The sequence below is a fragment of the Saprospiraceae bacterium genome (assembly GCA_026129545.1).
In the GTDB taxonomy this organism is placed as follows: Bacteria; Bacteroidota; Bacteroidia; order Chitinophagales; family Saprospiraceae; genus M3007.
Genome location: JAHCHX010000002.1, coordinates 576714 through 634384, shown reverse-complemented (window position 1 = coordinate 634384; position 57671 = coordinate 576714). Strand labels below are relative to the sequence as shown.

The following is a 57671-nucleotide window of genomic DNA, read 5'->3' as shown; positions in this document are numbered from 1 at the left end:
GCGGTAAAAAGTGCCCACCATCGGCGATTTGATTTCCTTGTAGTTGCCGTTGCTGTTGCCGCTGGCTGCGGGTGCCGGGGCTTCCGCCTTGGGCGGGGCAGCAGGCGCTGCGGGGGCAGGGGTGGGGGCAGGTGGCGGTGTTGCCACGACGGGTGGCGGCGCGGCCTGCACGATTACCGGGGTAGTAACCCCTTCCACCGTGGCCTGCTGGTTGCGGATGACGAGTTTGAAGTCCCCTTCCTTGAGGGTAAATTCGGAGAGCTTATACTTGCTCATCATCCGAATCAATTCTTGTATCTGATTGAAATCCATGTCAGAAAAAATCTTTTTGCAGAGGCGAAAAAAAATTAAGGGGAGTAAAGGAAAAATCTTTCCCGCGAAAAATTTTTCCTTTCTCCCCAAAAAATTGTGAAGAGCCAAAATTCCTTGAAGCGGCTGATGTGTCGGGGGGAGCTTTGAAACAATTCCACCTAAGTCAAATAGTTCAACAACTTCAACTCCTTCAATTAGTTACTTCTTCACGCGCTCCATGTATGCCCCTGTCGCTGTGTCAATTTTGATGAGGTCGCCTTCTTCGCAAAAAAGCGGGACGCGCACCTCCGCGCCCGTCTCCACCGTAGCGGGTTTGAGGGTGTTAGTGGCCGTGTCGCCGCGCAAGCCCGGCTCGGTGTAAGTGATTTGCAACACAACGGTCTGGGGCAATTCGACCGAGAGCAGGGTGTCTTTTTGGGCGTGGTAGAGCGCATCCACCACGTCGCCTTCTTTGAGGAATTTGCCGTTCTCAATCATGTCGCCCGGCACCGTTATCTGGTCGTAGGTTTCTTGATTCATCAGCACATAGTCGTCGCCTTCGGGATAGAGGTACTGGAATTTGCGTCGCTCCACCCGCACTTCCGTGATGGTGTGCCCGCTTTGGAAGGTGTGCTCGATGACCTTCCCGGTCGTGCTGCTTTTGAGTTTTGTCCAAACTTTTCCGCTTCCACGACCGACCTGAAATTTCTGGAAATCAATGACTCGAAGAATGTCGTTGTTCAGTTCGATGCACAGGCCGTTGCGGATGTCTGCCGTCGTTGCCATTTTTTCTGTTGATTTGTTGAAATGTTGAGTGATTCAAACGCCTTTGCAGGCCGCTCGCCCTCGTCCGAGATTTGGAGCGCGGCGGTCAAAAAAGCGCGCAAAGGTAGGAATTGTTTGAATTTTGAACGGCAAGGGGCAAATGGCGATGGGAAATTATACCCGGATGAAAATGATTTACGGGGGTGTCTTGATTGATAACAATGATTTTCAATGATTTGAGCAGGCATTTTTTCGCAAGCCACTTTCCGTTGGGTGTGTTTTTCTATTGCTTCAATCCTTCTTCCCATCCCGCCACATCTTTGTCGAGCCAAAAAAACGGCGCTCCGTCGTCGTCCACCTCCATTTTGAAATAAGGCGGCAACACAAAGGCATCGGCGGGTATCATCTTGCCTTCCTGAATGAATTTTTCAAAATGAGGCTCCACGTCTTGCAACAAATAATCCGAGCAGGTTTCGATGAAAAAGTCAAAATGTCTCGAAAGGTTCTTGTCGGGGCGCTGGTAGTATTCCAAAAAATCGAGCATAAGGTCGTGAAGCCCTGCTTTTCCCGTGCTTTTGGCCTTAATGGCATTATCGAGAAAAAAAGCAAACACGCAGCCGCGCAAGTATGGCAGCCGCTCTAAATGAGGGCATTTGAAAAAACTATCGGCCACCGCACAGTTGGAGGCTTCTCGTTTCGGCGACCGGTATAGGCCGCCGAAAAAGCGCCTATTGAGCTCCTCCATGTATTTGTCAGGCGTGATAAATTCTCCTTTGAGCATGTTGCGTAGGGCAAAGTATTCGGTGAAGCCCTCACTGAACCACGCCATACGCATGTCGCTTGGCCCGGTCCCGCATCGAATTTGCCAGCCTATCCAATTGTGCATCAGCTCATGGTGAAAGAGATAGCACAGGTCTCGCTCGCTTTGGCTTTTAAAAGGGGTGGCAAATGCGGTGAAAGAGTTGATGACAGCCACACCGAAATAAGCCGCTCTCGACCATTCATAAATCGGGCCTGATGCGGTGATAGGGAGCGGAGCCAAAGGTGTCAATGTGACCGTATAGAAAGGCAGGTCGAAATCCTGCCAAAAGTCGCGCTGCACTTCCACTATCTGGCGAAGCATGGTGAGCAGCGCGTCGTCGTCGAAGCTCCAGTCGCGTCCCCTGATGGCCAGCCACACGTCCTGACCGTGTACCTCGGTCTTCATCGTGCGGTAATCGCCCCCGACAAAGACCGATTCGAGCCAGCGCAAATTGGAGAACGAAAACTGCTGCGAGCGGGCACCTGTGCCAAAGCTGTTGTGCAGGGCCCATTCGACGGGGAAATGGTGCCATTCCAGTGTGACATCGTAGCCGACATCCCAAAGTGGCGCGATGAAAAGGGCGCGTCCGAGAATGTGGAAATAACTCGGCTGCAGGATAGGACGATAGATGTGGTCGTCGGAAATGTTTTCGCCGGGAAAATCCTGCGCCACTTCGTAGTAGAGCTTGAGTGCCTGCTTGGGCGCGTGCGCCACCGTCACGAACGCGGAATCCGCATCGAAACGCAGTTGGCTGCCGGGCGTGGTGCAGGCGAAATGCTGTATGCTGCGAAACAGATGCTCGGCACTGCCGAATCGAGTGGGAACCGTCAGCCGCGTGGTGCCGTTGGCATCCCCTTCAAACCACACGCGCACTTGAAGGCGCAGCGAGCCATCGCGCAGCAGGGGGGTGATTTCGTAGCGGATAGGCTTGGAGAAAATCGCAAGGGGCAATAGCAACAAAGCAAAAAGGAGGGAACGCATGGCAACCGAAGTTTGGGTGAAACCATAGTCGCCACACCGGGGGGGTGTGGCATTGAACAGGCGGATTAAATTGATTCAGAAAGACTTGTGCTATGAGCGGATTAAATGGAGAGAGCAAACCTACACATTTGACCGCAAAAAGCAAGCAATTTTTTGTGAGTCGCCATTGCTGAAAACTAAATGACGGAGGTCGGGCGAAGGGGTGGTCTGTAGGCTGTGGGCGTAGGTTTTGTCGTAGTAGTGCAGGGCTATTTGGGCGGCTTTGGCGAAATGTCCGCCTTCTATGGCCTCAAGGGCTGTTTTGAGTTGTTGTCCGCCCAGTTTTTTGCCGATTTTCAAGAATGCCGATTGGAGTTCGGCTTTGTCTGTGTGTGCATAATCGGCAAGCAAGTTTCGGACGCGCGTCTCGTCCGGCACTTCTATGTTGAGCAAAGTGGAGGCTCTCATGTTGCGCCAAAAGCCAGCGGGCAGATAGACGCGCCCGATGCTCCGGCTTTCATTTTCCACCCATGTCCGGCGCGTGGGGTCGAGCTGGGCGATGGCATCCCAAAGGTCGTTTTCAAATTGTTCGACGGTCGGCTGCGGCGTTTCGCCGATGAAGCCAAACGCGGAGCCCTTGTGATGCGCGAGCATTTCCAAGTCAATGATTTGCTCGCCCAAGTCGCGCAAGCAGCGGAGTATTTTGGTCTTTCCGGTGCCTGTTTTCCCGCCCACCACTTTTAGGTCGAGTGATAGTGTTTCGAGGCGCTCGAGCAGGTGCCGGCGATAGTTTTTGTAGCCTCCCGCCAAAGTCGCCACCTCAAAGCCCGCTTGCCGCAGCAACCATGCCATGCTCCCGCTGCGCTGTCCGCCTCGCCAGCAATGGATAGCCAAACGGCGTTCGGGGGCCAGTCTTTTAGCCTCTCGCACGAACCCTGCCATCTTAGGCCCCACGATTTCCAATCCCAGTTCGAGCGCCGCTTCGGGGCCGTTTTGCTTGTAGCAGGTGCCGACGAGGGCGCGTTCGTCGTCGTTGAACAATGGAAAACTGATGGCGCCCGGGATGTGCCCCTGCGCGTATTCGCCCGGTGAGCGCACGTCGAGCAGCGTGCGGCGCGTGCGTTCGGCTAAAAATTCAGACGGGGCAAGGCGGCCTTCCATGCAGGCAAAGGTAAACCTTGATTTGCCAAGATTTGTCAGATGCTCATGATTGCTCTCCTTGATTTTGAACAGATTGCGCTTTTGCCCATGCTGAAAACTTGGCGGCGAGAAGTATAAACTGCCCATTGACAGGGCAGGGGCGGTCCGTTGGTTTTTCTTGGCAAGTGTCCGCTAAAAAAAATGAGGCGCAGCCGCTAAGCCACGCCCCACGAAATTGGACTACAAACGCTTCTTTATGACGGTGCATTGGCGGCGATTAGTTGTTCGTCACCTTGCCCGAACCAGACACGGCGGTTTTGACGGGGCCGTCCACGTTGAGCTGCACGTTGCCAGAGCCGGAGATGGAGACCTCGGCCTTGCTGCCTTTCAGCTCGGAGGCGTTGACTTTGCCGGAGCCGGAAATGGCGATTTCCTGCTCGTCGGCCCGACCTTTCAAATTCATTTTGCTACTGCCGGAAATGGCGATTTCGAGCTCGCGCACGTCCAATGTGCCAGTGAAATCGCCAGAGCCGCTGCTGGCAAACTCAAACTCATCGCCTTTGATGACCGATTCGGCCACCACATGCGTGGAGCCGCTATTGACCACCTTGTGGATGGATTTGTAGGTGACGGTGATGGTGGCTTTGAAGTTGGAGTAGCTGCCTTTTTTTGTGTCGATTCGGAGAGTGCTGTTTTGCACCTCGGTCTTGATGTTGTCGGGGTCAATGCCGCTCACCACGAGGGTGACACTTTCGGCATTGCCTTCTTTCAGGACAACCTTGTCGAAGCCACCCGAGATGGAGATTTTGTCGAAAGGTGAGAGGGTGCGGGTGACGGTTGTTTGAGCGGTGCTGCTAAAGCAGAACAAAAAGAGCGCGAGCCATGCGGTGGCGAAAAAACGTGATTTCATAAGTGAGATGTGCTAATTATACCTTGATTCGCCGAGATTTGTCAGATTGTCATGACTGTTCTCCTTGATTTTGAACCGATTGCGCTGTCAATCATGTTCAAACCTCGGCGACGCGATGCATAACAATGTGTCAATCGCCAACAACGAGATATTTGGTCGGCCCAATCTCGTTGATGCGCTTAGCGACCAATGGTGGTGTGATTCAGTTGTTTCGCCGAAAAGACATTTGCGCCGGTGCATGGTTGCACGGCCTACTCCCGGTTGGGTCATTTCGCCGCCTCAAATCTTGAACACCACCCCAAACGTGACGCGCAGGATGCGGCTGGTGTTGCGCCCGCCCAAGATGTAGCCGCTGCTCAGAAAAAAGCCGTTTTTCCCACTCTCCGAGTAATAAGCCGTGCCACCGATTTGGGTGTACGAAACGCCGTAGGCCTGAGGTAAATCTGGCACTTCGGGCACAAAATCCACGCCGCCAACGGTGATTTGGCGCTCTACCCACGCATCGAGATAGTAGCGGGCGGCGGGAAACCCGACTCGCAGCAGCGCGGTGGCAAAATGTGGCGGCTCCGAGGGCTTATAGTCGGGCCGCTCAGCCCGCACTGCCGCAATGTCGCGCTCTTTCAGCCTGTCCAAGCGCCAGTTGTAGCCTCCTGTCAGATTGACGAACAACCCCAAGGGCGTTTCCCATTGGGCGATGAGCCTCGCGGGCACGCTCACGGCTTTCTGCCCCAAAGCGCCCGTGGTGACGGGTTCGTAGTCGCTCAATGGGAAACTCACGCCCGTGCCGAGGAGGATGCCCAAGCGACCGGCCTTGCCTATTTCCGCATAGACGGGTCGGTATTTGGCGAAAAGGCCGCCGTCCTGAAAGCCGCTTTGATTTTCGGTGAACACGAAAGCACCCGTGGCGACGAGGTCGAAACGCTCGGTCACGCCATATTCGGCAAACAGGCTTAGCATCTGCCCGGTGTAGCCGATGTTGTGTGTTTGCCCTGCTGCGCCGTCGAACTTTTTGGCTGAATTGAATGAAAAAGAAGGCACGAGGTCGAGGGTGCCCTTGCCTTTCAGGTAGCCATCCAATGGGCCTTGGGCCGACAAGGTGAAAGGGAGAAGCAAGGAAAAAATCAATAGTCGGTTGCGAAGCATGGGTTTTTGTTTTGCCGCAAATGTCAGAAGCGTTGGCAAAATAGACTGTTCGCCAGCAGACAAATGGGGGAACCTGTCGGGGTAGTTCGCCGCTCGTCTTGTCCCGGCCATTTCTATACCTTGATTCGCTAGGATTTGTCAGTTCACTATGATTGCTCTCCCTGATTTTGAACAGGTCGCGCTTTTAGTCATGCCCAAAACTTGGCTGCGCGAAGTATGCATAATTTTACGCGGGCCAACCACACGGATTTTCCCTGCAACGCTGTGCAGTCTTCGCAAACGATGAGGTTGGGCGGTCTTTGCGAATCTTTTTTCTGCGCGAACAAATTTGAAATTTGCGAAAAACTTCGTGGCTGGTTTTTTGAAGTTCTCTACCTTTGGCAGGAAAATTGACTGGTGCGTTTATGCGGAAATAGCTCAGTTGGTAGAGCACTAGCTTCCCAAGCTGGGGGTCGCGAGTTCGAGTCTCGTTTTCCGCTCCGCTGTCCGATTCGGGTCGCTTCGCTTTGCGAAGTGACCTTTTTTATTGTTTTCTGTCACCAACGGCCACGAAAATCGGGGCAGGGTAGAGGGGGGCAAGATTTTTGCTCATATTTTTGCCAACCATAATCTCATCAGTGTTCTCTCCCAAATTCGGTCGAAAGCGGTATGAGCCAGAATGATAATGACCACGGGCCTTTTTATGGCATTGGCAAGGGTGTGTTTCTCGCGCTGCTTCTTGTAGCCTTGCCCGGTTACCTGATAGTGACATATTATGAACGAATAGAGGGACACCTGTCCGAGCTCTCCGATTTGCCTGTGTACGACCAAATGCAGGGGCATTTCAAAACTGGCGCGGAGGAACTAGGGGGGCTTTTCGTCAGCAAGTTGCGACAATACTATGTAGCGGACTCATCGCTCTCCTTTTTCAAGCCCACCAACGAGGCTCCCCCCATTGGCAGAACGCGTTATTGGCACCGCGCCACGGTGGCTTCCGAACTGACCCGCGCCCTGCCCTCCCACAAACAGGGCAACGTGCAGGCCTATCTTGACTACATCGAAAAATACAAAGGGGTGGCGTTGGCCGAAATGCGGCACTCGAAGATACCTGCATCGGTGACGCTGGCGCAAGGGCTGTTCGAGGGCAACGCAGGCAGGGGCTATCTTGCCGCCAAAGCCAACAACCACTTCGGCATCAAGTGCCAGCTAAAACCCACCTATCGCCGCGACCGTCGCATGACGGACGATGATTTCGACCATCACTCGCTGGCGATTGGATGCGTGCAGCGCACCGACGATTATGTGTGGGATAGATTCGAGGTCTATCCCTCAGCCAGCGAAAGTTTCCGGCGGCACAGTATTCTGTTGCAGGGCCAGCGATACAATTGGATGATTCGACATTACGAAATCGGTGAGTATTACAACATTTCACGACCTATTCTTGGCAAAAGTTACGTCCCCTACTACGCCGCGTGGTGCGTAGGGCTGAAGCAGTCCGGCTATGCCACGGCAAAGAACTACGCCGAAATGATAACGATGATTATCGAGACTTATCAGCTCTGGAAAATTGACTACGAGCTCATCATGGCTTAAATTGGGGTTGAGGGTTTCTAATGATGAGAGTGTTCAGAAAACTGTGTCATCCCAAGGGAGACGATAAGAAAACACAGAGGCACGAAGGGCACAGAATTTTGGTTTTCAATAATTTACATTCCTTTAAGCACGGCGTGTATTGCGTAAAAAGAAAACATCCCGTATGTTTTGACACACTTTTCTGAACACTCTCCTAATGATTGCCCACAAATCTGACAACCAGCAACCAGCAACCAACAACCAACAACCAGCAACCAACAACCAGCAACCAACAACCAGCAACCAGCAACCAACAACCAGCAACCAGCAACCAGCAACGAACAACGAACAACCAGCAACCAACAACCAGCAACGAACAACGAACAACGAACAACCAACAACCAGCAACCAACAACCAGCAACCAACAACCAGCAACCAACAACCAGCAACGAACAACGAACAACCAGCAACCAACAACCAGAAACCAGAAACCAGCAACGAACAACCAACAACCAACAACCAGCAACCAGCAACCAACAACCAACAACCAGCAACCAGCAACGAACAACCAACAACCAACAACCAACAACCAACAACCAGCAACCAACAACCAACAACTAACAACTAACAACTTTACACTTCTCCTCCACTCATTCTAAATTTTTTACACTATGAAAAGTTTTTTCGAATTCCTCGGCTTCGTGTCCACCGCCCTCATTTCTGGCTTCCTTGTGTTCACTTATGTGGGTCATAAAAAAAATGCCGACAGGCCGGAAACAAGAGAATTGGTCTCTGCACACGACATTGATTCGCCAGCTTCGTTACCTGAAATCAAACCCATTTCCGGGTCTGGGGCTGCCATTCTGAAGGAAAAGAAAAAAATGACTTCCAAAGGCTCCGTCGCGGAGCTTCCTGCGGCACAAAAACCCACGCTCGCTGTGGAGTCGGTTTCTGTGACGGAAAAACTCAGGGGGCTATATGCCGATGAGGAATTTGTCGCTTCTACGGCCAAAAAGTGGAAAAAGGCAGTAGCAGAAGCAGCAGAGACACATTCGGTGAAGCCTCATCTGCTGCTTGGCAACGTCATCGTGAAATCCTACCTCGGCAATTACACTGCCCGCGATTTCAACCGCGACGTATCGGAACACGCCGGCGACGTGGCTTTGCCCGCCAGCACCGCGCTGAAAAGCTACGATTACGCTTGGAGCGTGAACAAAATAGCGCAACAGTACAACTTGACGAAGTATTTCCCGGCAGCAGCCCCCGTGGCGCAGGCTAAGGCGACACCTTCGTTCTCGGCTCCCAGCACACCCAAAAAATCGGCCACCTCCGCTGCACCCAAACAAACAAAACCCGCCGCCACTATGTCGCCTGCCGAGTCGGGCATCCGCGAAATGGTAGCGAAAGAAGAGGGTTTTGCTTCTTGGCAAGGGCTTCAGCGCCTCGCGGACCCGGAGACGAAAAAGAATGCCGAACGCCGTGTGCGGACGCTGATGAGCGCCGTGCGGGTGAAATAAGGAATCTCTACGTCATTTTGAGTTTGAGCGGTCGAAAAACGTGCTGGCGTCGGCTTTGAACAATGTCGCGGGCATATCGTCGAGCATTGTGTCGCCAAAGAAGCATAGTCCGATTTTTTCCAATACCCGGACGGAGGCAACATTTGCTTTGGCGGCTTTGCCCCATATAGTGTTGAGTTTCAAGTGCTCAAATCCGTATATCACGCTGCTCCGGGCGGCCTCGGAGGCATAGCCTTGCCCCCAATGTCGTCTGTGTAGCCGAAAACCCACGTCGGCACCGCCTAATTCTTCGCTGAACCGCAGGCCACACCAACCCAAAAATTGGCCCGTTGTTTTCAACAACATGCTCCAACGCCCGTAGCCGTGCAGTCGGTATTGTGGATAGTTTTCCAGAAAAACCCGCGCCGCTTCCACGCTTTCAAATGGAAGGTCGCCAGTGTAGCGTAGCACTTCCGGGTCGTTGTTGAGTTCAAAAAAGCCCGAGGCATCTGTTTCGGGCAGGATTTCGCGCAGGATGAGGCGAGGGGTCTCGATGATAGTTGCCATATCAGAATTTTTGCCGAAAACACGGCACGCATCAGGCAGGTTCCTTTTGGCTCAGCAAGAGGTACAACGACAAATGCCATGCTGGAATAAATACCTATGGCTGCTCGACAGCCATCGAGCGGGATTGACAAGATTGGATGAATCTAGTGTTGTCCAGAGGGAAATAATGGTTGTTCAGACATAGCGGCTGAGCAGGTTTTCAAAAAACTCCTGTCGCCCGCTGCGCTGCTTCGGCTCGCCGGCACGCGAGGCGATTTTGTGCAAATCTTTGAGGTTCAGTTTCCCGGTCTCGAAAGCGCGGCCTTCGTCGGAGTCGAAAGAGGCGTAGCGTTCGGCGAGCAAACGGCGATATTCCGAGTTTTCCAAAATCTCGTGCGCGGCCAGCAGCGCCCGTGCGAAAGCATCCATGCCGCCGATGTGGGCGTGGAAGATGTCGGCTAGGTCGGTTGAGTTGCGGCGGGTTTTTGCGTCAAAGTTGATGCCGCCGCCCGCGAAACCGCCTGCTTGCAGGATGACGAGCATGGCTTCGGTGAGTTCGTACACGTTGACGGGGAATTGGTCGGTGTCCCAGCCATTTTGGTAGTCGCCGCGGTTCGCGTCAATCGAGCCGAGCATTCCGGCGTTTGCGGCGACTTGCAGTTCGTGCTGGAAAGTGTGTAGCGCGAGCGTGGCGTGGTTCACTTCCACGTTGAGTTTGAAATCTTTGTCCAGACCATATTCGCGCAAGAAGCCGATGGTCGTCGCCGCGTCGAAGTCGTATTGGTGTTTGCTCGGCTCCATCGGCTTCGGCTCGATGAAAAACGTGCCTTTGAAACCTTGCTTGCGGGCGTAGTCTTTCGCCAAATGCAGGAAACGCGCCAGATGGTCGAGTTCCTTTTTCATGTTGGTGTTCAACAGGCTCATGTAGCCCTCGCGTCCGCCCCAAAAGACGTAGTTCTCGCCGCCGAGTTTGATGGTCGCGTCGAGGGCGTTTTTCACTTGGGCGCCTGCGTAAGCGACGACGGCGAAGTCGGGATTCGTGGCCGCGCCGTTCATGTAGCGAGGGTTGGAGAACAAATTGGCCGTGCCCCAGAGCAGTTTCACGCCCGTATCTTTTTGTTTTTCCAGCGCGTAGTCGGTTATCTTTTGCAAACGCCGCTCACTCTCTTTCAGCGTCGGCCCTTCCTGCACGAGGTCGAAATCATGAAAACAGTAGTAGCCTATGCCGATTTTGGTCATAAACTCGAAAGCCGCGTCCATCTTGTCGCGGGCTTGTTCGAGTGGTTTTTTCGACTCCAGCCACGGGAAGTTTTTGGTGCCGGGGCCGAAGGGGTCGCCGCCCGTGCCGCAGAGCGTGTGCCAGTAGGCCATGGCGAATTTGAAATGTTCGCGCATGGTTTTTTTGCCCACCTTGCGTTTTTCGTCGTACCAACGAAAAGCCAGCGGGTTGTCGGATTTGGGGCCTTCGTACTTGATTTTGGAAATGCCTTTGAAGTATTCGCTCATTTTTTGAATGATGAATTATGAATGAGAAATGATGAGTTCCAACTCCTTCTTCCACCTCCAATATGCCTCCTCCATTGCCTCCTTCTCCCCGCCTAGCTCGTATTTCCCTGCCACTTCGACGCTTGCCATCGCCTCTTCCACCGATTTGTAAATGCCGACCGAAACGCCCGCCGCTTTGGCGGCGCCGACGGCGCCCGTTGTCGCAATCAACTCTATCTCGGCGCCGACGAGCGTGGCAATCGTGTTGGAAAAAATAGCCGATTGGAACAAATTATCGTTCCCGGCGCGAATGACCTTTAGCGGGATGCCCATGTCGCGCATGGCCTCCATGCCGTAAACGAAGGAGAAGGCGATGCCTTCCAGCGCCGCCCGGTAGAGGTGGTGTTTTTCGTGGCGATTGAAGTTCAGCCCCGCGATGCGCGAGCCGACCACGCGGTTGCCGAGCATCCGTTCCGCGCCGTTGCCGAAAGGCAAGATGCTCACCCCGTCGGCGCCGATGCCTGCGGAGGCGGCAAGTTGTTCCATGTCGTCGTAACTCAGTCCGGGAGCGCCGAGATGCTGGCGCATCCATCGGTACTGGCTGCCTGCGCCGTTGATGCAGAGCAGGATGCCGGTGAGCGGGTTTTCGGGGGTGTGGTTGACGTGGGCGAAGCTGTTGACGCGCTGTTGCGGGTCGAAGGTCGGTCTGGCAGCAATGGCATAGACGACACCCGATGTGCCGCCTGTGGCCGCGACTTCGCCGGGGCGCAGGACGTTGAGCGACAAAGCGTTGTTCGGCTGGTCGCCCGCGCGGTAGCCGACCGGGATGCCCGGCGCGAGGCCGAGCGCGGCAGCCGCTTGCGCGGTCATTTTTCCTTGAATGGAAAAACCCGGCGCGACATCGGGAAGCATCCGTTCGGGAATTTCGTAGTGTTCCAAAAGGCGCTTGGCGACGGTGTTTTCTTTGAAATCCCACAAAACGCCTTCTGAAAGGCCGGTGACGCTGGTGCGGATTTCGCCCGTCATGCGGTAGGCGAGGTAGTCGCCCGGCAGCATCATTTTGTCAATTTTGGAAAAAAGGCCTGGCTCGTTTTCGCGCACCCAGCGCAGTTTGGAGGCGGTGAAGTTGCCGGGTGAATTGAGGTAATGGGCCAAGCAGTAATTTTCTCCGAGATAATTGAACGCTTTGTTCCCAATGCTGACCGCCCGACTGTCGCACCATATAATGGAGGGGCGCAACACTTCGCCGCTCTTGTCCACCACGACGAGGCCGTGCATTTGGTAGGAAATGCCGATAGCGGCGATGTCCGCTGGAGCGGCACGGGTTTTTTCCAGCAATTTTCGAGTGGCGGCGCAGGTGGCCTCCCACCAGTCGGCGGGGGCTTGCTCAGCCCAGTCGGGTTGGGGAGCGGTAATGTCCATTTCGCGGTCGGGGTGATGGGCGGTGCCGAGGGTTTTGCCGGTGGCTGCGTCCACGAGTGCCGCTTTGATGGAGGATGAGCCGATGTCGAAGCCGAGGAGGAGCATACTGGAAGTTGGAAATTGCTTGCTTAACTGTTTTCGTCTCTGGTCGGAGCGATTGGAGGGGATGCTGAATGGTTTTGGAATGGGGGCGAAGATGCGAAGTATTTTTAGGCGTGGATGCGCTAAGTTTTTTACGATTAAGTTATCATAAATTTTGCTGAGGCCTTACTCGTTCACGGTACGTACACTCTTACCTTCGATTCGATTTTAACAACCGATTCAACAGCTACCATCTATGAAAAAACAATTTTCCATTGTCCTGCTCCTTGCGTCTCTTGCATACCCATGTTTGCTTCACGCCCAAGGCAAAGACATTCCCAACAGCAGCGACCACCCACTTGTGTCGCGTTTCAAGGATGCGTTTATCCGATTCTACGAACTCAAAAACTTTGACACCTACACTTTGCGATTGGGGCCGATACAAAGAGGCAGCGAGGATGCCGCCAAAAAACAAGAACTGGAAGGCAAAGTGACCCGAATCGTGTATCAAACACCCAGCACCGTCAGTTGCCTCGAAATTTATCGTAATTACCAGCAAGCCCTTCAAAAAGCAGGCTTCGAGTCGCTTTTCCAATGCGAGCTCGATGCCTGTGGCGATGGCTTTGGCTACAACTATCCCAACGACAACCTGCCTCACATCCGCACCTTCACCAACCAGCAACGCTACTTGGCCATGCGACACAACGATGCCACTGGCACTCAATTCGTCGCCATCTACACCGTGCAAACCCACGACGGGCCAGTCATCCGACTGGAAGTGGTGGAAGCCCAAGCGATGAAGGCCGAGCAGGTGACCGTCAGCCCGGCGCAAATCAAGAGCGATTTTGAAAAAACGGGCAAAGCCGTCATCGAACAAATTTATTTTGAGAGCGGCAAGGCAGTGCTGAAGCCCGAATCCAAGCCGGCGCTCGATGCCGTTGCCAAATTCCTGAAAGAGCGAGGCGACTTGAAAGTTTTTGTGGTGGGCCACACCGACAGCGACGGCGGTTTCGACTTCAATCAGCAACTTTCTCAACAACGCGCCCAGACCGTCGTGAACGAACTGACTCAAAAGCACGGCATCGCGGCCAACCGACTGTCGGCCAAAGGCGTGTCGTACCTATGCCCTGTGGCAGCCAACGACACCGAGGCGGGCAAGGCCAAGAATAGGAGGGTGGAGTTGGTGAAACAGTGATAGCGTTGTGCTCGTCAAGCACCATGTCTGTTGGACACATGGATGTTTTTTGAAAATGCTGGGGGGCGCTGACGCAACCAGCAGTGCTACGCATGCCGATAAGGCTCGTCGTTGTAGGCAAGCGTTCGCACGTTTTCCAGCACCCGTTTCATGTAAATTTTCCAGAAGGTCTTGGCGAACAGCCAATTGATTGGATACAATAGAGGGATGTCGGAGTGTAGGGTGTAGGTGTACTTCACCAAGACTTTGTTTGGCTCGAGCTCGGTCGTTTCCCATTCGCCAACGAACTTCGAAAAACCCAGCATCCACGATTGAAAATCGCTGACCTCGATTTTCCAGTAATGGTTTTCTATACGTTCCAATACTTTGTCAATAGAGGCCCAGCCGCCTTTTTGGGTGGGCGAGGCGGCCACAAATACCTTTTTGGTGTGGCCCGGTTTTCCCCAATGCTCGTCATCGGTGCAGTGCGTCACTTTTGGCATGATACCGTAACCAGTGTGTACCTTTGACACGTCGCACAACATGGGTGTTTTGAAGGCTCTTTCAATAGAGCATTCGTAAATGGTGGAGATGGAGACGGTGGATGTCATGGGAGGTTGGGTGCGGTTAGTTTATGAATGGCTTGGCGAAGCAATGATGTGTGGTTTTGGGTGTGCAGATGTCTGTCCTTGAGGGATGGCAGACGTGTGTTGTGGTTGTCCACATTAAGTCTCGAAGGACCGTTTTAATTGCTGTCAAAAATGGATAGTCATGGATAAAGGTTCTTTGTTTTTGTTCTTTTTAACTCTAACGTTGAATGCCCAATCTCAAATTTCGCGTATTCAAGACAGTCTGGAGATTATCAAGCTAATACAGGGAAGCGACGACCTTAGGAGAAAGGGCAATTATCTTGAAGCACAGCCAATGGCTGAGTCGGCTCGTGACCTTGCATTGGAAAGATTTGGCGAGCAAGACCCTCTTTTTGCGTATAGCCTTCACAATTTGGGCACTATTTTCCTGAGCCGGGGGCTTCACAAAGAAGCCGAGGTCGCGCTGACCAAAGCTTTGCAAATCCGAAAGGAGAAATTAGGACAACAACACACTGACTACGGGAAGACGTTAAATAACTTGGCGGTTTTGTACGAGGCAATGAGCCGTTATTCGGAGGCAGAACGATTGCTTTTGGAGGCTTTATCAATTAAAGAGGCATCTGGGCGTAAAGACAGTTTGGATTATTCTTCCCCTCTTGGCAACTTAGGAGGGTTGTATTTGAAAATGGGACGTTACTCAGAATCGGAGAAGTACTATCGGGAATGTTTGACTCTCCGAGAAAAACTCATGGATAAAAACCCTCTGCCTCGTGCGGGTGCCCTGTTGGGGCTTGCCAATGTGCATTTGAAGACAGGGCGTTATCGGGCTGCTGAAAAATGGTTTTTAGAAGTTCGAGACACCGTCGAAAATAGAATGGGGAAAAATGGCGAGCTGTATTTTAAGAGTGTTGGAGGTTTGGCCGTTTTATACTGGGAAACAGGGCGTTATGAAGAAGCGGAACCCTTGCTTCACGAATCTTTGCAACTAATCAAGCAATACGACAAAAATGGCACTGATTACGCCATTGGGCTGAACAACGCAGGACTGTTCTACGCGGCGATTGGTCAGTTTGACAAAGCAGAGGCATTTTACTTGCAAGCACTGGATTCCAGCGAGAGGATTTGGGGGAAAACGAGCTACGAATACGCACGCGTGCTTGACAACCTTGGCTCGATGTATTATGCGACCTATCAAGGCGATGAAAAAGCCGAGCAATACTTTCTGCAAGCAAAAGAGACAACTGAAGAGGTGTTCGGTAAAAAACACCCTGAATACGCCAGGATTACTGGCAATCTGGCGCTTCTATATGTCCGGATGGAAGTGCGTCGGCAGCGGTCCGAAGAACTGTACCTTGAAATCCTGCAGATTTATAAAAGCATCGGAAGTGAAGAAACGCTCGCAAATGCCTCCGCCCTCCACAACTTGGCGCTGCTATACTATATGACTGGCAGGCTCGAAGAAGCACAGCAATTGCTTTTCCAAGCGATCGACATTAAGAAAAAAATTGTAGGGACAAAACAAGGGCACTACCTCCGAAGCCTCTCCAATCTTGCCGACATTTATGTCCAGATGGGCGATTGGTCTACAGCCATATACACGGCCTTGAGCGCCAACGAGATTCACAAAGATTTGATGCTGCAAGGAGCAAATTACCTTTCTGAGCGGGAAATGACTCAATGGATGAACGTGTTTGAAGAAAGAACTGAGAGATGGCACTCTTACGCTTGGCGGTACGACGACGATGCGCTCACAGCGATGATTTATGACAATGCATTGTTTTACAAAGGCTTTCTTTTAGAAGCTGCAATGCGGTTTCACAAAAATGCCAAACGAGCGGATGGGGACGCAAAGTCTCATTATGAAGAATGGAAGGAATGTCACCGGAAACTTGCTGCCGAATATGCCAAGCCATTTGCCCAGCAAGGAAACGTGAAAGAACTGGAAGCCAAAGCAAATCAACTGGAAAAACAGCTCGTGCGCACGATGAAAGACTTTGACAAAGAACTCAGGCAAGTCAGTTGGCAGGAAGTGCAAGCGAAATTGAAACCTGACGAGGCGGCAGTCGAGTTCATACGCTTTCGGCTCAACTATCCCCGACCTACCGACACGGTGTTGTACGCTGCCCTTGTACTGTTGCCCGGCGACAAATCGCCCCGCTACGTCAAGCTCTTTGATGAAAGCCACCTAAAAAAAATCGTTCAAAGCAACGTAGATTCCAATGGCTTGTCCATCAATTCGCTATACAGTTTTGCCCCAAACGGGAGCAACTTGTACGAGCTGATTTGGCGACCTTTGGAACCGATGCTGAGCCGAGCCAAAAGGATATACTATGCCCCTGCCGGAGGGCTCCACCGCATCGCCTTTTCCGCTATCCCGATTGACAGCACGCACACGCGCTATTTGGGCGACAGTTTTGTACTGATTCAAGTTGGCAGCACCCGACAACTGACCGTCTCTACTTCAACAATGTTTGACGCTAAATTAAAAACTGCGGCGGTGTTCGGAGGCATTGACTACAACACCGATATCGTCAGCACGAATCGTGGCACAAACAAAAAAGGCAAATGGGGGGCTTTGGAAGAGTCGAAGCAAGAAGCAGAACGAGTAGCCCAACTTTTAGGATTGAAGCAGTATAAAGTCGCACTATACACAGGGGATGCAGCAACAGAAGCGGCCTTAAAGCAATTGGGCAATCAGTCGCCCGCGCCGGCGGTGCTGCACATTTCCACGCATGGTTATTTTTTCCCCGGCCAACAAGGAGAAGCAGCCTATTTTCACGAGCGCGGATTTTTGTCGGGAGAATATGGCGAACGCCAGCTGGCCTTTGGTGTCAGCGAACATCCTTTGATACGCTCAGGGCTTATTTTTGCCGGCGCCAATCACGCTTGGGACGACGGTTACATCCCCTCGCCCGGAAAGGAAGACGGTACGATGACCGCTTATGAAATCAGCCAATTAGACTTGAAAGAGACCGAATTTGTCTTTCTTTCAGCTTGTCATACAGGGTTGGGCGATATCGAGGGCGACGAAGGAGTGCAAGGACTGCAAAGGGCTTTTAAAATCGCTGGGGCAAGGCATATTCTGGTGAGCTTGTGGGAGACTGACGACGAGGCAAGCAAAGAGTTAATGGATATTTTTTACAGAAAAATATTGCAGAACACGGACATTCATTTTGCCCTCCAATCGGCCCAGCGAGAGATACGGGTAAAATATCCCAACCCCTACTTCTGGGGTTCTTTTGTTTTGATGGAATAAGCCTTCATTTTTTCTTCGAGTTCCGAAGTTTTTGTGTAAAAAGGATGTGTCGGCTCGTTTTTTATTTTGCTAAATAATGTGCGACCGCGCTGAGTGTCCATACTGTCGGCCGCCAGATAAGCGAGCAGAAGATTACCCTCTAGTTGTTCGGCCATGTTTTCTGGGAGTCCTCCTGTCGCTTGCTCAAAATGAAAAATCGCGCACTCAAAATCTTCTTTGAGAAAGCAGGCGTGGGCAGCGATTTCCTGAGCCAATAAATAATTTTTATCCCCTTTTTTCACACGCTCCAACAGTTGTATGGTAACATTATAGTCCTCCTTAACAAAGGCTTCGATTGCAGGCGCTAACAAGCCATAGTGAGTGAATTTTTGCTGGCTGTCGCTCCTAGGTTTGAATGATAAGGGATTGAACATCTCTTTCGCAAGGGCAAGCCGTCTTTCTCGGCTAATGTTTTTGGGAGGGTCAGGCATGGCGGCGGTCGGCAACTCGTCTTTTGTAGTCGCCATAGGTTCATCAGGATTTTTAGGGGCATCTTGCTGTTCTTTAGGCTGGGGTTGAGCGGGAGGGGAAAGTGTCGGCGACTGCACAGGCCAAGCAAATTTCCAAATCAAAAAAATGCTCACCGCCAGCAAGATTGCCACAAGCCCCCACCGGTAAACGGCTTTTTTCATGCTTATGGATGAGTACCTCTCCCTTTCTCGCCGGATGTGGCGCAGCCGTTCCCTAAAATCACTCCCTCGTTTGTCGCGCAACGCCTCGTGTATGCGGCGTTGAAGCACCACTTCTTTCGCCAATGCGGCATCCTCGGCCAGCTGGCGCTCGAAAGCGACCTTTTCCGCTTCCAGCATCGCTCCTCCCAAGTAGCGCTCTATCTGTTCTGCTTGCTCATGCGCGTTCATTTGCTTACTTTTTCATTAAACATCAGTTGACGGTGTCGAGGGTCTTTTTCTATCAGTTCTTTCAGCCTTTTCTGGCATTTGAATCTTTGTTGACGGGCGGAATCCGCATCCGAGTAGCCCATTTCCCGCGCAATCTCGTCGTAGCCGCGCTCTTCCCGGACGGCTAAAATGAGCAGACGGCGGCAGCGGTCGCTAAGCCGCTCGATGTGTTCCCAAATCAGGCTTCTGCGTGCCACGTTGTCGAGGGCCTCGTTTATGAGGACATCCGTTTCAGGAGAATATACCGCCAAATCCTCCGGCGTTACCCCGTTGTCAAATCTTTTTTTGCGCCTCAATTCTTTCAGCCATTGGAACCAAGCTGCCTTTCTCAGCCATGCCCGGCAATCCGTCAACTGGAAGTCGGGCATTTGCGCGGCCCAGTGCAAGGCTTCGATACAGATGTAAAAGATATCTTCAGCCTCAGCATGGGATGCGCCCCACTTCTTCAAACGACGCATGATGTCAGGCTGAAAATGGGCTATCAGCGCTTCCAGTGAGCGGTCGTCTTCAGAGCGGAGGGCAGACAAGCAATGTTCCGGGTCGTCGTCGAATCGAAATGATTTTGCCATTTAAACTGGCCGAACGGGGCGTCAGTGAATTTTTTTTGAAAATAGTAGGCGACGCAAGGTAACGACTAAATGTAACAGGGTATTTCCAAATATATGGTTGCGGAGTCAGGTTCACGTCAAAAATTTGGTCACGATGAATGTCAACGCGAATTATTATCTCGGCCTTATCGTCATTTCCGTTTTTTCCGCACTCGCGCTGTTTTCAATCTGGCGGCATATTCTGCGGCATGGGCCGATTAAAGGGAAAAAGGATTATGGTTTAGCCTATTTGGCCGGAGCGATGGGCGTATGGGCAGTCGTGGGTGTGTGGAGCTTTATGGAATCCTCGGTATCTCCTCTACTCTTTGAAGTGGGGTTTAGCTTGTTGAGCACAATCAACAGCTTGCTTTACTTACTGGCCATCCAGCACTTTGACTACTCTCCCGACAGGATTCGCCAGCGCTGGTGGCAACCTATTGTTTTATCTATTGCCGGGTTAGTGGCTGCCTCCACACTCATGTTGTTTTGGTATTCTAACATGTATCATATTGCCTTAGATGAAGCTAAAAACCTGTTGTGGTGGCCCGACGTACTTTTTTCTTTGCCGACAATATTTGCTCTGGGCATCGGTTTTTGGCGTTCCTTTTATTATCGTGGTTACAAACTTCTGGCTTGGCTTTCATCTTTTGCGATGGTGATTATTCTGCTTGTTCAACTGCCTGAAGTTTCTTCTTGGCTAAAAAGCTTGCTGGGTGACAGCGAAAAATGGCTGACTTTAACCTCCTATGGTTTGCTGATGATGCTGTGTTTCGCATTAGCCACTTCTTGGGGGGTGGAAGAATTTAGCCTGCCGCACCCGACGCATTTACGCTTGTTTTTTGAGGGGAAAGAAAAGTATTCGTGGGTCGTCCATCTGAAAATCAGAGACCAGCGATACACCGCTTTCCTTTCTCCCATGAACTTCAAAAACCTGCTGCTTTTCGCAGCCCGACGCATAACCAGCCCCGAAAACGGATGGGTACATCTGGACGAGGACTTGAACGGGTACAACTACTTCCGCCGCATACTGCTCGATTTTTCGAAGGCATGGCAAGAAGTGAACCAAGCCGACGAAGACAATGAATCTGTACAGGCAATCCGGCGGATTCTATTTGAATATGGCAACCCCGGGCAATACCGGTTGAAAATCGAGCCAAGCAACATGAACTTCGAGGAGGCGCTTTTTGAGCACCGGGAAGACCTCGTGAAAGCCATGCAGCGCAACACCGAAAAGAAACAAGCAGAGGCGCTTTTCAACAACATCCGAGAATGGATGGATGCCCAAGAGAAAACCCCGCCACCTACGCCGCAGGCGTAGCCCATATTGTGTTTCCCCCCTTTTGTCACCGGGTGACAAGCTTACCCGTCAGCCCCTGACAAGCGGGATGATTCTTTGGGCTGATATTTCAACACCCCGTCCTTTGCAGCACCTCCAGACCCGACACGTTCACCAAATCAACTTTTGCCATGAAATCTTCTCTGCTAAAAACAACCCTCCTGCTCGTGTGTGCCGCGCTGTGCGCAGCCGAACAAACCCAACCCGGTAGCTCCAAAATCGAAATTCAGCGAAAAGCCGTCAGCGACCAGTGCATCATGGGTTATCTAGTGCTCGACGGCGAAGTCCTTTGCTACAGCCTCGAACTCCCCTGGGTAGCCAACATCAATGGCATGAGCACCATCCCCGATGGCCGCTACACCGGCTTCGTCAGGGAGGATGGCAGCAAAGGCTGGCGAATAGAACTCGAAAATGTGCCGAATCGTACCAACATCCAAATCCACATCGGCAACTACACCAGCGAGACAATCGGCTGCACCTTAGTCGGGATGCGCGCCGACCTCGACCAGTGCGCGGTATTTGAAAGCAAAAAAGCAATGGATGCTATCAAAGACAAGATTGGGCCGTTGCTGAATAAAAACATCGAGGTGACCTATTCGAAGATTTGAGGTGTGATTGCCTCACATGATTTGTCAACCATTTTAACACAATTATGAAAATGAAAAACACACTCTCCCTCCTGCTCAGCCTTTTGTGGGCGGCTTCTTGCCAGCCTACCGCTTCTCCCTCAAACGACACGGAAATCGCCAAAGAACTGATAGCCCGCCTCAAAGAAGAAAACAAAGACTTGAAAGACGAGAACAAATCGCTGAAAGGTCGAGTCGCCGAATTGGAGAGCGAGAACAAAAAACTAGTAAATACTTCTCCCAAAACTGTGCTGGCATCGCCTGCGGGAACATCAAAAGGTGTAAAGGCATCCGATTTGGTAGGCAACTGGCAGGCAGAACTGACATACAAGTCACATACGCGGGAAGGTTGCGGCACACCCGGAGAAGTATTGGAGGAAGCTTGGAAGATTGAACACGACCCAAACGGAGTTTTTCTGACAGAAAACATCAGCCAACGCAGTTCAAGGCGAGCGCACTATTCGATAACCCTCATTGGCAACAGATTGAAACGAGATAAAATCGCTGACAATGATTTTACTGTCCAGAATATGAATACGATCACGGGCTATATTATTAGAAGAGGAGGACGCTACGATTGCGAGATAAAGTACTCCCTCAAACTAACGCGGATTCGTTGAACAAAACAACTGCTCTATCAAGGGCTTGCTTTTCTGAAAAAGAATTAACTCCCACTTTCAACCCTCATCAAAAATGACAAAGCAAAATCTCCGGCTCAATCCGTACATCCTGTTGACCTCAATTTTTTTTCTCTCCTATTGCAACAATGCCCTGGGTCCCGGCTGGCTCAGCGATTCGCGCGGCTGCTGGGTCAGGCTTGACCCCAAAAAACCAAAATGCACCAACGTGGGCGACATCCCCGTCAGAGTGAAAGATGAATACTGCGAAGAAGGCTATTTGCGGCAATACGACTGCCCTACTTGTCGCGGTGAAAAAACCGTGCGGAAAAACGTCGGCACCGACCCGTATCGCAACGTCATCTATTACCAGTGCGTCACTTGCCCCGACTGCTGCGGGGTGGGGCGCATGGTGCATACCTATTGCAACGGCAAAGGCTGGGCCTGGGAATGCCAGTCGTCCAATCCATGACAAACAAATTTTCTAAAACACCGCTGCTATGAAAAAACTATGCCCCCCCCTATGCAACAAATCCTGCACACTGTTGGCCCTTTGCGCCTTTATATTATTGCCCCTCTCCTTTGCCCCTTTTCAAACTTCCGCTTCCGAGTATGTGCTGCCGGAAAAAGCCTTGCGGGATTTCCTCAATCTCAAACAAGAAGACAGAGATGCTTGGGTCGGCAGGCACCAAGGCAAACCCTTGACTTTCGACAACGGAGAATGGAAGCCGCAGCACCGTTTTTATGTAGTGTATCGCGCGCTTCAATTGCGCTACTGGTTTGCAGTGCCGGAATCGGAACAAGGCAATTACCTGAAGCGGTTGGAGCAGATGGTCGAAAACCCATTTTTCGACAAAGCCCGAGACCAAGTCGTAGTGTATTCCTTCACTTTCGAGCCGGGCAAAGGCATCAAAGAAGGGGACTTGATACGCGACGGCATTTTGGCCGAAGGCATGAAGGACGACAAGCAAGGCCTGCAAAGATTCGGCGAATGGGCGGAGCGAAAAATGGGCGACATAGGCAAAATGCCCGGTGAGCCATCGGATGAAGAAGGCCTTGAGCGGGACAGCATAACCGCGGGCGAAACTGGCGACGAACTGGAAAGGAGGCTTGCCGGACTCATGGCAAACCGCGAGATAGGCGACGCCATGCAAAAACTCCGGTCAGAATATTTGAAAAAAGTCGGGCTTCCGAGTGGCGGGAAAGGACAGCCCAATGGTGACAATCAAACAAAACCGCCTAACGGAGAGCCTTCTTCAGGGCAAGGCAACAAGCCTCCTTCTCCGGGCGACGGGAAAGAAGGAGGTGGTAAAGACAAAGCCACAGCATCCGACGGCGGAAAAAAAGGTGGCGGCGACGGCGGTGGGGGCGGACCTTCGGGACCTTTTCCCATGAAGGTTTCTTTCAGCAAGTGGTTTGTCACCATGCTTGATATCGTCGCACAGTATTTTGGCATCAAAGAAATTTCCATGCAGATATTGGCGGTAGCCTACATGATAGCGCCGGAAATATTTGAGTATGTGGGTGAGTTCATGGTAAAGTTGCAGCACGCCGTCACGCCCAATTCACTCGATGATATGCTCAACAAAATAAACGACGTGGTGCAGCACATCAGGAAGTTCATCAAATATGCAGAGGCGGCCTATAGTCTGTTGAAAGACCCTAACTTGTTAAAAATAGTCGAAAAGGTTGACTGGAAAGATTTTGACCTTGAGAAAACAATTCGCGGCGGCGAAAAACTCGGCCTGATTCCTCCGCATGTGCTCCGCAAGATGGAGCAGTTCTTTCCCATGACGAAGGGCAAAATCCTGTCCGACCCCGAACAGCTGAAACGCTCGCTGATTGACTACGGCATCGGCAAAGCCAAAGAGCAAGCCCGCAAAATACCCGGCATCGGCGAGCGCATCAACTGGGACGGCCTCGAGACCTGCGTTCGGCAGCGCGACAAAACGGCTTGCGAAAACTACATGAAAGACCAAATGAAAAGCGCCGCAAAACAAAGTCTGCCCGGCGACTGGAAACGCTTCGGCGGAGCGGTTGACGCAGCCTTTGAGGGCAATGTGAAAGGAATGGGGCGAGAGGCACTTTTGGAAGAGTTCAAATACCGCACCGGGATTCCGGTCGGCGATGCCAAGCGTTTGTATGAATTGGCCGAAAAAAAGGATTGGGAAAACTTCATCAAAGAGTCTGCAAAAACCCAACTCCACCGTCTGCGACCCGATTGCCGCAAAGCCGCCGAGCAAGTGCTGAACGGGCAGCCGCATTCCAAAGAACAACTCTGGGACATCTCCCGCTGCATCCTGACACAAACCGGGAACACAGACCTCGCAAATAAAATAGAAACCTATGGCAGCCTGACATACTATGCCGCAGCAAAATCAGAGGAACTGACCCTGCAGTTAAAAACCGCGCTGCGCAACGCCCAAATCCCCGAAGATGCCATCCGCCGCCTGCTCGAAGGCAGCACCGACGACGCGCTGCGCGTGATGGCTCGAAGTTTTGGGTTCACAGCGCCTTCGGCCATCGAAGCATTTGTCGCGGGTGACCTCAACCGGGCCGTCGAAGAGCAGACAAAACACGGCTTGGTGCGCCGCGACCAGAAATACTATGAAGAACTGGGTCGTCAGATTCGGCAAAACACTTACAACCGCCTCCAACTGGCAAAGATTCTCACTGATGCGCTCCGCCGGGGAGACATTCTCACCACCTACAATCGAGGTAAATTAGAAGCAGATTCTTTAAAAAAATCTCTCAAATAAAAACACATCGCCATGAAAAAATGGACCGCAACCTTGCTATCCCTGCTGTTCGCCGGTGCTCTGCTGAACACCTGGGCACAGCGACAGCCCAAGTCAAAAAACAAATACATCCCCGCCTGCGAGTCGGATGAAGAGCGTTGCGCCAAATGCAAAATTTACCAACTCGAAAACAAATTGCTGGCAGGTGAGATAACGCAGGAACAATACGAACAAGGGAAGAATGAGGAGTTAGATTGGATTACAAAGCATTGCACCCGCGATACATCGCCCCCGCCCCCGCCAGACCCATGCTGGGGCAAGCGAAGTATCTATTCGGAAGCAAATAAAGAGGGACGTCGAAGTGGCGACATAAAGTTTAAGGTTTGTAGGAATGAGGCGACCCCTGACGGGGAGTGTCGCTCAACTGATGATTGTGTCTCTATCTTGGATGTTCAATTGTATTCGGATTTGGGAGATTCATCCCGCAACCAACCATTTGCAGTCACTTTTCTTTCCAAAGAAAATGTTGCTCCAGATTCGTATTTACCTTTTCTGCTCCCCAACAACCGAATGCAAGAGTGGTGTCAAGTTTCACCAAAAGCAGAAAAACCGTCGGACGAGTTCAGAATTTTGCTCCCCAGTGGAATGAGCGATTCGACTTGGATGGTTTATCCCGGCTCTAAGGAATTTTTGCCCGAGGTAAAAGCCAAGTGGTTCGATTATTATGACCCAAAGAAAAAGAACAAGTTTGTAATCAGTGTCTTGAATGATATTGCTACTATCTTCTCTAATGCGCCCCGCACCAAAATATTCAACCTCTCCAAAAAAGAACCGGACGAACTGGTGCTGGTGCTGCGCGGAGAATATAAGAGCAGCCCGTTTTTGGTTGCCACAGGCTACGCGGATGGCGGTTACTTAGGCACTTATGAGCCAGTCAAACTTGATGCAGGGGTAAAAGCAACCCGGGAGGCGCTCAGAGGATTGAACTTGAATAGATTGGACCCGCGCATCGAGCAGATGGTGTCAGACTGGCGAAATAAAAAAGGGACAGCGACAATCACCGCCATGCTTCCTGTCGAGCAAACGCTTAAATCGTCCCCCATTTCGGCCATTGGCAGTCCAAGCAATTCAGCCTGTGTCAGCGATGCGCTCTTGCGCGACATTTCATCATACGTCAACAAAAACTTGCTGGTTGAAAAAAATGGCAGCTACCATGTTTGGACATTTGACGATAAAAAAAAGGAAGTAACATGGCTCAAAAGCCTACAATTCAGCCCAAACTGCCACCTCAAACTGCTCGCCATAGCCGACCCCGATTTGCGAGTGGTAGCGTCTGCAAAAGACCCCGGCGACATCAACAAACTCCTTTTCTTCTATCACAGGAACCCGAACGTCCTCTACAGTTGGGTATGGAAAGGCGACGAAGCGCCAAAGCAGTATGAACTGCTGAGCGGGAGCCAGCAATTCGCGCTGACGGGGCAATCCGCTGAATCTTATGTGAAGGCATTGAAATCCGAAGCAAGCGATGCCGAGCGGCAATTCTTTCTCGACCGCGCCGACAAACCCGGCAGTTTCACCCTGCTGGATGTCTTCTCCGAAGAGGATATCGGGAGCCGGATTCTTCTATATGCCGACGAACCGCCCCAGATAGCGAAGGAAAAAGGCAACGTGATGGCCGCTGCCGTAAAACGCCTCTCAGAGAGCAACTTCACAAATTCTAAACTTCACTTCCTCATCACCGACGCTCAAAACGAGGCACTCGGCTGGAATGCCTTTAGAGCGCGCTATCACCAGAAAGGCTGGATGCGGGCCGTGTTCCAGCGCAGCTTGCTCAGAGAGCCGTTCCCACAGTTGGAATGTTGGCTGAGTTTTGAGCGCATGGGCGTGCTTAAGCAGCTTTCGACGGGGCAGCGCAAAGTCGCCGTGTATTTGCCCGAACCACACCGCCCTGCGTTCGGCCCGGCTGAGATGTCCTGTGTCGTCAGCACTATTGACGGCGACGAAATTATTTACAAACCGGGCGGAGCGCCACCCATCCACCTGCTTTTCAAAAACTGGCTCGCCTCAAAATGGGACGCCGATACTTGGCGCGCCAACCCCTTAGGCTATTTTGACCGCTGCAACAACCCTTCACTTTAAAAACAAAACGCATGAAGAATTCCTCGTTCGAGCGCCTGTTGCTCCGCATCTATGGAAGTAAAAAATCCGGCGAGTCGCCGCTGGATTTGCCCAAATCCTCTGTCCGCATCCTCTTCGTTATTTCATTTGCCTTAGCCATAATTTTAAGCAATGCCTTTCTAAGGCTTCTTCATTTTTTCACTTTGAGACAATTGGAAAACACCGCCCTGACCGTTTCATTTGCCGAAGACAATTTGGCCGAAGGGGTGAGAAAACTCTTGCCGCCGGATTTGCAAAAGAAAGTAAGGGCAGTTGATAGAGGACAATATCCTGAAATCGCAGAATTGCTGAACGACACAACTATCACGTTTGAGGAAGCGAATATTTACCTCCAGCAAATAATAGAGAGCAATAAAAATTTTAATCGTGCGGTTGCAGGGGACATCACTCAATTCTTGTTTTTTATACCTAAATTTGAATTGATACAGCCGTCAGAAATACTTGGAGAAGACAAAAAACCGCAGACGATGGGCTCGAAATTAGAACAGGACAACCTCAAACGCTCTATAGCAATCGGGCTAATCAACAAATTCAGAAAACCGCTCACCGCCAAAGGCTACTTTACGTCCCGTAGGCTCACCCAAGCATTTGGGGGCTACATTCAGTTTATCACGTTTGTGCTGGCGATATGGGGCTTGCTGCTTATCCAATTCCGACAAGGCTGGTGCAACCTCCAAAACAGAGTCATCTCGCAAGGCCACTTGGCACAAGATGCCAGCCGAAATCAGCAAGTCTGGGACTTTTTGCACACGCCAGTCAACGAAAAATCCCTTTTGTCCGACTATCATGAAAAGTACGGAGACAGTTTTGTCGTCATGCGCCTGTTGGGCGATGCCATTGAAATGAAGTCTCAAAATCTTGACACCTCGGCCAAGAGTTTTGTCAACGACCGGATAGATTTGATGGAAGCCACCGTGCAAAAAGGAGAGTACCAATTGATTGATTACATCAACTACGCCGTGCCCAACTTGGGTTTCATAGGCACTATACTGGGCATCATTATGTCCATGGCAAACGTGGTTCAAATCTTAGAATCTTCCGGCCAACTCGACATGGTCGAAGCCTTTGAGAAAGTAGGCGGCTCATTGGGGCTGGCATTCGATACCACCTTTGTGAGCCTTTTTTGGGTACTCATTCTCAGTTACCTACTTGCGCGGTTGCAGAAAAACGAAGCCGATATGTTCGAGTCGCTTCGAGACAAGAGCACGCTTTTTCTGAAATATTACTGGCAACCCATTCACAAAGTCAAATAAGCATGGCAAAAAAAGAAGCATTTGGCTTAAGCCTCTTGGATGTGTTGAGCAATGCACTTGTCGCAGCTATTGTGCTGATGATGATTTCCGCCACCTTTGTCAAAGTGCTAAGCGAGTTGGAAGAGACAGAGGATGTGGCAACAGGAGAAAGCGAAGTCCGCTCTGCCATAGAATTCAAAGAAGTATCTGACCCGCTGCGGGGTGCGCGCCAATTGAACATTGCTTTAGAATTGTTTGGTGGGAAGCCTGACGTAGTGAGAGTTTCATATCGGGCAGCCGCTGTTAGTGATGCGACGAGGTGTATCAACATTGCTCAAGGCGTTTACAAAAAACATTATTGGCTCGTCACGCGCGATTGCAATTGGCAAGAGGGCGAAGAATGGCACATCATCCTCGATGCGCCCAGCCCCGACGCGGTTCCCGACAGCATCGGCATCCATGCCAATTTCGGATTGGTGCCTGTTCGATTAGACCCCGACATTCGGATGTATAAGCCAACTGTCAGAAGGACTGGCACTTTGAGGCTTGTCACAGTCACCGAACAAGAACGCATACCAGAAATTTCAAATTGAAATGAAAATCCGTATCGCAAAATTTCTGCTCAAACCCAAAGCCGCCATAGGCGTTTCGCTGCTCGATGTCATCAGCAATGCCTTGGCCAGCATCATACTCATTTTTTTTATTCTGGTGGCCATCCGGGCGCAGCCTCCCTCTCCCGAACGGATGTTGGGCATCCTCGTGGTCGATTATGAGATACAGACCACCGAGCGCCCTGATATTCAAATATTCTTAAAAAAACCAGCCCAAGGGGTCGGCAACTACCTCTTTAACGACGGAATTGAAGCACTTAAAACGGGAGAAGTTGACTCGATTCCCGGAATTTGGGCTCATGCGGTAGTAATGTCCGTGCCGGGAAAAGAGAACTACATCCGGCGCATTATGTACATGAATCCCGAAAAAGAGGGAGAATGGACAGCAGGAATCATTTTCTCTGACCATACTCGCTACACCTACAACGACTACAAACCTTTCGCAACCTTAAAAATCCGAGCGCACTTCGTCCAGCGCGATAACCTCCCAAGACTGGAAACCAACGTGGATTCGATAACTGTGCGTTTCCCGACCCAGCGTTGCGAGGTCAAATTCAAATTGCCAGAATACCCGGTGTCCGACTAAATCTTCCACACATCAAATTCTTGAAAAATGACAAGAGAAAAAGCAGCAAAAATTATTGGATGCTCGCCAGATGACCCCGCTTCGGAGATTGAAAAAAAATACAACCTCCAACGAGAAAATTATAAGTTACAAATAGACAAAGCCAATGACCTGCCCACTGCTGTACAGGATAGCCTAAAAAAAGAACTGCAAAATCTGGAAGAGGCGGCCAAACAACTTATCCCCTCTGCGATTGCAGAAGCAGCCCCTCCTATCGTTGGGCAAGCACCTCTTGTCAAAAGAATTAAGCGAGATGTGTCAAAAGAGATTGTCGAAAACGTTGCATCAAAAATAGACGCATTTAAATTCTGGGTGTTGAGGGGGATGGAGAAAATTCCAAGCAACTTATTCCTTTTGCTTTTTGCAGTTTTGATTGCTTGGATTGCGTATCTTCATGTTAAATTTTTTTCGTAGACCCTAATGAACGCGGCTGCATATTAAATCCTCACCCCGCCCACCCCTCTCTATCCAAACTCCTGTAATGAATCGCCTCCGCCAAATCCTCGATGCGGATGTCGGGGCTGCCCGCCAAATCCGCAGCTGTGCGTGCCACTTTCAGGATGCGGTCGAAGGCGCGGGCAGAAAGTTGGAGGCGTTCCATAGCCGTTTTCAGGAGGGTCAGCCCCGCGTCATTCAGTTGGCAGACCTCGCGCACCATGCTGCTTGGCATTTGAGCGTTCGAGTAGATGCCCTTCAACTCCTTGAATCGCGCGGCCTGCACCTCGCGGGCACGCAGCACTCGCTCCCGGATGTCGGCACTTGTCAGTTTGGGCGGCTCGGTGTTGGTGAGTTCCTCAATTTTTACGGGAGTGACTTCCACATGCAGGTCAATGCGGTCGAGCAGTGGCCCCGATATTTTTGACAGATAGCGTTTCACGACCCCGGGGCCGCACACGCACTCTTTCTCCGGGTGATTGTAGTAGCCGCAAGGGCAGGGGTTCATCGAAGCCACGAGCATGAAACTCGCGGGATAGTCCACCGTCACTTTTGCCCGGCTGATGGTGACGCGGCGCTCTTCCATCGGCTGACGCATCACTTCGAGCACTTGGCGTTTGAACTCCGGCAATTCATCGAGAAACAGCACTCCGTTGTGCGCGAGGCTGATTTCGCCTGGCATGGGGTCGGAGCCGCCGCCCACGAGCGCCACGTCGCTGATGGTGTGGTGCGGCGCACGGAAAGGCCGGGTGGTGACGAGCGAAGCATTGTCGGGCAAAATGCCGGAGACCGAGTGGATTTTGGTCGTGTCCAAAGATTCATGCAGCGTGAGCGGCGGCAGGATGGTCGGCAACCGCCGGGCAAGCATCGTTTTTCCCGCGCCGGGCGGCCCGATGAGGATGACGTTGTGGCCTCCGGCGGCGGCGAGTTCGAGCGCACGCTTGATGTTTTCCTGACCTTTCACGTCGGCGAAATCCACGTCGTAGATGCTGGCATTTTGGGCGAATTCTTCCCGTGTGTTGACAATCAGGGGCTTAATCTCAGATTCTCCCGCCAGCACCTCTATTGCTTCGCGCAGATTTTCCACGCCGTAGATTTCCACGTCGTTGACGATAGCCGCCTCGCGGGCGTTTGTTTTGGGCAAAATAAATCCCTTGAATTTTTCTTTTCGCGCCTGAATCGAAATCGGCAAAGCGCCTTTGATGGGTCGCAAAGAGCCGTCGAGCGAGAGTTCGCCCATGATGAAATATCGGTCGAGGCCGTCGGGCGGAATCACGCCCGAGCCAGCTAGCATCCCGATAGCAATGGGCAAATCGAAAGCCGAGCCTTCCTTGCGGATGTCGGCGGGGGCGAGGTTGATAATCGTCTTGAGTCGCGGGAGGCGTATGCCTGAGTTCTTGACAGCGGCTTCGATGCGGGGCAGGCTTTCTCGCACGGCGCTGTCGGGCAGGCCGACGATAAAAATGCCCGGCTTTTCGGTGTTGCCCACCGCGCCGCCTGTGTTGATTTCGACGGTAATCATCTGGGCATCAACGCCGTGAACGGCTCCGGCGTAGGTTTTTACGAGCATAGGGAGGCGAGTTTAGATTGTAAAAATGGGGATTTGAGGGGCGGATAAAGGTAGGAAAAGTTGGGAATGGAAGGGATGTGTTTGAAACAAACCTTATTTTTGGCCGAAGATTATCAAAACAAATTCTTAGAGTACTGCAAGTCAACAGTTCTCTTTGAAATTGCAGTATCTCCACACGCGGCGGGGCTGTCAGGTCAAGACTTGGCTCCCCTAATTTCAAAAAGGCCCCGTCAACTTATTGCCTCCACATCCTCCACGAATGAGGAACCTTTCACGACCCGCTAACCGCGTCGTGGGACAGGCGGCTTTCACGATACTTCACGTTAGCAAAGGGTTAAATCCACTGCATTTTTCTGGCGGCTTGTACCAATCTGCGCCGGTCGCCGTTTTGTGGAGCAAACACACAACCTACACACACTTTCGTATGAAAAATCTGTTTTTTGCAATCGGTTTAATCCTGCTCTCCCACACGGCGTACGCGCAATTTTCCATCGGCATCAAAGGTGGCATGAACACCCAAGTCAACAAACCGAAGGACATCATCGTCGGTGGGGGCGACACGGCTTTTGATTTTGGCGTGGACAAAGTCAAGTTCGGCACGCAATTCGGCTTGTACGCTCGCATTGGCGACAAGGTGTTTTTCCAACCAGAGATGATTTTCAACTCGAACCGGACGGACTACAAAATCGGCGAGTCCAGCGTCGGCGAGGTCATCAGAAACGAGCGGTATCAGTATCTGGACTTGCCTTTGTTGGTGGGCTTCACGGCTGGCCCGGTGCGTTTTCACGGCGGCCCGGTGGGGCACTATTTCCTCAGCAGCAGGTCCGAGCTGACCAACTTCAATGGTTACGCGGCGCGTTGGAAACAAATGACTTGGGGCTGGCTGGCTGGCATGACCATCGGCACGGGACGCATTTCTGCCGATATTCGCTATGAGGGGAATTTCACCAAACAAGGCGACCACATCACGTTCTTCGGCGACAAATACCATTTCAGCAACACTCCTTCGAGGCTGATTGTGGGTTTGAACATCGCGCTTATCAAGTAATCTGCCGAAGTGCTCTGCACACCCGTTAAAAATTACGTCATTGGTCCATGAAGCGTGGCTGGGGGATTCCCCGCTGCGCTTTTTTTGTTTCGTCATCAAGCAGCGCGGTTTGGCGATGTAGTCGCCTGTTGGTCGTTCGCCTGCCGCAGCAAAACTGTCGGGTAAATCCTACTTTTGCCCAAATTGCCGACTCAACACATATCGCCATGAACGCCTCTCACTGGTACGCCTTCGCCAAATCGCTTCACCTCATAGGTATGGTCTCCTGGATGGCCGGGATGTTCTACCTCGTGCGTGTCATGGTGTACCACGCGATGGCTTTGGAACGAGAAGAACCCACGCGCAGCACTTTGGCCGAGCAGTATGCGGCAATGGAATGGAAGGCATACAAAATCATTCTCCAGCCCGCCATCGTCATCACTTGGGCTTTTGGGGTGGTGATGTTGTTCATCCAGCCAGCGTGGTTGAGGGAAGGCTGGTTCCATTTGAAGCTGGCGCTCTTGGCATTGTTGAGCGGCTACACCCACTCGTTGAAGAAACATATCGGTCAATTGGAGACTGGGGTTTCCCGGTTCAATCACATCCACTATCGGGCGTTGAACGAAGTGCCGACGATTTTTTTGGTGGCCATCGTCTTTCTTGCGGTATTCAAATCTCGCATTCACTACGCTGCCCTGTCTATTGGTTTGGCGGTTTTCACGGGGCTGATTGCATGGGGGATAAGGAAGGCCAATCGAAAGCCTTAGCGAATGTTACTCGCCTCGATACCATTTTCTCAAAGTGTTCTCGCCCAATTTTCCCTGCGGGGTGTAGTCTCTTTCTGGGTAACCTTCGTGGCCGCGCATATTCGGGAACCACTTCCAGAGAAAGCCGCCTGCCCACCAGTGTTCGTGCTGAAAAGTCGAAAAAATCGCCTCGTAGCAGTTGGCTTGCGCCTGTTCGTTGATGTTGCGTCGCTTGATGTCGCGCTCCAGTTCCCAATTGCGCCATCCGCTGCTGTCCACGCTCAAATAACCAAATTCCGTGAACAAGATGGGTCTGTTTTGTTGCTTGCTGTATGCGCGCAGCCGTTCTTTAATCGGCTCCCAAGCGGCTTTTAGCTCCTGCACGGTTGGGGTGGCGGCGGCCACGAGTGGGAAATACCCGCCGAGTCCGATGCAATCCAATTCGGCCCAGAACGGCACCTTGTCCCAGTCGTCCCAGTTGGCGGAGTAGGTTAGTTTGCCTTTGTAGGTTTTTTTTATTTTTTGAATCAATTGGTGCCAATACTGTGGGCGTTGCTGAATGGCAGCGTTGAATTCGGTGCCGATGCAAAACATATCCACTCCGGTAGAGTCTGCCAATGCTGCGAAACGCAGGATGTAGCGCTCATAAGTTTTTTCCCATTGCTCCCAATCCTCGTTGCTTTGAAAGGCAAGTGTCCCCGTCCATGCTCTGGGAATCCAGACCTGAGGCTTGAGCATGACTCGAAGGTCAGCCTCGTGTGCCAGACGGATGCTCTCTCGCGCGCCTTCCGGTCGTTCGCCCCACCATTGGCCGCTGTGTTCGTTAAAAATGACATCAGGGGTGCCGGGTCTTAAAAAAGCGTAGGGCACGATGGCTATCCAATTGGCCCCCACCGCTCGTACGGCTGGCATGGGGTTGGCCGGGAATGGCTCTGGTGGCGCCACGAAGGTGAGTCCGTTCATTCGCCCAAAAGGCAGTGTTGCGTTGGGGGAAGATTGGCTCAACACCTCTGGGATGGGCGGCAACACGGATGATTGTTTCGTGGGCGGCTGGGTGCAAGCCACGAGTAGCGGCATCAGAGCAAGGAGGGTGAGGGATATTGTTTTCATAAAAACAACCAACCCCGTCGGGGTGTGTGCCGACGGGGTTGGAAAGGTAGGGCAAAAGTGAGAGACAAGCGTCAAGATGTTCGCATTCGTGCGGCGATTCGGGCAGCCAAGTCGCTCATCTCGTCGGGCGACATTTGCACGGGTTCTTTGCCGAACGAGAGGTCGGAGATGGAATTGAGCGGGATAAGATGAATGTGCGCGTGCGGCACTTCCAAGCCTACCACAGCGGTGCCGATGCGCTGGCAGGGCACCTCTTGCTCGATGGCTTTGGCCACGATTTTGACAAAAAGCCAAAGCCCCGCATACAGCTCGTCGTCCACATCGAAGATGTAGTCAATCTCTTTTTTGGGAATGCAAAGCGTGTGGCCTTTGGCCTGCGGGCGCACGTCGAGAAACGCGAGGTAGTCCTCGGTTTCCGCTACTTTGTAGCAGGGTATTTCGCCTTTTACGATGCGAGAAAAGATGCTTGGCATGGTAGCGTAGTTGGGTATTTGTGAGCAAAGGGAAAATTTATCCGATGGAGATATCCACGACTTTGAATTCCATGGCTCCGCCCGGGGTCTGAATTTTTGCGACATCCCCTTTTACTTTGCCCAACAGCCCTTGGCCGATGGGAGAAGTGACGGATATTTTCATCTGCTTGGCATCGGCCTCGGTTTCCGATACCAGTTTGTAAGTCATCTCCTTGCCAGTCTTCATGTTTTTGATGGTCACGTTGGAGAGGATGGCGACTTTCGAGTCGTCCAGCTGTGTTTCGTCAATGACGCGAGCATTGGCAAGCACCGTCTCCATTTCGCTGATTTTCATTTCCAGCATTCCCTGCGCGTCTTTGGCGGCATCGTATTCGGCATTTTCCGAAAGGTCGCCTTGCGCCCTTGCTTCGGCGATGGCGCGTGCCGCTTCTTGGCGTCCGGTTGTTTTTAATTCCTCGAGTTCGGCTTTGAGCTTGTCATAACCACTCTGCGTCAGATACGTGTAGTTAGCCATTTTAAAAAAAATTGAAATTGAGTGAATTCGATTGCGTGTTGTGACAGCCTTGATAAGGCTGAAAAAAGGTTTACCAAACGCTGTGCGTCGAGTAAACCTTATTTCGAGAGTCGGGCAGAAAAAACAGGAACGTTTCTACCGGGCAGATAGAAACGTTCCTGTGTTTGCAAAAGTTGCGGCAAAGTTACGACGCATTTGCCAAGACGGGAAAATTATCTCCCGTTTTTTTCGCGTCGTGTGGCGGTTTAGAAATCGAGGCGCACGCCAAGATTGTGGATGCCGTTGAAAACGCGCGTGTGGCGATAGCCATAGTCGAGTGCGATGCGTGTGTCGGAATCTTTCTTCACGGGAAGAGAGACACTAAAGCCACCGCTGAGGCCATTGTCGAGGGTAGCTTCGGTGGAGTTGGCATCGAACTCGTGTTTGTAGCCGGCGCGCAGCGAGAAGAGGTCGCTCAGGGCAAGCTCCAAGCCGCCGCCCACTTGGTCGCGGGAGAAGGCGTTGGAAGTAAAGTTGAGCACCATAGTCAGGCGATTCGTGCGGCCCAGCAGCCAGTCGTACGACATTCCGATATTGAGCTGCGAGGGCAATTCGAAGGCTGCCGAGCGCTCATAGTAGGTGTTGTTGTACGGGAAAGTCGGGCCTGGATTGGGCAGTGATTTGGAGAGACCTTCTCCCCGAAACTGCATTCTCGTGCCGACGTTGCGCAGCGAAATGCCAAATTTGAAATTGTCTTGTTCGCCCGTCACATACTGCACGCCTGCATCCAGCGCGAAGGCGCTGGCACGTGCGTTGGTGATGGCCTCGTTGACAAATTTTGCCGTGACACCCACGCTCACCTTGTTGGAAAACAGGTGTGAGTAAGAAATTCCCATGTTGAAGAAAGAAGGGCTGAACGTGCCGCCCGTGCCCTCGGGAGTGTCTTCGGTGGTGAGAATCAGGTCGCCCATGTCAAATGCGACGAGGTTGAAGCCGAAAGCGCCTCCTTTGCCGACGCGCTGGCTGAAGCCTGCGGCGTTGATGCCGATATCGGCTCCAGAGAGGTAGCGTGTGTGGCCAAGCTGGATTTGGGTTTTGTTGATGCGAGCAAGACCAGCCACGTTCAAGAAGATGGCCTCTCCGCCAGCGATGTTGGCCGTGTTCATGGAGTGGAGGCCAGCGCTCCTTGCCCAGGGGTTGATGAGCAGTTGATTGGCTCCTGCCTCACCTTGACGGTCCGGGTTGCCTGCAAAAGCAACGCCTGTGAGCAACGACAGGCAACATGTAAGCAGGTAGGTGTATTTATGATTCATGATTTTCTTTTTAAAGAATGAAACAGTGAAATGATGCGCGATGAATGTCAAGTGTCAACTTAGAGGTGTTTTCTCTGACGAAAACACTTGCCATTCATCGCTGCATCGCGGAAGCATTACAAACCTGACGGGTCGAACTGTCGGGCTATGCCAAACCATTTGATGGTTCGTTCGCCCATGTCAGGTGCGTTCACGTGTATCAGGTACACACCACTTGCCACTGGTATGCCTTTGTTGTTTCTCAAGTCCCATTCAAGCGCGTCTGAGATTTGGCGGTAGGGCGCGTAAGTCTCGGCACGTTGATATTGACGGATGAATTTTCCATCCAGCGAGTAAATCGTCACGGTGCAAATGCCTGGCAGGTTCGTGATTTTAATCGTGTTGGTGAACTGCGAGGTCTCATACTGCGAGAAGCCGTAGTACGGGTTGGGCACCACTTTGATAGAGTCCAGTGCGTTGCCTACCTGCACCTGAGTGAGCGGCAGCGATTCGCGGTCCTTGATGGTGAACTGATACCTCGGATGACCAGTCTTTTTGCCACCGTCGTTGTCGTTGAACCAAGTTTGGTAAGGGCGAGCAGTGCGCAATTTGATAGTGGTTTCGTTCGGTATCAAGCCTTCGCGCAGCGGCCTCAGCTGGGTGCCCGTCGAAAGTTGAATCATGCCACACCAGTCTATGTTGGCGATTTGCTGCACTTTGAAGGAGCCAGCGCTGAACAGCTCAGGTGTGATGCGTCGGCGGAGTGCCTCGCACTCGTCGTAGGGAGTGTTCATCACATACACAAAGTGTTGGCCGCCCATGATGAAATCCCAAAGAGAAGTAAAACCACCCGTTTGGCGCAGTGCTTGGTCAGTAGGATTCCAGAGCATATCGCGGCCCGTGAAGGCTGGGTTCAAGGCCCTGCTGTAGCAAGAGTTTTCACCAAAGAAGATGTTGAGCCTTTGGCCTGTTTCCACATCTATGGCATAGCCCGGGAACCAACCCATGCCCAATAGGGGCTGCCCGGCATCAGGCGCACCGGGAGGTGCCACTGCGCCGTCGGGGTCTGGCAAGCCGTCGTTGTTAGCATCGTCTTTGCCTACGGAGGGCGCAAAGCGCGCGTCGAAGGATACCCTTCTTCTGCCTGCGGGGCTTTCCGTTTGCAATGTTGGGTCTTGGAAAGCGGCATATTCGGGCGATGTGTAGAGCCAGGAGGCCGTTTCGACCACCACGCAGCGACTCCACTTGCTCTTGTCGCTCGTCAGCACAATATCCACGTTTCTCAACCGGCCAAGCTTGTTGCGGCGGGCGGTTTCATTGCCGTTGGCTGTCGCATTCAAGACAACCGAGCCGGCTTTCTCCGTCCATGCCGGGGTGAAGAAGGGTCTAAAAGTGTCATTGATGGCACCTAACCTCCAGTCGCAAAGCACATAAGGCACAAACCACCCGTTGCCGAGCGTGGAGAGGCGCTTGTTGGGGTCTAAGGGATTGTCAACGGTGTTGAAGCCAGTTTTCACGAAATCAAAAATCCCGTCGTCTTGGTCAGGATAGCCAGCGAGCCACGGCAAGTTTGGATTGGCGTACTCGATTTCCGCACCGATGGCGCCGTTCGTTTCGTCGAGCAGCGGCCTGCTCCCTGTTGGGGGTTGTTGAGCGATACTCACCGAGAAACCGTATTGTGCGACGATTTGCTCGTTGATTTCGTTGATGGTGCGTTCGGCAGCGATGACTTCACCATTGGGCAAACGCCTCAATTCCCATCGGGCCGTGTCTCTCAGCACCGCATCCGTATTGTTGTCGTCCACAAAACGCAGTTCGTAGTCGCCATCCACTACTTCAAATGGATTGAAAATGGTGACGGCAATGGGGCCGCGGCCCAGTTTGTAGGTCAAAACGGAGTCAGTTAGTTGCCCGGTGATGATTCGCTCGCGCGTGATGCTGTCAATGTCGAGGAAATTGCCACCATTGCCCGCACCTTCCAAACGAGTAATCACCACGCCGTCGCCATAAGAGGACTGGAGGGCTTGGTCCACGATAGGACGCGGGATAACGGTGATGATGCTGATTTGAGTGCCATCGTAATTCTTGCGGCTGGGTATGTATGGGCGTTGTTGGCCAGTCGCGGGGGATGCCGTCGGGTTGAAAGTGTCGTAGTTGTTGTGGCCGTAGGCAATCACCGCGAAGTAATACTTCTTGTGATTGATGAGGCGCTTGTCGTCGCTGGCGGCGAATTTGTCGTCCTTGATGCTGAAAGTGTGCCGAATACCCTTGTTTTCTCCTTGCACTTGCAGCACGGGGATGTAGTAGGGTTTCGTCGGGTCAGCGGGATTGAAAGTCTCAGTCCAGTTGTACAGTGTGCTTACACCATTGCGAATATCCACCTGATAGACCAAACGGCTTTTCGCAGGGTCGGTCTCGAATTCTGCGTTCGACACGTTTGGGTTAATCAATTGGAAAATTTTGTAGCCCTCAAATTTGTACTTAATGGATTCCCTAACAGCGGGGTCGGGGCTGTTTTTGAGTGAGTCTGGTGCAAAAATATCTTCAATTGCATAGGCTTCGTCAACGTTGTTGGAAGGCTCTGGGTTGGTGAGCACCGCCACGATTTCTTGGTGCAGCTCTATCCAGTCCACTTTGGGCGCGTCTGGGCCTTCTGGTATCTCAAAGCAGTTGTCGAACAAGCCTTGAGCTAATTTGTCGGCACGAAGCAAGTTCTCCAAGTCAGGACACGGATACTGAATATCTGGCACCCACGGCACCCCAATGATGAGCTCGTTCACGGCACCCGGCTTGAGTGTGAAGGGGCCGGATGCTTGCAGGGTGCGGCGGTCGCCGAATGCAAGGTTGGCAGTACACATGGACCAGCCATTTGCGTTGTTTGGTGGGTCGGTCAGCGCGTATCTGAGTTCCGCGCCGCCGCTTTGATAGCCGCTGCCGCCGTAGGTAAATGGCGAGCCATCTCTCCAATAGCCCGTTAGGTAGCGATAGAACTCGAGCGGAAGTTGTGGGTCAGTCATCGCTGCTGGCCAAGAGCCAATGCCTGGATTGTTGTAATAGATAAAGGACGACATGCCAATTTCTTCGCCAAAAGTATCCAACGGGCCGCGGAAGTAGTCCACTCCAAGGATGGGCACTTTGTCGCAGTAAGTGGCTACGTTGCCCTGACACTGACATCCATTGGTGCCATCGAGCGGGTCTTGGTTATAGACGTACATGAGGTTGTTTGTGGTGTCGCAACCCACATAGTCATCCGTGTAGCAGCCCAAATCTGCGTCCACCCACATCGCAAAGAAGGTGGAGTCAATGCGGTCGAGTGCGCGGTTGATGAGTTTGTAGCGTTGGAAGGTCATGTCGTTCAGTTCGTCGTTGGTAACGTAGCCGAACGACTGCACCTGCACCTCCATCTGAATTGGGCTACCCTGCGTGCGGGCGTGCACCGCGCCACCGCCTTGGTCGTTGTAAATCCAGAAAATCATCTCATCCGGGAAACGGTCGAGTGGGCAACCGCGAATCTCTATGGAAGGATAGTCGCCTTCGAGTGGGTCGTAGTAATCGTCAGCCTCGCCAGCGTCGAAGAAGCCAGCTAAGGCCTGTTCGGTGTCGGGTAGCGAAAAGCCCCATACGTCAGCGAAATAGGGGTTGCCACGGGCAGGCCAACCTTTCACGCCTCTTGGGATGGCATCCTCACTCAGGTTGCCATTGGCGAGGTTGGCCAAGTGACGGCGGATTTCTTCACCCGTTACTCGAAAGTGGCGGTCCCAGTTGCTGCAAGTGGAACCTTCGGTGAGGCCCAATTCGCTGAGAGGACCGGGCCAAAAATCATTGGCACCGCCTGAGCGATAGTCCTGACAAGCCAATTTGAGATTGCCCGCGGGGTCAACGCCACCGAGCCAGACAGAACCCGCAAAGATGGACGATACTTCACGTTGGCCAGTGGAAACATCCACTTTTGGCACGATATAGCGCCCATCGGTAAAATCCCACCAACAGTCGCCGCCACCCAGCAAACGAGCACGCACGTTGTTGATTTCTTGGTCAATCTGCGAGGTGGAGCCAGCGCAGATGGTGCGGTACTTCACTTTTTGTTCGGAGGAAGGCTTGCGATAATTGTCCGGGACGTGGGCGAATGTGCCACTCCAAACCAGACAAGTCATTATCGCTGCCATCCAGAGTCTGAAATTACGCATGACTTTTATTTTTTAGTTTTTAAGTTAAAATGATGGTAAGTGGAGGGGTTGAAAAATCTGAAAGGAGATTGTATTAGGCTCATACTTGCCTTTTCGTTTTTTCAACCCCTGATATTTTTAAAACTCGAACACGGCACCCATGTAGATGCGACGCGGCAGCGTGAAATTGTTGGGGTTGCGTACGCGCCAAGAATAAGCGTCCAAGAATGCCAACTGACTGCGACCAGTGTCCGGTATACCTTCCACGATGGACTGTCCTTGTGGAGTGGCCAGATAACCGTCGTCGGTCGGCGAGCCAGTCACGGGATATACACCAATGATATTTTGCGTGTTGAGCAGGTTGGAGACACGGACATATACGTTCAGGTTGAGCGGTTTTTTGCCCGCTCCCGACAATCCGAACGATTTGTCCACGCGCACGTCCATGTTGTATCTCCACGGCAAACGGTTGCCATTGATGGCGCCCAAGGTGCCTTCCCCATCAAAACGGACGGGAAGTTGCTTGGCGGTGTAGGGGCGGCCCGATACTGCGTAGGCTTGGATGTTCACGCCAAAGTTTGCCAAAACGTCCACGTTGCCAATGCGAGGCCCGTTGTAACGGTTGCCGTCGGAGAAGCGGTAGTCGAGGATGGCGTTGAGGTTGTGACGCTCGTCGAAGTCAAGCGGGTAGAGGGTGCGGATGTTGCCGCGATTGGTCAAGCCTCGCTGCGAATTGGCATTGGAGCCCGTGCCATCGGCAAACTGAAGCGTGTAGGCAATGCGCAGCTCCGTGTTGCGGATTCGGCGCATATCGTACTGCACCGTGAAACCTTTCACCGTACCAAAGTCAATGTTGCCGTAGGTGTTGTAGCGGCCAATGGTAGGTATGTAAAGAATGGTTTGGTACTGAATCATGTCGCGCATTTCGCGGTAGTAGGCCGAGAATTTTAGCGCGGAGTTCTGGTTGAGCCGTTGTTGGAAACCCACCTCATAATCCACCACGCGCTCTGGGCGCAGGTTGGCGTTGTTTTCGGGGGTGCGTCCTGGCACATAGAAGTAGAAGTAGTTGAGCGGGGTCACTTCCCAGTTGCTCGGCGGGCGCTGCACCAAGATGTCGTAGTGCGCGAAGAAGTTGGCATCTTCCGAAATTGGGAAAGAGAAGGCCAAGCGCGGCAGCCAGTTTACCTGGGGCGTGTAGTCTTGGAACGACAGGTCAGGGTTGAATCGAGTGTCCGTGATGTCATCGCCCGTGATGGTGTCAAATAGGAAAGGCGCCACGACACCGCCGCCAAAAATAAGATTGCCGTCGTTGGCTTGAGTGCCATCCGCAAAGTACCAAGTGTCGCCATTGCGGAACGCTTTGGGTGTTGGGTCTGATTGGCTATTCACATAAACCTTAAAGTCGTCGCCAATGCCGTTGGGGCGGTCTGGCACGCCTCCTACGGTTGCGTAGAAGTCGCGGGCAGACATCACTTGATAAAGCGAGTAACGGTCGCGCAGTACTTTGGTGTTCAGGTCGAAACGTTCTATGCGAAGGCCGAGCCTGAATATCATTTTGTTGAAAGTGAACTTATCCGTGATGTAAGCGGCTTGATACAATGGGCGAAGAGGAGCGACCGGGAAGTTGCGAACGCCCTCTCCGTCGCGGCTGGTGAAAAAGTCGTTGAACGTGACATCGCCGACAAGTCTTTCTCCCGTGTAAGTGTAGCCGTAGTAACCAATCAGTCGTTGGTCGGTCAGCTCGCGAGCGGAGAACATATCAATGTTCATCTGGTCGGGACGCAGGCCATCAATATTGAGGTTTGCCTCAGGTGCCACGCCCAATGCCTCGCGGATTTTCCGATAAAACCTGTTGTCGCCCAATTGGTTGGCGGGTATCACAAGGTTGCCATAGACATCCAGCCCGTTAACATTGCCAATCACATTGTTGGTGTCCAAGCCATTGAAGCCTACATCCACCAGCTGCCGCGCCAATATCCACAAGGAACTTTGTGGGTTGGAGCGTTCGGGCAAAATTGTCCAGTTGCGCAGGGTGCGCTGCTCGTTGAGCAGACCAAACTGGATATTGTGCGTGCCGGTGCGTCCCAACTTCAAGTCAAAACCCGCAGAAGCGGAAATGGTCATGAAGTCAGACTCGTTTTTGTTGTATTGGTTGTACACCAAGCCTGTGTTGGAGTGCATACCGCCCCATATATTGTCGTACACACCAGAAAGCTGGCCGTTGCGGGCATTGAAATCCCCGAAAGGAGTATTGTAAGCAACCAGTTCAGGGTTGGGGACGACACGTTGACCAGCGGCATTCAGGTACCCATAGTCATACCCCTCAAAAACTTGGGTGTTGCCGAGGTGCCGGATGATGCCATCGTCGCCCGGGCCAAAGAAGGGGACATAGGTAAAGTCGAAACGACCGATATAGCCATAATCGAAGAAATTGTCCTTGTGGCGGCGGTCGTAGGTCTCGTTGTTTTCACGTTCAAAGCCAAACTGCAATTGGTAGTTGGCATTGGTGATAGCCACCCCGCTTGCTTCCGAACCTGGGTCGCTACTGCCCAAGCGGTGGCGGAAACGAGCGATACCGCGCGAGCGGCGCTGATATTGGGTGGGGTTGTTGCGGGAGTTGAGCAGGCGCCATTGGCCCGGCGTGAATTGGTTTTCAAAATCCTTGAATGTGCCAGTCACACTGAAATCTATATTGTCCGTCAGCCGGAAGTCCAATTTTGCGGTCACGTCAATATCGCGGCGTTTTTCGTCGGGGCGATATTTCAGCGCGTTCACGCTGTCGCGTGTCAGGTTTTCCGCGGCGGAAATCACGTTGCCATTCTGGAAAATGATAGGATTGGCCTGCAAGCGGCCCAATACGTTGTCGGGGTCGAGCAGTTTGGCGCGTTCAGCATTCGCCACGGTTGGGTCGTCGCTGTAATACTTGGCCATGTCAATGCCAGCACCTTTTATCTGATAGACTGGAATGGCGGGCGGGTTGTCGTCTTTTTGAGACAAAAACTGGCCTGACAAACGGAACCCGACCAAAGTGCGAGAGGCACCGTTTTCAAGTCTTTTCTTCACGAGCGGGCCGCTGATGTTGGCTGTTGTCAGCAACCAACCGTAAGGGTCAAGCCCATAAGAGGTTTCTGCTTCCACAGCCCCGTGATACTCGCTGGCCGGCCCTTTGGTGACCACCGAGATGACACCACCCGTCACGTCGCCATACTCAGCGCCCAAGCCGCCCGTCACGACCTGCAACTGCTCTATGTCCTGCACCGGTGGCACTTGGCTACCATACACCCGGATACCATCTATATAATAGTTGGTGGCATTGGAGCGTGAGCCTTTGATGTTTACCTCGCCACCATCCACCGAAGTGGTACCTGCGGTCGTGGCCACGATGGCGTTGACGCTTCGTGTGGGAAGGTTTCTGATTTGCTCGGACGTGAGCGTTTGGCCACCCGAAGTTTTGTCTTGCTCGATAAGCGGAACTTTAAACTCGGTGATGACGACCCCTTCAATCACCACGTTGCTGGACATCACTTGGTCCAAGAAGGTGATTTGATTGGTGAGTACCCGCACACCACTTACCCTTTGCAGCGTGAATCCGGTGTAAGAGAACTCCACGTCGTAAGTCCCGGGGTCAAGCGGGGTGACGCGGTAGTTGCCATTGAAGTCAGTGATAGTGCCACGCACGATATCCGTGCCTTTCATCACTTTGACGGTAGCCCCAATCAGCCCTTCCCCGGTGTCATCCGTCACTTTGCCCTGCAAGACGGTCTGGGCAAACACGGCTCCGGCGCTGAGGAGCATTGCAATAGTTAATAGTAAAGAACGTACCATAGAACAGAGGTTAAGAAAGTGTTTCAAAAGAACACAATGACGAAATTGAGAATGCCTGCTTCCCAACGCCAGCCACCATGCACACTGAAAATTTCTGCTTGCTTTAATTGGTGAACGATTATTTCAAAAAGAGCCGCAATGATAGTGAAACCCTCATGCAGTCATCCATTATTGGCGAACAATGTTGAGATTTTACATTTCACCCCGACATTTTAGCGAATTTTTCCAACAAAATTTCCGCCATCAGTCGCTTCGACTCGTGCGTCCATCCGGCGATGTGAGGTGCCAACACCACATTGTCCAACGCATGAAGCCGTCCGTACAACCGGCTTTCAGCCTCCGAAAACGTGGGTGGTTTCTCATTTTCAAACACGTCGAGGCAAGCGCCGCCGATGCGGCCGTTTTCCAGCGCGGCCACCACTTCCAAAGTGTTGACACACGCCCCGCGCGACGTATTGAGCAATATGAACCCTCGCTTGCAGCGAGCTATGAACGGTTCGTTTATCAAATGCTTGGTCTCATGGGTTAGCGGCAAATGCAAGCTGATGATGTCGCACCTTGTTTGAATGTCGTCCAAGGTGGTCTCCTGCACCCACGGCATTTCAGCGGCGTATCCCTTAGGTTTATATTTGTCGTAAGCCAACACCGTCATTTCCATGCCGGCCAATTTGCGGGCAAACTGGCTGCCTGTGTGTCCGAACCCCACGATGCCCAACGTTTTGCCGCGCAATTCCCAGCCACGATTGGCCTCGCGTTGCCACACATTTTGCCGCACTTCGCGGTCGGCGCGGAGCAAGTTGTTGGCAAGACACAACAGCATTCCCAATGCTTGCTCTGCCACTGCGTTTCGATTGCCCTCCGGGCTGCTCGCCACGAACACGCCGCGTTCGACAGCGCAGGCCCTGTCCACGATTTCCATCCCGGAGCCAAGCCGACCGATGAAACGAAGCCGAACGGCGGTATCTAGAAAATCCCGGTTCACGAGGATTTTGCTGTTGATAATCAAACCCTCGTACAGCGGTATGACGCGGCGCGTCTCTTCTAAGGTGATGTCGGGTTGGAAGTCGCAGACGAACCCCCTTGCTGTCAAACCATCTATCAAAAGCGGATGGCAATCATCCGTGATTAGCACTCTTTTCATGCTAATTTTCGTCGAAAATAGGAGCCTTGTGAGATAAGGCAATTACAAAATGTGTGAATGGCTATCAGGAGTAAGTGAATGAACCGATTGAGTTCGTGAAAGAAATGCGCGAAAGTTGGTGGTTCGCCGGAGTAGGTGGAAATTTGCCCCAGCGTGGCGAAGAGGCGAGGTCGCCAAATGTTCGCTTGCTGGTTTCGGTCGCGCGGTCACCTGACGGCAACAGGCTCCATCAACTCACCTTTCCGCATGGCGGCAAAGATATTTAGACAAGGATATGAAGCACATCTTTTTTTTGACTCTGTCGGTTTTGGCGTTTTCTCTCTGCCAAACTACCCCTACCACCAAAAAACGTTCGCTCAGCTGCTACGTTCGCTACCTCGAGACAGAAAACCAGCTGCGCGCGGAAGCCACCATGCGAGAAGGGGATGCCCAACTGCAACCTACCCAACTGGCCGACGGCCTGCTTTATCAAGGCAAAGAAATGGATTTGATGACCACCCAAGGCATCAGCTACAGGTGGGAAGGGCCGTCAAAATTTCCCGCCAAGCATGTGTTCGCTTGGAAAGACGACAAGGGGCAACCGCAACAGTTTGAAATGAGCTTCTCGCCCATCCTCCAATTTGGGTTCGACTCCACAACGCTCTCCCGAAAACAACCGGCCAAACTCCGGTGGGAAGGCACGCCCTTGGAAAAAGGCGAGTCAATGGTGTTGCTCTGGGAAAATAGCACCCTGAACAAGACCGTCCCCATGGAAGTCATCAACCTCAGCAGCGAGGCAGCCATCGAGTTCCCATCCGTCAAAATCGCCGAACTTGACCCCGGCACCTGGACCTACTACTTGGTGCGGAAAAAACTCGTGAAGGCAAACGTGAACGGAGTGGCCGCAAGCGGCATCATCGAACACTACACGAGGAACGATACTGTTCAGGTAAAGTGAAAAGATGGGGGACAAGTTTTTGGAAACTTTAAAATTGCTTGAATACCAATTTTTTAGAAACAAAAATTTGATTTTTTTTCAAAAAAAATTCCTCACTTGGAACTATCCAAACCCACCCGCGGGTTTAGGCTGCAACGTATTCAAAACTGATTCCTCTCAACTTTCAAAACGACATGGTACGCACATTCAAAAATACGCAACGACCGAGCCATCGAAAAGCCCATCGGCTTTGGCACGGTGAGCGATTCGGTGCCATCTGTTTGGGCAAGCCCGCGATTGTTCCGGGCAGTCCCGACGACCATCCACGACTCTGACAGTCGCCCTGCGGCTGTCGGAGGAGCAGCCGCAAACCTCTCCTGATTTTTCATCTTAAAAAGACGGGTTTGCCCTGCGAACAGGGTCAAAACAGGTATGCGCTTTCGCATTGAGAGCATGGGTGATACTGACGGCGAGCGATACTTCGCTATCGTAGCTCACTGGTAGAGCAACTTGACTTGGGGTCAAGATCGAGCGGGTTCGATTCCCGTCGGTAAACAACACAAGGCGCTCGCACTTTTCGTTCACTCATTTTTCAGGTTAAACGACGGATTTTCAAGGCTTTATTTTCATCCACGATGGCGTAGTTCAACGGCGGAATAGGGGACTGTCTATCCTCAGGTTACGGGTTCGATTCCCGTCGTCATCGCTAAGCGGCAGTGAGAAACAGGGTTACTTCGGGTAAGAGTGTCACAATAACAATGTGAAAGTCGCAGGTTCGACTCCTGCCGCCTCCACGCAGTTTTTTTACAACAAGGAGGCGTAACTCAGTTTTCAAACCCTATTCGGTTTTCTCCGCTTTTTGGAGCGCGTAACTTAATCGGCAGAGTACCCGGCTTTTAACCGGGATTGTGCAGGTTCGATGCCTGCTGCGCTCACGAACAAGAGGAGTGAGAAGGTGAGATGCGAGAGTGTGAGAGGAATTAAAACTTCCCACTTTCTCATTTTTCTCACCGCTCACTCCTAAAAGAGGGAGTGAATGTCCCAAGGCTGGCGACGCTGCCTTGCAAGCAGTGTGAGGTGGGTTCGATTCCCACCGCTTCCACAGAGTTTTTTAATCATTTGAAAATCAAAAAGTAGGAGTCGTTCTAATTGGTCAAGACACGCGGTTTGGAGCCGTGTAAATGCTCGTTCGAATCGAGCCTCCTGCACGAAAATGGGGGGTAATTATACCTCGCGCCGCCAAGTTTTTAGCATCGTCTAGGGTAACGTTTACTAAACTTCAAAAGTTTAGTAAACGTGATCTCATCCTTCCAACCATGCTGAAAACTTGGCGGCACGAGGTATAAGAGTCATTAGAGGTCATTCTAAAAATGACTTTAATGACCTCTAATGACTCTCGATTACCCTCACGACAGTCGCGTAGTTTAAACGGAAGAAATACCGGACTACGAATCCGGAGGTTGGGGTTCGAATCCCTGCGTGACTGCGAAGTTGGTTCTTGGTTATCAGTTGTTAGTTATTGGTCCGTAGAGTTGACTTTTCTGTCATTTTGTAAAAATCCGTCCATTCTACGGCGTACTCTACGAACGAACAACGGTCAACGAAGAACAAACAACGAAAACTGCCCGGGTAGCCCAACCGGAAGGAGGCGTTCCGCTTAGAACGGAAACAGTGTGGGTTCGAATCCCACCCAGGGTACGAGAAGATGTGGGCGGACACAATTTGGATAAACCCCAAAAACGCTGCGACAGCGGTTGTGTCCGACCCACATTGAATGGCGAGTATGGCGTAACGGCAGCGTTACAGTCTTCCAAACTGAAGGTGTCGGTTCGAGTCCGGCTACTCGCACAAAAAGTGGAAAAGGCGAAGTCGTTTAATGGCAAGGATGTCAGTTTGCAAAACTGAAGGTTCGGGTTCGATTCCCGGCTCGCCTCCGGTGGCTTTAGTTTAACAGGCAAAATGCCGCGTTGTGGGCGCGGAGAACAGGGTTCGAGGCCCGAATGCCACCCTATGGAAAGGTTGATGAAAGTTGATAAAGGTTTACTGGGGTTGATAATCATAAACCTTCATAAACCTTCATAAACCTTTATCAACCCTCATCAACCTTTTTAAAAGGCTCTGTAGCTCAATGGTGGAGCTGCGGTTTGTTAAGCCGAAGGCTGCAGGTTCGAGTCCTGCCGGGGCCGCAAAAATTCTGGTGTAGCACAGTGGCAGTGCCGCTGACTTGTAATCAGTTGACAGCGGTTCGATTCCGTTTTCCGGCTCTGAACAATTGAAGTCATTAGGGGCCATTAAGGGTCATTAGGAGTAATTGGGAGTAATTAAAGAGTCATTATTTTGATTTTCAATGACTTTTAATAGCCTTAATTACTCTTAATGACCTCCAATGACCCTTAATGACTCTAAATTTTGGGGATGTAGCTCCAACGGTAGAGCGGTGGTTTGAAGCACCACGCGATGCAGGTTCGACCCCTGCTGTCCCCGCAAGTAAATGTTGGCAGTTGCGAAAAGAGCAACTGTCAACAATGAACAAACAATGATTTAATTGTGCGGTAGTGTAACGGCAACACGCGGGCCTCATAAGCCCGAACTCCAGGTTCGAATCCCGGCCTCGCAACCAGACTGTGGCAGTGAGCCTGTGCGATACTTCGTTAGCAACCCGAAACCAAAACGCACAAGCGGTTTTTCTCCGCAGTTTTTTGACAAGCAGTTTTTTCGACAGGATAAACATGATTTACATGATTTTACAAGCCTTTTTCAAAAAAGAAAATCCTGTGAATTCTGTCAATCCTGTCAAAAAAAGAAAACCAAAAACCTGTCAAACGGGGGTGAGCGTAGGATGTGCCGTTCGGTCTCCAAAACCGAATCGCCGGGGTTCGATTCCCCGCGCCCCTGCCAAACAAACGATACTGAGGAACAGGCGTTACTTCGTAACTCAATGGTAGAGTTCTTGACTGAAATCAGGATGTTGCCGGTTCGACTCCGGCCAAGCGGCCTCACGGCCGTTCCGTACGCCTCCCGGCTTTGTCCGTTTGTTTAATGAAAGGATAAGTAGCTGAATTTGGTGCAAGCGCCTGTCCGATACACAGGAGGATGCAGGTTCGAGGCCTGCCTTATCCACAGAAACAAGAGTCATTAAGGTCATTGGAGTCATTAAAATCTAAAAATGACCTTTTTAATTACCCCTAATGACCCTCAATTTGCTCCTGTAGGCGAACCGGCCAAGCCACCACGCTTTCAACGTGGAGATTACGAGTTCGAGACTCGTCGGGAGTACAAAAAAGCAGTGGTGAGGACTGGAGTTGCTTCGGCTGTTAACCGAGCGATGCAGGTTCGAATCCTGCTTGCGTCTTTGGCGCAATAGTTCAATGGATAGAATGCTAAAAACACTCCTTCCGCTTTTTCCCTGCTTTTTTAAACTTCTGAAAACCAATAACCAATCACGAGTAACCAGTAACCAATCTCCAAACCCGGCCTGGTCGTCTAACGGCTCAAGATTTCGGAATTTGACTCCGAAGATGAAGGTTCGATTCCTTTCCGGGCTTCAACCCCTTGTTTTCCAATTTCTCAATTTCAAATTTCCCAAAAATGGCACTGTTCAACTTTCTGAAACAGAAACAAAACCGTACGGTCAACCTTGCGGGCGGACAAGCCTACACGCAAACGCCGCAGATGCAACTCGTGTCCATCCTGCTGACCTCGTTCGCGCAAGACCAGTTCTATCGTTCGGCCAAAGGCACGTTCGACGACATCGTGAAATTGCTGCCGCAAGTGGATGTGCAGTTCGCGGCCAAAGCAGCCGTGTTTGCCCGCAACGAGTACGGGATGCGCTCCATCACCCACGTTTTGGCGGCAGAACTCGCCGCTCATGCGTCGGGGCAGGTTTGGAGCAAAAACTTCTACGACCGCATCGTGCGCCGTCCCGACGACATGCTCGAAATCGCGGCCTACTACTTCGGCAAGGGTGGAAAAACGCTGCCAAACGCCATGAAAAAAGGCTTCGCCTCGGCATTCGCCCGCTTCGACGGCTACCAGTTGGCAAAATATCGCGGCGAGCAAAAAGCCGTGAAACTCGTGGACCTGGTGAACCTCGTGCGCCCGGTGCCGAACGAGCGCAACGCGCTGGCTTTGAAACAATTGGTCGCTGGCGAACTGAAATCCGAGTCCACTTGGGAAGCCAAACTGACCCAAGCCGGACAGGTCGCCGAAACAGCGGAAGAAAAAGCCGAACTGAAAAGCGCGGCTTGGGCCGAACTCCTGCGCGCCAACAAACTCGGCTACCTTGCCTTGCTGCGCAACCTGCGCAACATCGCCGAGCAAGCCCCCGAACTGGCGCAGGAAGTCGCCGCCCAACTGACCGACCGTCGCCGCATCAAACAGTCGCTCGTGCTGCCGTTCCAGTACCTGTCGGCCATCGACGCGATTCAGGATTCGCAGTCCGCCAACCGGCGGATGCTCCTGAACGCCCTGAACACGGCGCTCGAACTGGCGCTCGACAACGTGCCGCGTTTCGCAGGCCGTACGCTCGTTGTGCTCGACGACTCCGGCTCGATGACGAGTACGCGCACGAAATACGCCAACCGCACGCCGATGCAAATCGGTTCGCTGTTCGCTGCGGCTTTATTCAAAGCCAACGACGCAGATTTGATGCGCTTTTCCGACGAGGCTTCCTACGTTCGTGAAAATCCGGCGGATTCGATGGCGGGCATTGCGGAGCGGCTGGTGAAAAACGCGCGTTCAGCGGGCACGAACTTCCACGCCATCTTCGAGACGGTGAAGCGGAAGTATGACCGCATCGTCATCATATCGGACATGCAGGGCTGGATGCATGGTGGCGCGCCAACAAGCCCGTTCGCGGAATACCGCCGCAAATACGACGCAAACCCGTTCGTGTATTCGTTCGACCTGCAAGGCTACGGCTCGATGCAATTCCCGGAGCAAAACGTGTTCGCGCTCGCGGGTTTCAGCGATAAAGTGTTCGACCTCATGCAGTTGCTCGAAACCGACCGGCTAGCATTGATTCGTGAAATCGAAAAAGTGGAATTGAATTAGGAAGGCCAAATCTCACCTTGGCAGCCCCGTTCCCGAACATTCGGGGGCGGGGCTTTTTCTTGAAAAAACTTTTTCTAATTCATTTTTTTATTTTTACCCCGTTATTTCAAAGATAAAATTTAAAATAACGGGCATGATGACAACATACATCCCTCGCCATGCGGAAGAAACTATCCTGAAACTGACGGGCTTATTCCCCGCAGTAGCCATCGTCGGCCCGCGTCAGGTTGGGAAAACATCGCTGGCAAAAGCCATCGCCGCCAGATTGTCGAAACCTGTGCAATACCTCGACCTGGAAGACCCTGATGATTTAATCAAACTCAGCAACCCCCGCCTTTTCCTCGAACCACTGGCCGACCGCACGGTGATTTTGGACGAGGTGCAAAAACTGCCGACGCTGTTCCCGGTGTTGCGCGGCATTATCGACCGCAACCGTGAGCCAGGGCGTTTTGTCCTGCTTGGCTCGGCTTCGCCCGATTTGATTCGGGATGCTTCGGAGTCCTTAGCCGGACGCATCGCTTACCACGAACTTGCTCCGTTTACCTTTAAGGAAGTGTCTGATATTGTTGATTTTCAAACGCATTGGTATCGCGGCGGTTTTCCAGATGCCGTGCTCGCACCCAGCGACGAAGCCGTCCAACTTTGGCGAAAAAATTTTATCAACACTTACCTCGAACGCGACCTGCCGCTGCTGGGGCTTCGCGCTGACCCCATCGTGACAGGCAAACTCTGGCGCATGATAGCGCACCTGAGCAGCCAACTGCTGAACATGGAGGCTTTGGCGGGTTCGCTGGGCATCACGGGGGTCACGGTGCGGCGCTACCTCGATTTTTTGGAGGCGGCTTACCTTATCCGGCGTTTGCAGCCTTATTCGGCCAACCTGAAAAAGCGTTTGGTGAAAACGCCCAAAATTTACCTCCGCGACACGGGCATTTTGCACCAACTGCTTGGCATTCAGTCGTTTTACGACTTGAGCGGGCATCCCGGCTTAGGCGCATCATGGGAAAACTACGTTATCGAACAAATCGCCGCGCTTCTGCCCGATTGGGCTGAAATGTTTTTTTACCGCACACAAGACGGCACGGAAGCCGACCTCGTCATCACACGCGGCGGGGCGCCGGAAATTCTTTTGGAAATAAAATACTCCACTGCGCCGCGACCCGGAAAGGGGTTTCACATCGCTAAAACGGACTTGGCGACCCGGCGCAATGTCATCGTTTGCCCTGTGGAAAAAGGTTTTCCATTGACAGAGGATGTGGCGGTGATGAGTTGCCGGGAGTTGGCGGGGCTTTTTTGAAATCAGGAAGGCCAAATCTCACCCTCGTCCGACCGCAGGGCAGGTCAGCAGCCCCGTTCCCGAGCATTCGGGGGTGGGGCTTTTTTCATTTTGGGCTTTACAGTCAAACCTCTGGACTTGTCAGCAAAACCTCCCGCTTCGGAACGCCCACACCTTTGTCCCTCATTCAATTTTTCACAAAAATAAATTTGAACAATCATGAAAAAGCAAATTCTCTTGGCCGCATTGTCGGCTCTCATCCTCGCCTTCTCTTGCGAAAAAGAAGGGGAACCAGAAACACCCGCTGTTTTTAAAAATCAAAAGTCGGAGTTGCTCCGCGATTGGATTGGCCTGCATTTGCAGGTCATCAAAAACACATCGGGTGTCACGCACATTGCTTTTGGGCGGCACTTTGCCTACACGGGCGTGGCGCTGTACGAATCCCTCGTGCGCGGTGACAAGCAATACAAAAGCATCGCCGGGAGCCTGAACGGTCAAGTCCAACTGCCCGAACCTCCACAAGGCAAACCGCTCTACTGGCCTGCATCGGCCAATGCCGCCATGGCGGAAATGTTGCGGTTCTTTTATTCGGCTAAGCCGGAGAACGTTCAGCGGATTGACTCGCTGGAAGCCGTTTATTTTGCCAAATACAGCACTGGGGTCAACCCGGCTACTGACTTGGCGGCAGCTGTCCAGTTTGGCAAACAGATTGCCCAAGCCGTCATCGAATGGAGCAAGCAAGATGGCGCGGATGGTGCCAACATCCCTTACACCCCGTTGGGAGAAGGCTATTGGGAGCCTACCTCCTCGGCGCCGGCGAATATGCCGGGCTGGGTCAACAACAGGACTATTTTGCCGGGCAGCATCCACAATACGATGCCAGTGGCTCCGACATCATTCTCGAAGGACCCCGGCACGCCGTTTTACAACATGGCAAAGGAGGTGTACGACATCTCCCAATCCCTGACGGAAGAGCAAAAAGCGATTGCCAATTTCTGGGACGATGCGCCCAATGGGAATTATGTGACCGTATTTGGCCACTGGTTCAGCATCTTGAAACAGGTGTTTGAAAAAGACAACCCCGGCCTGATGAAAGCCGCCGATGCCTACCTGCGCTTGGGCATCAGCATGCATGAGGCCGTTATTAGTTGCTGGAAAACGAAGTACACATACCATCTCATCCGCCCCGTCACCTACATCCGGAAACACATAGGCCATGCGGACTGGAATACTTTCATCGTCACTCCTCCGCACCCAGAGTACTCGTCGGCACATGCTTCATTTTCTGGCGCCGCGGGATATGCGCTGGAATCTGTTTTTGGCCAGAACTACGGTTTCACCGACCATACCTACGATGTGTTGGGCATGCCCCCCAGAAAGTTCAACAGTTTCGACGCTGCCGCCAAAGAAGCCGCGATTTCGAGATTGTACGGTGGCATTCACTATCGCGCCACCGTCGAAGTTGGCAACACGCAAGGGAAAAAAGTAGGCGAAAACGTGAAAAATCTGCTGACAACCAGAAAGTGAGCCTTCGAACTGGATGATGTGGATGTGTGTGATGAAGGCAGTAGAGTAACATGCGCCTTCACATATACCAGTACGGGTGGCTGGCAGCCCCGTTCCCGAGTATTCGGGGGCGGGGCTTTTTTTTGGGCGACCATCGGCAGCCTGCACTCATTCATGTCCGATTCTGCATCATTCCCTACCTTCGCCGCTTCATGGAAGTCAGCAGTGCAGAATTTGTAGCCAGTTATCCGAAAGAAAGCCAATGCCCAAAGGACGGCAGGCCAGAGTTCGCGTTCATCGGACGCTCCAACGTGGGCAAGTCGTCGCTCATCAATATGCTGACGCGCAAGGGCTTGGCCAAAGTGTCGGGCACACCGGGCAAAACCCGGTTGCTCAATTTCTTTCTTATCAATCAGACGTGGTACTTGGTGGATTTGCCCGGCTATGGCTATGCTCGCGTCTCAAAAGCAGAGCAAAAAAAGCTGTCGGGCATGATTGATGACTACTTTTTGCACCGAGAGGCGTTGATTTGTGCCTTCGTCTTGATTGATTCCAACATTCCACCCACGAAAATTGACCTTGAATTCATCAATGGAATGGGCGAGCGCCAAATCCCCTTTGCCATCTGCTTCACCAAAACCGACCGCATCGGGAAGGCAACCCTTGAGCAGAACATTGAGCGGTTCATGGCCGCCTTGAGCGAGACTTGGGAGACTTTGCCCCCCTATTTCATCACTTCCGCCGAGCGGAAAACCGGCAAGGCGGAATTGTTGGAGTTTATCGAAAAATATATCGGGAAATAAAACAGAGATTGACAAAGGTCTCAATATCAGCCCCCATCAACCTTATAAAACCACCTCTTTAACGGTCAAAAGAAACGCCGTGAAAAAAGACTTAACCATATATCCGCGCATCATCGAGCGCATGGAAGACTGGCCGATTTATCGGCTGAGCAAAGACCGCGCGGAGTTCATACGCGAGATTGACGAGTTCACCTTCCGACGCATCGCCAGCCGCCACAAGCGAGACTTGGCCGACGTGCTGGTGAAGACCATATATCAGGAGCGTATCCGCATCAAGGAATCTCCATGGAAGGTGGACCCGCCCAACGAGCGGCAATTTTGGAACAAAATCAGCAAGCGGCTCATCAAAAAAACGCTCGACCGCAACGACCCGGAGGCCAAGGCAGTGGCAGAAGAGATTTTGCAAAAAATCATTCACCGCTATTCGGAGGAAATCGTCGGCACGTTTCAGGTGAGCACCTTCAAGTTTGCGCAGCGTTTTCTCACCGCTTTTTTCAACCGCCTTTTCAATGCCGCCGTAGGCAAGAGCATCCGCGCCATATTTCGAGGCAGACGCCACCTCTATGAGCGCCTCAACGTGGTGGGCGACGTGGAGACAGTGCGCGAGCTGTTCAAACACGGCACCGTCGTGGTGGTGCCCACCCACAGCAGCAACCTCGACTCCATACTCGTAGGCTACGCCATGGACCAAATCATGGGGTTGCCCTCGTTCAGCTACGGCGCAGGGCTTAATCTCTACAACTTTGGCCCAGCTGCATACTTCATGAACCGCCTCGGCGCTTATCGGGTGGACCGTCGTAAAAAGAATTCGATTTATTTGGAGACGCTCAAGGCGATGAGCAACCTGAGCATCCAGCGAGGGGTCAACAGCCTGTTTTTCCCCGGCGGCACCCGCTCTCGCTCCGGCGCATTGGAGACTGACCTGAAGATGGGGTTGCTTGGCACGGCGGTGGAAGCACAACGTGCCTTGTGCACCCTTGCCACCAATCCCGACGAGGTGGGCGAGCGGCGTTTTGTCTCCCCCATTTTGGAGGGGGCAGGGGCAGGCAAAGTCTTCGTCGTCCCGATGGTCATCTGTTACAACTTTGTATTGGAGGCACCCTTCCTCATCGAGCAGCACTTGCGCATGACAGGCAAGGAGAATTACTTGCGCCTCAAAGATGAAGGCACCAGCGTGCGAGCATGGTTTCGATTCATCTGGCGCTTTTTCTCCACCACGAGCGACATCACCATCAGCGTGGGCAAGCCGATGGACGTGCTGGGCAACTTTGTGGACGGGCAGGGACGCAGCTTCGACCGCTTTGGCAACGAACTCGACATCAGCGATTATTTTGTCTCAAAAAATGAAGTGGTGGAAGACCGCCAGCGCGAGGAAGAATACACCAAGATTCTGGCCGACCGCATCGTGGAGCGTTATCACATCGAAAACGTGGTGCTCAGCAGTCATCTCGTCGCCTACGCCGTTTTTGAAATGCTGCTCCACGAAAACCCCAAACTCGACCTGTTCGGCATCCTCCGCCTTCCTCCCGACGACTATGTGTTCCCCTTCCGCGCCGTGGAAGAAGTGGTGGAGCAAATGCAGGAAAAACTCGTGGAATGGGAACAACAGGGCAAAATCCGCCTCGCGCCCGAAATACACCGCTCCGCCGCCGATGTGGTGCGCGATGGCGTGAAAAACCTCGGCGTGTTTCACACCGAAAAACCGCTTGGCTTCACTAGAGACGGCAACATCGTATCGTCCAACTTTCGAGTCCTGTGCTTTTATCACAACCGCCTGGAGAACTATCACCTCGAAAAAGCCGTGCATTGGAAAGCAGAGGAAATCGAGGTGCTGAAAGTGGATTGAACCGTGATTTCTATTGACGTTCTTTTTGGAGCTGCTTAATGCCTCCTCTTCATATTCTTTTCAGGCGCTTTTGCACGCAGGCGCCTTTTTCGTTGTGCGCACTCCGTCGGCTTTTCTCTACTTTTGCCCGCCTTTTGAGGTGGATGATGATTAGGGGATTTGCTGATTTGGCGAGTTGGTGATTTGACCCACAGCTCACGACAAATCCCCAAATCATCGAATCAACAGTTCAACAAATCGCCAACACAAATATGGTTTACGAAAACTTACAAATAACTCACGACAACGGCATCGCCCTCGTCACCATCAGCCGCGAAAAGGCGCTCAATGCCCTCAACACACAGACCATGCTTGAGTTGGGACATTTCTTCGGGGAGGCCGCGCACGACATTGAGGGGCTGAAAGGAGTCGTCGTCACTGGCGCGGGCGAAAAAGCTTTTGTGGCCGGAGCAGACATCACCGAGTTCAGTAGCCTGAGCGCCCCAGAAGGCATGCAAATGGCAAAACGAGGTCAGGATATTTTTTTCCTCGTCGAGCGGTTCCCCAAACCCGTCGTGGCGGCGGTCAACGGCTTCGCGCTCGGCGGCGGGTGCGAGCTGGCAATGGCCTGCCACTTGCGCGTGGCGGGCGAAAAGGCCAAGTTCGGTCAGCCGGAGGTCAATCTCGGCTTAATCCCCGGCTACGGAGGCACTCAGCGCCTCATCCAATACATTGGCAAGACAAAAGCCACAGAGCTTCTAATGACTGCCGATATGCTCGGCGCGGCGGAGGCTCTGCAACTTGGCTTGGTAAACTACGTCGTGCCAGCTGGCGAAGAGGTATCGAAAGCCACGGAGTTGATTGAGAAAATAGCGGCGAAAGCGCCATTCGCCATTTCAAAAATCATCGAGACC

Annotated in this window: 46 protein-coding genes and 21 tRNA genes (2 of these 67 cut by a window edge); 46 read left to right on the top strand and 21 right to left on the bottom strand. The window is 52.3% G+C overall.

What is annotated here, in order from left to right; translation table 11 throughout:
• The 6 genes from accB to KIS77_16995 form a co-directional block, all read right to left on the bottom strand.
• Nucleotides 1–312, bottom strand: the 5' portion of a protein-coding gene (accB, locus tag KIS77_17020; protein ID MCW5924027.1) for an acetyl-CoA carboxylase biotin carboxyl carrier protein. It extends 198 nt beyond the left edge of the window; the window shows 312 of its 510 coding nt (coding positions 1–312); its start codon is at nucleotides 310–312; the stop codon falls past the left edge of the window.
• Between the two features lie 198 nt (nucleotides 313–510).
• Nucleotides 511–1077, bottom strand: a complete 567-nt coding sequence (gene efp / locus KIS77_17015; GenBank protein MCW5924026.1) for an elongation factor P — start codon at nucleotides 1075–1077, stop codon at nucleotides 511–513.
• A 262-nt stretch (nucleotides 1078–1339) separates the two neighbouring features.
• Complete coding sequence (locus KIS77_17010) at nucleotides 1340–2839, bottom strand: hypothetical protein (GenBank protein ID MCW5924025.1); 1500 nt, start codon at nucleotides 2837–2839, stop codon at nucleotides 1340–1342.
• A 120-nt stretch (nucleotides 2840–2959) separates the two neighbouring features.
• On the bottom strand, nucleotides 2960–4105 hold the full coding sequence (gene mnmH / locus KIS77_17005) for a tRNA 2-selenouridine(34) synthase MnmH (GenBank protein MCW5924024.1): 1146 nt from the start codon (nucleotides 4103–4105) through the stop codon (nucleotides 2960–2962).
• Nucleotides 4106–4235: 130 nt separating this feature from the next.
• A complete protein-coding gene (locus KIS77_17000) occupies nucleotides 4236–4868 on the bottom strand; it encodes a DUF2807 domain-containing protein (GenBank protein MCW5924023.1) in 633 nt (210 codons plus the stop codon).
• 279 nt (nucleotides 4869–5147) lie between these two features.
• Complete coding sequence (locus KIS77_16995; GenBank protein ID MCW5924022.1) at nucleotides 5148–6011, bottom strand: hypothetical protein; 864 nt, start codon at nucleotides 6009–6011, stop codon at nucleotides 5148–5150.
• A gap of 406 nt (nucleotides 6012–6417) precedes the next feature.
• Here KIS77_16995 and KIS77_16990 point away from each other — a divergent pair.
• The 4 genes from KIS77_16990 (at nucleotide 6418) to KIS77_16975 (ending at nucleotide 9080) form a co-directional block, all read left to right on the top strand.
• Nucleotides 6418–6490 (top strand) — tRNA-Gly (locus tag KIS77_16990).
• Between the two features lie 169 nt (nucleotides 6491–6659).
• On the top strand, nucleotides 6660–7583 hold the full coding sequence (locus KIS77_16985) for a glucosaminidase domain-containing protein (protein MCW5924021.1): 924 nt from the start codon (nucleotides 6660–6662) through the stop codon (nucleotides 7581–7583).
• Between the two features lie 196 nt (nucleotides 7584–7779).
• Nucleotides 7780–8184: a hypothetical protein gene (locus KIS77_16980; GenBank protein MCW5924020.1), complete on the top strand. Its 405-nt coding sequence runs from the start codon at nucleotides 7780–7782 to the stop codon at nucleotides 8182–8184.
• Between the two features lie 50 nt (nucleotides 8185–8234).
• Entirely contained in the window at nucleotides 8235–9080 is an 846-nt protein-coding gene (locus KIS77_16975; GenBank protein MCW5924019.1) for a hypothetical protein, read from the top strand.
• A gap of 12 nt (nucleotides 9081–9092) precedes the next feature.
• Here the strand turns inward: KIS77_16975 and KIS77_16970 are convergent, their stop codons facing one another.
• The 3 genes from KIS77_16970 to KIS77_16960 form a co-directional block, all read right to left on the bottom strand.
• A complete protein-coding gene (locus tag KIS77_16970; GenBank protein ID MCW5924018.1) occupies nucleotides 9093–9626 on the bottom strand; it encodes a GNAT family N-acetyltransferase in 534 nt (177 codons plus the stop codon).
• A gap of 174 nt (nucleotides 9627–9800) precedes the next feature.
• Nucleotides 9801–11111, bottom strand: coding sequence for a xylose isomerase (gene xylA / locus KIS77_16965; GenBank protein ID MCW5924017.1), 1311 nt, complete (start codon nucleotides 11109–11111; stop codon nucleotides 9801–9803).
• A 15-nt stretch (nucleotides 11112–11126) separates the two neighbouring features.
• Nucleotides 11127–12617, bottom strand: a complete 1491-nt coding sequence (locus KIS77_16960) for a carbohydrate kinase (protein ID MCW5924016.1) — start codon at nucleotides 12615–12617, stop codon at nucleotides 11127–11129.
• Nucleotides 12618–12849: 232 nt separating this feature from the next.
• On the opposite strand from KIS77_16960, the gene KIS77_16955 reads away from it, so the two are divergent.
• Entirely contained in the window at nucleotides 12850–13788 is a 939-nt protein-coding gene (locus KIS77_16955) for a DUF4892 domain-containing protein (protein ID MCW5924015.1), read from the top strand.
• Between the two features lie 86 nt (nucleotides 13789–13874).
• Here KIS77_16955 and KIS77_16950 read toward each other — a convergent pair whose 3' ends face one another.
• Nucleotides 13875–14378 carry a hypothetical protein gene (locus tag KIS77_16950; GenBank protein MCW5924014.1) on the bottom strand — a complete coding sequence of 168 codons (504 nt, stop codon included), beginning with the start codon at nucleotides 14376–14378 and terminating at the stop codon, nucleotides 13875–13877.
• Nucleotides 14379–14538: 160 nt separating this feature from the next.
• Between KIS77_16950 and KIS77_16945 the strand changes: the two genes are divergently transcribed.
• Nucleotides 14539–17613, top strand: a complete 3075-nt coding sequence (locus KIS77_16945) for a CHAT domain-containing protein (protein ID MCW5924013.1) — start codon at nucleotides 14539–14541, stop codon at nucleotides 17611–17613.
• On the opposite strand, the gene KIS77_16940 is transcribed toward KIS77_16945, so the two are convergent.
• A complete protein-coding gene (locus tag KIS77_16940; GenBank protein MCW5924012.1) occupies nucleotides 17580–18284 on the bottom strand; it encodes a hypothetical protein in 705 nt (234 codons plus the stop codon). The two genes, KIS77_16945 and KIS77_16940, sit on opposite strands and share 34 nt — an antisense overlap.
• Before the next feature lie 36 nt (nucleotides 18285–18320).
• Between KIS77_16940 and KIS77_16935 the strand changes: the two genes are divergently transcribed.
• On the top strand, nucleotides 18321–18542 hold the full coding sequence (locus tag KIS77_16935) for a hypothetical protein (GenBank protein MCW5924011.1): 222 nt from the start codon (nucleotides 18321–18323) through the stop codon (nucleotides 18540–18542).
• On the opposite strand, the gene KIS77_16930 is transcribed toward KIS77_16935, so the two are convergent.
• On the bottom strand, nucleotides 18509–19120 hold the full coding sequence (locus KIS77_16930) for a sigma-70 family RNA polymerase sigma factor (protein MCW5924010.1): 612 nt from the start codon (nucleotides 19118–19120) through the stop codon (nucleotides 18509–18511). The two genes, KIS77_16935 and KIS77_16930, sit on opposite strands and share 34 nt — an antisense overlap.
• Nucleotides 19121–19253: 133 nt before the next feature.
• Between KIS77_16930 and KIS77_16925 the strand changes: the two genes are divergently transcribed.
• From KIS77_16925 to KIS77_16880, 10 genes are all read left to right on the top strand, one after another.
• The gene (locus tag KIS77_16925; protein MCW5924009.1) at nucleotides 19254–20456 is read left to right on the top strand and encodes a hypothetical protein; all 1203 of its coding nucleotides are present in this window, start codon (nucleotides 19254–19256) and stop codon (nucleotides 20454–20456) included.
• A 149-nt stretch (nucleotides 20457–20605) separates the two neighbouring features.
• Complete coding sequence (locus KIS77_16920) at nucleotides 20606–21082, top strand: hypothetical protein (protein ID MCW5924008.1); 477 nt, start codon at nucleotides 20606–20608, stop codon at nucleotides 21080–21082.
• 50 nt (nucleotides 21083–21132) lie between these two features.
• On the top strand, nucleotides 21133–21720 hold the full coding sequence (locus tag KIS77_16915) for a hypothetical protein (protein ID MCW5924007.1): 588 nt from the start codon (nucleotides 21133–21135) through the stop codon (nucleotides 21718–21720).
• A 73-nt stretch (nucleotides 21721–21793) separates the two neighbouring features.
• The gene (locus KIS77_16910) at nucleotides 21794–22189 is read left to right on the top strand and encodes a hypothetical protein (GenBank protein MCW5924006.1); all 396 of its coding nucleotides are present in this window, start codon (nucleotides 21794–21796) and stop codon (nucleotides 22187–22189) included.
• A gap of 28 nt (nucleotides 22190–22217) precedes the next feature.
• Nucleotides 22218–24476: a hypothetical protein gene (locus KIS77_16905; protein ID MCW5924005.1), complete on the top strand. Its 2259-nt coding sequence runs from the start codon at nucleotides 22218–22220 to the stop codon at nucleotides 24474–24476.
• A gap of 12 nt (nucleotides 24477–24488) precedes the next feature.
• Nucleotides 24489–26594 carry a hypothetical protein gene (locus KIS77_16900; protein ID MCW5924004.1) on the top strand — a complete coding sequence of 702 codons (2106 nt, stop codon included), beginning with the start codon at nucleotides 24489–24491 and terminating at the stop codon, nucleotides 26592–26594.
• An 11-nt stretch (nucleotides 26595–26605) separates the two neighbouring features.
• On the top strand, nucleotides 26606–27886 hold the full coding sequence (locus KIS77_16895) for a MotA/TolQ/ExbB proton channel family protein (GenBank protein ID MCW5924003.1): 1281 nt from the start codon (nucleotides 26606–26608) through the stop codon (nucleotides 27884–27886).
• A gap of 2 nt (nucleotides 27887–27888) precedes the next feature.
• Nucleotides 27889–28458: a hypothetical protein gene (locus KIS77_16890; protein MCW5924002.1), complete on the top strand. Its 570-nt coding sequence runs from the start codon at nucleotides 27889–27891 to the stop codon at nucleotides 28456–28458.
• A 1-nt stretch (nucleotide 28459) separates the two neighbouring features.
• Complete coding sequence (locus tag KIS77_16885; GenBank protein MCW5924001.1) at nucleotides 28460–29062, top strand: hypothetical protein; 603 nt, start codon at nucleotides 28460–28462, stop codon at nucleotides 29060–29062.
• A gap of 27 nt (nucleotides 29063–29089) precedes the next feature.
• Nucleotides 29090–29515: a hypothetical protein gene (locus tag KIS77_16880; protein ID MCW5924000.1), complete on the top strand. Its 426-nt coding sequence runs from the start codon at nucleotides 29090–29092 to the stop codon at nucleotides 29513–29515.
• Nucleotides 29516–29546: 31 nt separating this feature from the next.
• Here the strand turns inward: KIS77_16880 and KIS77_16875 are convergent, their stop codons facing one another.
• Nucleotides 29547–31106, bottom strand: coding sequence for a YifB family Mg chelatase-like AAA ATPase (locus KIS77_16875; protein ID MCW5923999.1), 1560 nt, complete (start codon nucleotides 31104–31106; stop codon nucleotides 29547–29549).
• A gap of 424 nt (nucleotides 31107–31530) precedes the next feature.
• Here KIS77_16875 and KIS77_16870 point away from each other — a divergent pair, with 424 nt between their 5' ends.
• Both KIS77_16870 and KIS77_16865 read left to right on the top strand, forming a co-directional pair.
• Nucleotides 31531–32154: a hypothetical protein gene (locus KIS77_16870; GenBank protein MCW5923998.1), complete on the top strand. Its 624-nt coding sequence runs from the start codon at nucleotides 31531–31533 to the stop codon at nucleotides 32152–32154.
• Between the two features lie 206 nt (nucleotides 32155–32360).
• Complete coding sequence (locus KIS77_16865; protein MCW5923997.1) at nucleotides 32361–32900, top strand: CopD family protein; 540 nt, start codon at nucleotides 32361–32363, stop codon at nucleotides 32898–32900.
• A 6-nt stretch (nucleotides 32901–32906) separates the two neighbouring features.
• Here KIS77_16865 and KIS77_16860 read toward each other — a convergent pair whose 3' ends face one another.
• The 7 genes from KIS77_16860 to KIS77_16830 all read right to left on the bottom strand — a co-directional run bounded on the left by KIS77_16860 (nucleotide 32907) and on the right by KIS77_16830 (nucleotide 45379).
• Nucleotides 32907–33989, bottom strand: a complete 1083-nt coding sequence (locus KIS77_16860; protein MCW5923996.1) for a hypothetical protein — start codon at nucleotides 33987–33989, stop codon at nucleotides 32907–32909.
• 71 nt (nucleotides 33990–34060) lie between these two features.
• A complete protein-coding gene (locus KIS77_16855; GenBank protein MCW5923995.1) occupies nucleotides 34061–34462 on the bottom strand; it encodes an HIT family protein in 402 nt (133 codons plus the stop codon).
• Nucleotides 34463–34499: 37 nt separating this feature from the next.
• Complete coding sequence (greA, locus tag KIS77_16850; GenBank protein ID MCW5923994.1) at nucleotides 34500–34976, bottom strand: transcription elongation factor GreA; 477 nt, start codon at nucleotides 34974–34976, stop codon at nucleotides 34500–34502.
• Nucleotides 34977–35221: 245 nt separating this feature from the next.
• A complete protein-coding gene (locus KIS77_16845) occupies nucleotides 35222–36268 on the bottom strand; it encodes a PorV/PorQ family protein (GenBank protein ID MCW5923993.1) in 1047 nt (348 codons plus the stop codon).
• Nucleotides 36269–36384: 116 nt separating this feature from the next.
• Complete coding sequence (locus KIS77_16840) at nucleotides 36385–40434, bottom strand: hypothetical protein (GenBank protein MCW5923992.1); 4050 nt, start codon at nucleotides 40432–40434, stop codon at nucleotides 36385–36387.
• Between the two features lie 117 nt (nucleotides 40435–40551).
• Complete coding sequence (locus KIS77_16835) at nucleotides 40552–44238, bottom strand: carboxypeptidase regulatory-like domain-containing protein (protein ID MCW5923991.1); 3687 nt, start codon at nucleotides 44236–44238, stop codon at nucleotides 40552–40554.
• Nucleotides 44239–44437: 199 nt separating this feature from the next.
• Nucleotides 44438–45379 carry a hydroxyacid dehydrogenase gene (locus KIS77_16830; protein ID MCW5923990.1) on the bottom strand — a complete coding sequence of 314 codons (942 nt, stop codon included), beginning with the start codon at nucleotides 45377–45379 and terminating at the stop codon, nucleotides 44438–44440.
• A 274-nt stretch (nucleotides 45380–45653) separates the two neighbouring features.
• Here KIS77_16830 and KIS77_16825 point away from each other — a divergent pair, with 274 nt between their 5' ends.
• On the top strand, nucleotides 45654–46316 hold the full coding sequence (locus tag KIS77_16825) for a hypothetical protein (protein MCW5923989.1): 663 nt from the start codon (nucleotides 45654–45656) through the stop codon (nucleotides 46314–46316).
• A 140-nt stretch (nucleotides 46317–46456) separates the two neighbouring features.
• Here the strand turns inward: KIS77_16825 and KIS77_16820 are convergent, their stop codons facing one another.
• The gene (locus KIS77_16820; GenBank protein ID MCW5923988.1) at nucleotides 46457–46741 is read right to left on the bottom strand and encodes a hypothetical protein; all 285 of its coding nucleotides are present in this window, start codon (nucleotides 46739–46741) and stop codon (nucleotides 46457–46459) included.
• Between the two features lie 42 nt (nucleotides 46742–46783).
• Here KIS77_16820 and KIS77_16815 point away from each other — a divergent pair.
• The 26 genes from KIS77_16815 to KIS77_16690 form a co-directional block, all read left to right on the top strand.
• Nucleotides 46784–46849, top strand: a tRNA-Pro gene (locus KIS77_16815).
• Between the two features lie 80 nt (nucleotides 46850–46929).
• A tRNA-Asp gene (locus tag KIS77_16810) sits at nucleotides 46930–47001 on the top strand.
• Between the two features lie 20 nt (nucleotides 47002–47021).
• Nucleotides 47022–47089 (top strand) — tRNA-Val (locus KIS77_16805).
• 68 nt (nucleotides 47090–47157) lie between these two features.
• Nucleotides 47158–47230: transfer RNA gene (locus KIS77_16800), tRNA-Lys, on the top strand.
• A gap of 93 nt (nucleotides 47231–47323) precedes the next feature.
• Nucleotides 47324–47397, top strand: a tRNA-Ala gene (locus KIS77_16795).
• 31 nt (nucleotides 47398–47428) lie between these two features.
• Nucleotides 47429–47503, top strand: a tRNA-Pro gene (locus KIS77_16790).
• A gap of 205 nt (nucleotides 47504–47708) precedes the next feature.
• Nucleotides 47709–47781: transfer RNA gene (locus KIS77_16785), tRNA-Arg, on the top strand.
• Between the two features lie 137 nt (nucleotides 47782–47918).
• A tRNA-Leu gene (locus tag KIS77_16780) sits at nucleotides 47919–47993 on the top strand.
• Nucleotides 47994–48072: 79 nt separating this feature from the next.
• Nucleotides 48073–48143: transfer RNA gene (locus KIS77_16775), tRNA-Gly, on the top strand.
• A gap of 13 nt (nucleotides 48144–48156) precedes the next feature.
• Nucleotides 48157–48229, top strand: a tRNA-Cys gene (locus tag KIS77_16770).
• A 180-nt stretch (nucleotides 48230–48409) separates the two neighbouring features.
• A tRNA-Asn gene (locus KIS77_16765) sits at nucleotides 48410–48481 on the top strand.
• 8 nt (nucleotides 48482–48489) lie between these two features.
• A tRNA-Thr gene (locus tag KIS77_16760) sits at nucleotides 48490–48559 on the top strand.
• Between the two features lie 147 nt (nucleotides 48560–48706).
• Nucleotides 48707–48779: transfer RNA gene (locus KIS77_16755), tRNA-Phe, on the top strand.
• Between the two features lie 62 nt (nucleotides 48780–48841).
• A tRNA-Met gene (locus tag KIS77_16750) sits at nucleotides 48842–48915 on the top strand.
• Between the two features lie 204 nt (nucleotides 48916–49119).
• Nucleotides 49120–49193: transfer RNA gene (locus KIS77_16745), tRNA-Trp, on the top strand.
• A 21-nt stretch (nucleotides 49194–49214) separates the two neighbouring features.
• A tRNA-OTHER gene (locus tag KIS77_16740) sits at nucleotides 49215–49291 on the top strand.
• 49 nt (nucleotides 49292–49340) lie between these two features.
• Nucleotides 49341–49415, top strand: a tRNA-Ile gene (locus KIS77_16735).
• Between the two features lie 82 nt (nucleotides 49416–49497).
• Nucleotides 49498–49571 (top strand) — tRNA-Glu (locus KIS77_16730).
• Nucleotides 49572–49575: 4 nt separating this feature from the next.
• A tRNA-OTHER gene (locus tag KIS77_16725) sits at nucleotides 49576–49644 on the top strand.
• A gap of 123 nt (nucleotides 49645–49767) precedes the next feature.
• Nucleotides 49768–49840, top strand: a tRNA-Gln gene (locus KIS77_16720).
• A gap of 43 nt (nucleotides 49841–49883) precedes the next feature.
• A complete protein-coding gene (locus tag KIS77_16715; protein ID MCW5923987.1) occupies nucleotides 49884–51347 on the top strand; it encodes a TROVE domain-containing protein in 1464 nt (487 codons plus the stop codon).
• Nucleotides 51348–51483: 136 nt separating this feature from the next.
• Nucleotides 51484–52644, top strand: a complete 1161-nt coding sequence (locus KIS77_16710; protein MCW5923986.1) for an ATP-binding protein — start codon at nucleotides 51484–51486, stop codon at nucleotides 52642–52644.
• A 198-nt stretch (nucleotides 52645–52842) separates the two neighbouring features.
• Nucleotides 52843–54150 carry a vanadium-dependent haloperoxidase gene (locus tag KIS77_16705; protein ID MCW5923985.1) on the top strand — a complete coding sequence of 436 codons (1308 nt, stop codon included), beginning with the start codon at nucleotides 52843–52845 and terminating at the stop codon, nucleotides 54148–54150.
• A 191-nt stretch (nucleotides 54151–54341) separates the two neighbouring features.
• The gene (yihA, locus tag KIS77_16700) at nucleotides 54342–54932 is read left to right on the top strand and encodes a ribosome biogenesis GTP-binding protein YihA/YsxC (GenBank protein ID MCW5923984.1); all 591 of its coding nucleotides are present in this window, start codon (nucleotides 54342–54344) and stop codon (nucleotides 54930–54932) included.
• A 121-nt stretch (nucleotides 54933–55053) separates the two neighbouring features.
• Entirely contained in the window at nucleotides 55054–56778 is a 1725-nt protein-coding gene (locus KIS77_16695) for a 1-acyl-sn-glycerol-3-phosphate acyltransferase (protein MCW5923983.1), read from the top strand.
• Between the two features lie 251 nt (nucleotides 56779–57029).
• Nucleotides 57030–57671, top strand: the 5' portion of a protein-coding gene (locus KIS77_16690; protein MCW5923982.1) for an enoyl-CoA hydratase/isomerase family protein. It continues 141 nt past the right edge of the window; only the first 642 of its 783 coding nucleotides appear in the window; its start codon is at nucleotides 57030–57032; its stop codon lies off the right edge, out of view.

Excerpts from the sequence above, each read along its gene's own strand:
- KIS77_16865 (MCW5923997.1), top strand. The coding sequence starts at position 32,361 with ATGAACGCCTCTCACTGGTACGCCTTCGCCAAATCGCTTCACCTCATA.
- KIS77_16985 (MCW5924021.1), top strand. The coding sequence starts at position 6,660 with ATGAGCCAGAATGATAATGACCACGGGCCTTTTTATGGCATTGGCAAG.
- greA (MCW5923994.1), bottom strand. The coding sequence starts at position 34,976 with ATGGCTAACTACACGTATCTGACGCAGAGTGGTTATGACAAGCTCAAA.
- xylA (MCW5924017.1), bottom strand. The coding sequence starts at position 11,111 with ATGAGCGAATACTTCAAAGGCATTTCCAAAATCAAGTACGAAGGCCCC.
- KIS77_16920 (MCW5924008.1), top strand. The coding sequence starts at position 20,606 with ATGAAATCTTCTCTGCTAAAAACAACCCTCCTGCTCGTGTGTGCCGCG.
- KIS77_16970 (MCW5924018.1), bottom strand. The coding sequence starts at position 9,626 with ATGGCAACTATCATCGAGACCCCTCGCCTCATCCTGCGCGAAATCCTG.
- KIS77_16925 (MCW5924009.1), top strand. The coding sequence starts at position 19,254 with ATGAATGTCAACGCGAATTATTATCTCGGCCTTATCGTCATTTCCGTT.
- yihA (MCW5923984.1), top strand. The coding sequence starts at position 54,342 with ATGGAAGTCAGCAGTGCAGAATTTGTAGCCAGTTATCCGAAAGAAAGC.
- KIS77_16855 (MCW5923995.1), bottom strand. The coding sequence starts at position 34,462 with ATGCCAAGCATCTTTTCTCGCATCGTAAAAGGCGAAATACCCTGCTAC.
- KIS77_16910 (MCW5924006.1), top strand. The coding sequence starts at position 21,794 with ATGACAAAGCAAAATCTCCGGCTCAATCCGTACATCCTGTTGACCTCA.
- KIS77_16945 (MCW5924013.1), top strand. The coding sequence starts at position 14,539 with ATGGATAAAGGTTCTTTGTTTTTGTTCTTTTTAACTCTAACGTTGAAT.
- KIS77_16915 (MCW5924007.1), top strand. The coding sequence starts at position 21,133 with ATGAAAAACACACTCTCCCTCCTGCTCAGCCTTTTGTGGGCGGCTTCT.
- KIS77_16875 (MCW5923999.1), bottom strand. The coding sequence starts at position 31,106 with ATGCTCGTAAAAACCTACGCCGGAGCCGTTCACGGCGTTGATGCCCAG.
- KIS77_16825 (MCW5923989.1), top strand. The coding sequence starts at position 45,654 with ATGAAGCACATCTTTTTTTTGACTCTGTCGGTTTTGGCGTTTTCTCTC.
- KIS77_16930 (MCW5924010.1), bottom strand. The coding sequence starts at position 19,120 with ATGGCAAAATCATTTCGATTCGACGACGACCCGGAACATTGCTTGTCT.
- KIS77_16710 (MCW5923986.1), top strand. The coding sequence starts at position 51,484 with ATGACAACATACATCCCTCGCCATGCGGAAGAAACTATCCTGAAACTG.
- KIS77_16845 (MCW5923993.1), bottom strand. The coding sequence starts at position 36,268 with ATGAATCATAAATACACCTACCTGCTTACATGTTGCCTGTCGTTGCTC.
- efp (MCW5924026.1), bottom strand. The coding sequence starts at position 1,077 with ATGGCAACGACGGCAGACATCCGCAACGGCCTGTGCATCGAACTGAAC.
- KIS77_16705 (MCW5923985.1), top strand. The coding sequence starts at position 52,843 with ATGAAAAAGCAAATTCTCTTGGCCGCATTGTCGGCTCTCATCCTCGCC.
- KIS77_16890 (MCW5924002.1), top strand. The coding sequence starts at position 27,889 with ATGGCAAAAAAAGAAGCATTTGGCTTAAGCCTCTTGGATGTGTTGAGC.
- KIS77_16980 (MCW5924020.1), top strand. The coding sequence starts at position 7,780 with ATGATTGCCCACAAATCTGACAACCAGCAACCAGCAACCAACAACCAA.
- KIS77_16960 (MCW5924016.1), bottom strand. The coding sequence starts at position 12,617 with ATGCTCCTCCTCGGCTTCGACATCGGCTCATCCTCCATCAAAGCGGCA.
- KIS77_16975 (MCW5924019.1), top strand. The coding sequence starts at position 8,235 with ATGAAAAGTTTTTTCGAATTCCTCGGCTTCGTGTCCACCGCCCTCATT.
- KIS77_16880 (MCW5924000.1), top strand. The coding sequence starts at position 29,090 with ATGACAAGAGAAAAAGCAGCAAAAATTATTGGATGCTCGCCAGATGAC.
- KIS77_16835 (MCW5923991.1), bottom strand. The coding sequence starts at position 44,238 with ATGGTACGTTCTTTACTATTAACTATTGCAATGCTCCTCAGCGCCGGA.
- KIS77_16995 (MCW5924022.1), bottom strand. The coding sequence starts at position 6,011 with ATGCTTCGCAACCGACTATTGATTTTTTCCTTGCTTCTCCCTTTCACC.
- KIS77_16900 (MCW5924004.1), top strand. The coding sequence starts at position 24,489 with ATGAAAAAATGGACCGCAACCTTGCTATCCCTGCTGTTCGCCGGTGCT.
- KIS77_16830 (MCW5923990.1), bottom strand. The coding sequence starts at position 45,379 with ATGAAAAGAGTGCTAATCACGGATGATTGCCATCCGCTTTTGATAGAT.
- KIS77_16820 (MCW5923988.1), bottom strand. The coding sequence starts at position 46,741 with ATGCGAAAGCGCATACCTGTTTTGACCCTGTTCGCAGGGCAAACCCGT.
- KIS77_16870 (MCW5923998.1), top strand. The coding sequence starts at position 31,531 with ATGAAAAATCTGTTTTTTGCAATCGGTTTAATCCTGCTCTCCCACACG.
- KIS77_17010 (MCW5924025.1), bottom strand. The coding sequence starts at position 2,839 with ATGCGTTCCCTCCTTTTTGCTTTGTTGCTATTGCCCCTTGCGATTTTC.
- KIS77_16905 (MCW5924005.1), top strand. The coding sequence starts at position 22,218 with ATGAAAAAACTATGCCCCCCCCTATGCAACAAATCCTGCACACTGTTG.
- KIS77_16895 (MCW5924003.1), top strand. The coding sequence starts at position 26,606 with ATGAAGAATTCCTCGTTCGAGCGCCTGTTGCTCCGCATCTATGGAAGT.
- KIS77_16950 (MCW5924014.1), bottom strand. The coding sequence starts at position 14,378 with ATGACATCCACCGTCTCCATCTCCACCATTTACGAATGCTCTATTGAA.
- mnmH (MCW5924024.1), bottom strand. The coding sequence starts at position 4,105 with ATGGGCAGTTTATACTTCTCGCCGCCAAGTTTTCAGCATGGGCAAAAG.
- KIS77_16860 (MCW5923996.1), bottom strand. The coding sequence starts at position 33,989 with ATGAAAACAATATCCCTCACCCTCCTTGCTCTGATGCCGCTACTCGTG.
- KIS77_16715 (MCW5923987.1), top strand. The coding sequence starts at position 49,884 with ATGGCACTGTTCAACTTTCTGAAACAGAAACAAAACCGTACGGTCAAC.
- KIS77_16695 (MCW5923983.1), top strand. The coding sequence starts at position 55,054 with ATGGAAGACTGGCCGATTTATCGGCTGAGCAAAGACCGCGCGGAGTTC.
- KIS77_16955 (MCW5924015.1), top strand. The coding sequence starts at position 12,850 with ATGAAAAAACAATTTTCCATTGTCCTGCTCCTTGCGTCTCTTGCATAC.
- KIS77_16940 (MCW5924012.1), bottom strand. The coding sequence starts at position 18,284 with ATGAAAAAAGCCGTTTACCGGTGGGGGCTTGTGGCAATCTTGCTGGCG.
- KIS77_16840 (MCW5923992.1), bottom strand. The coding sequence starts at position 40,434 with ATGCGTAATTTCAGACTCTGGATGGCAGCGATAATGACTTGTCTGGTT.
- KIS77_17000 (MCW5924023.1), bottom strand. The coding sequence starts at position 4,868 with ATGAAATCACGTTTTTTCGCCACCGCATGGCTCGCGCTCTTTTTGTTC.
- KIS77_16885 (MCW5924001.1), top strand. The coding sequence starts at position 28,460 with ATGAAAATCCGTATCGCAAAATTTCTGCTCAAACCCAAAGCCGCCATA.